The sequence below is a fragment of the Kitasatospora sp. NPDC002522 genome (assembly GCF_053595195.1).
Genome location: NZ_JBSFXE010000040.1, coordinates 1 through 57,671 on the forward strand (window position 1 = coordinate 1; position 57,671 = coordinate 57,671).

A 57,671-nucleotide genomic window follows, 5' to 3' on the forward strand; every position below is an offset into this window, starting at 1 on the left:
GTCGATGTGCTGTGGGCGATGCTGCGTGACAAGAGGCTGTTCACCTCCGCCCCGTCGGTCACGCAGACGGCTTGACACGATCATTGAGATTCCCTTCGGTTGGGTGCTCACCGGTACGTACCGGCGGCCCCCGCCGAACTCATCGCGGCTGCGCGGAATTCTCCCCGGGGATCTCACCCGCGATCTCCAGCGGAAGCCCGAAGCCCGCGAAGCCGCGCGGGTCCGCGAAGACCACGTTGTCCGTGACCAGCCCGTCGACCACGGTGAGCACCTGCAGGCTGTGCAGGCGCAGCAGGGGGCCGGCGGGCGCGTACGCGGCCAGTGCGGGCTGTCCGTTGGCGGTGAGCTCGCGCATCGCCCAGCCGGCGCCGCGCATCGCGAAGACCCGCTCCATGAACTGCCCGTAGTACCCGCGGCCCCGGTACCAGAGCGGCACGGGCGGCATCTCCAGCACGGCGTCCTCGGCCAGCAGCCGCACCAGCGCGGGGACGTCCGCCGCCTCGAAGGCCAGCAGGTAGCGCTGGACCACGGCCCGCACCTCGGGGTCGTCCGGCTCGCGCAGCCGGTCCGCGTCGCCGACCTCGGCGACGGCGGCGCGGGCGCGCTGCAGCGCGCTGTTGACGGCGGCGACGGTGGTGTCGAGCTGCCCGGCCACCTCGGCGGCGGAGAACGCCAGCACCTCGCGCAGCACCAGCACCGCGCGCTGACGGGCCGGCAGGTGCTGCACCGCGGCCACCCAGGCGAGCCGCAGGTCGGCCCGCCGCTCGACGTCGAACCGGGCGTCGGGGAACGGCTCCAGCCACGGGACGTCGCCGGCGGGCGTGAGCGGCACGTTCACGTCCTCGCTCGGCGCGCCGAGTCCGGACGGCAGCGGGCGCCGGGCCCGGCCCTCCAGCGCGGTGAGGCAGACGTTGGTGGCGATCCGGTACAGCCACGTCCGCACCGAGGCGCGCAACGGGTCGTACCGCTCGCGCGCCTTCCAGGCCCGCAGCAGCGTCTCCTGCACCAGGTCCTCGGCCTCCTGGAAGGAGCCCAGCATCCGGTAGCAGTAGGCCGTCAACTCACCCCGGTAAGGCTCCAGTTCCATGCCCGCAATGATGCCGCACGGGTCGGACGCCGACGGCCTGGACGCGCCTCCGTGCTGCCGCGTCGGCCCGGCCGCGCCGCGGCACCGGGCTGTCCGCGCGGCCCGGTAGGGTCCCGGCCGAGGCTCGCAGGTGACAGTCGAAGGAGTTGCGTTGGCGCGCACCACCCCGCCCCGGCCGGTCGACATCGCGGCCGTCTTCCCGGAGTTGGCCCCGCTGGCCCGGCAGGCGGTGCGCCTGCACCCGCGGCCGGGCGAGCCGACCGTCCACGACAGCTCGGTCGGCGGGCCGCTGCTGTGGCCTGCCGACGAGGAGTGGCCGGTCTGTACGCAGGAGCACGAACACCACGAGCTGCCCGTCTCGCTGGACGACGTCCGCAAGAGCCGCGCCCTGCTCGAAGCGGCCTGGCGCCGTCCTCGCGGTCCCCGCGAGAACCTGCTCGACCCCGAGCAGGAGGCCTACCTCGACCGGCTCGAAGCCGGGCATCCGGCGAACGACGGGCCCAACGCGCTGCTTCCGGTCGCCCAGCTCTACCTGCGCGACGTACCGGGGCTGGTCGGCCCCGAGGGTGCGGGCGTCCTCCAGGTGCTGTGGTGCCCGCTGGGCCACGACCACGGCCTCCCCGCCGCGCACCTGGTCTGGCGCGGCTCCGCGAACGTCGAGGAGGTGCTCACCGATCCGCCGCAGCCCGCAGACGTCGAGCACTACGGCAACTACGTGCCCGAGCCGTGCCTCCTCCACCCCGAGGTCGTGACCGAGTACCCGGCACCCCACGAGCTGCCGGAGGAACTCGCCGAGCGCCTCCACGACTGGGGTCTCGGCGTGTGGGCCGCACAGGACCCGGACGAGGAGCGGAGCCCCGGAGGCGCCTACTACCAGTACGAGCACTCCGTCGCCCCCGGCTGGAAGATCGGCGGCTGGGGCCCGTGGAGCTTCAGCGACCCCCGGCCGATGAACTGCGAGGTCTGCCAGGCCGAGTACCGGCCGCTGCTCACCGTCAGCTCCGGCGAGTGGGACGGCGGCAGCCGCAGCTGGATCCCGCTGGAGGACCGCGAAGACCCTCCCGGCCCCACCGGGCTGCGCACGCCCTCGGATCCGCCGATGGTGCAGATCGGCCGCAGCTACAGCATGCAGATCTACGTCTGCCCGACCTCCTTCGACCACCCGCATCTCGAGAACATGCAGTGAGGAGCCGGCTGACGCTCCGTCAACAGGTGTGTCCCCCCGGCGAACAGCACGCCGGGGGGACACACCTGGTCAAGCAGGCTCAGCTGCAGCCGCTGGTGGAGCCGCAGCCCTCGCAGAGGTAGCAGCTGCCGGCGCGGCGCATCTTGGTGCCGCAGGAGAAGCAGAGCGGGGCGTCGGCGTTCAGGCCGAGGCGGATCTCCGCGAGCTCGGTCGAGTTGTGCGCGGCCGGGGCGGCCTTGGGCTGCTCGACGAGCGGCAGGGCGACGTGCGGCTTCGCGGGGGCGAGCGGCGCGGACTGCGCCAGCGCCTCGACGTCGACGTCCTCCTCGATCGGCTCGTAGGAGCCGGTCTCCAGGTGCCGGGTGCGCTCCTCGACGGAGTGGATGCCCAGCGCGGAACGGGTCTCGAAGGGCAGGAAGTCCAGCGCCAGGCGGCGGAAGATGTAGTCCACGATGGACTGCGCCATCCGCACGTCCGGGTCGTCGGTGAGGCCGGCCGGCTCGAAGCGCATGTTGGTGAACTTCGAGACGTAGGTCTCCAGCGGCACGCCGTACTGCAGGCCGACCGAGACGGCGATGGAGAAGGCGTCCATCATGCCCGCGAGGGTCGAGCCCTGCTTGGACATCTTCAGGAAGACCTCGCCGAGGCCGTCGTCCGGGTAGGAGTTGGCGGTCATGTAGCCCTCGGCGCCACCGACCGTGAAGGAGGTGGTGATGCCGGGCCGGCCCTTGGGCAGGCGCTTGCGGGTCGGGCGGTACTCGACGACCTTCTCGACGGCCGGGGCCGCGACCGGCTCGGCGACCGCCGCCGGGGCCTTGGTCTTGGCCGACAGCGGCTGGCCGACCTTGCAGTTGTCGCGGTAGATCGCCAGCGCCTTGACGCCGAGCTTCCAGGCCTGGAAGTAGATCTCCTCGACCTCTTCGACGGTGGCGTTCTCCGGCATGTTGACGGTCTTGGAGATCGCGCCGGAGATCCACGGCTGGATCGCGGCCATCATCCGCACGTGGCCCATCGGGGAGATCGACCGCTCGCCCATGGCGCAGTCGAACACCTCGTAGTGGGCGGCCTTCAGGCCGGGCGCGTCGATGACGTTCCCGTGCTCGGCGATGTGCGCGACGATCGCCTCGACCTGCTCGTCCTGGTAGCCGAGGCGGTTCAGGGCGCGCGGGACGGTGCCGTTGACGATCTGCATCGAGCCGCCGCCGACCAGCTTCTTGAACTTGACCAGGGCCAGGTCGGGTTCGACGCCGGTGGTGTCGCAGTCCATCATCAGGCCGATGGTGCCGGTCGGGGCGAGCACCGAGGCCTGCGCGTTGCGGAAGCCGTTCTGCGCGCCGAGCCGGACGACGTCCGCCCAGGTGGAGTTGGCGATCGCCCACACCGGGGTGTCCAGGTCGTCCAGCGGGGCGACCGCGGCCGAGGCGTCCGCGTGCTGCTTCATGACCCGCTGGTGCGGGGCCGCGTTGCGGGCGTAGCCGTCGTACGGGCCGACCACGCCGGCCAGTTCGGCGGAGCGGCGGTAGGCGGTGCCGGTCATCAGCGAGGTCACGGCGCCGGCCAGCGCGCGGCCGCCCTCGGAGTCGTAGGCGTGGCCGGTGGCCATCAGCAGCGCGCCGAGGTTGGCGTAGCCGATGCCGAGCTGGCGGTAGGCGCGGGTGGTCTCGCCGATCTTCTCGGTCGGGAAGTCGGCGAAGCAGATGGAGATGTCCATCGCGGTGATGACCAGCTCGACGACCTTGGCGAAGGTCTGCGCGTCGAAGGAGTCGTCGTCGCGCAGGAACTTCATCAGGTTCAGCGAGGCGAGGTTGCAGCTGGAGTTGTCCAGGTGCATGTACTCGGAGCACGGGTTGGAGGCGTTGATCCGGCCCGACTCGGGGCAGGTGTGCCAGTGGTTGATCACCGAGTCGTACTGGATGCCCGGGTCGGCGCAGGCCCACGCGGCCTCGGCCATCTTCCGGAACAGGCCCTTGGCGTCGACGGTCTCGATGACCTCGCCGGTCATCCGGCCGCGCAGGCCGAAGCCGGTGCCGTTCTCCACCGCGGTCATGAACTCGTCGTTGACGCGGACCGAGTTGTTGGCGTTCTGGTACTGGACGGAGGTGATGTCGTCGCCGCCCAGGTCCATGTCGAACCCGGCGTCGCGCAGCGCGCGGATCTTCTCCTCCTCCTTCACCTTGGTCTCGATGAAGGCCTCGACGTCCGGGTGGTCGACGTCCAGCACGACCATCTTGGCGGCCCGGCGGGTCGCGCCGCCGGACTTGATGGTGCCGGCCGAGGCGTCGGCGCCGCGCATGAAGGAGACCGGGCCGGAGGCGTTGCCGCCGGAGGAGAGCAGCTCCTTGGAGGAGCGGATCCGGGACAGGTTCAGGCCCGCGCCGGAACCGCCCTTGAAGATCATGCCCTCTTCCTTGTACCAGTCGAGGATCGACTCCATGGAGTCGTCGACGGACAGGATGAAGCAGGCGGAGACCTGCTGCGGCTGCTGGGTGCCGACGTTGAACCAGACCGGCGAGTTGAAGCTGAACACCTGGTGGAGGAGGGCGTGCGTCAGCTCGTGCTCGAAGATCTCGGCGTCGTCCGGGGTGGCGAAGTAGCCGTGCTTCTCGCCGGCGGCGCGGTAGGTCAGCACCACCCGGTCGATGATCTGCTTCAGGCTCCGCTCGCGCTGCGGGCTGCCGACCGCGCCGCGGAAGTACTTGCTGGTCACGATGTTGACCGCGTTCACCGACCAGAAGTCGGGGAACTCCACGCCGCGCTGCTCGAAGTTGATCGAGCCGTCACGCCAGTTGGTCATCACGACGTCACGGCGCTCCCAGGTCACCGCGTCGTACGGGTGGACCCCAGGGGTGGTGTAGATGCGCTCCAGCCGCAGACCCGCCTTGGCGCCCTTGGCGGCGCCCTTCGCGGACTTCTCCGACCTCGAACCGCGTGCGGAACCGCTCGTCGTGTCCGTCACTGTCTTGCTCCTCCTCCTGGGCAAACGCCCGAAGTGCCCTGAAAAGTCCGGGCACCGCTGGTTCGTTCTCCTGGTGTGCGGGCAGCCGGAAGCCCGACCACGGCGCACGGGTGACACAGGGTGTGATGCTGCGAAAAAACGACCGGTGGGCCGTGCTCAGGGCACGGGCACCGGTTCGGGGGCGACCGGCCGCTCGGAGCGCAGCTCCGCGATCGCGGCCTCGAAGTCCTCAAGGTTGTCGAAGGCCCGGTAGACGCTGGCGAACCGCAGGTACGCCACCACGTCCAACTCCTTCAGGGGGCCGAGTATGGCCAAACCGACGTCGTGCGTCGAGAGTTCCGCACTGCCGCTCGCCCGGACGCACTCCTCGACCCGCTGCCCGAGCTGGGCCAGCGCGTCCTCGGTGACCGGGCGGCCCTGGCACGCCTTGCGGACGCCGGAGATCACCTTCTCGCGGGAGAAGGGCTCGGTGACGCCGCTGCGCTTGATCACCATCAGGGTGGCGGTCTCCACCGTGGTGAAGCGCCGACTGCAGTCGGGGCACTGGCGGCGGCGGCGGATCGAGCTGCCGTCGTCGCTCGCGCGACTGTCCACGACTCGGCTGTCCGGATGCCGGCAGAAGGGGCAGTGCACCTGGAACTCCCTCCCTGCGACACGACGGCGAACAACTCGAAACACTCTACCTGAACACAAGACCTGTGCCCGACCCAGGACACTAGCCACTAGATCTTGTGTGCGGGGTGCGCCACGCCGGTCGGACGCGCCGGAATCGGAGACAGCTCCCGGCGACACCCCATAGACTGTTCGAGTCGAACATGCAATCGACTTACACCCGGAGGCTTGATCAAGTCAGCCAACCTCGAATAAATTCACTCGAACGTGTGTTTGGCGCAACCTTTCGATAGGGGCACCAGTTGAGCTGGGCAGATGGAGCACCAGTCGAAGGGTCGCCGCGATGTCCACCCCCAGCGTCATCCACACCGCCGAAGCCAAGACCGCCATCCCGGTGCAGGAGCGTTCCGCGCGCACCACTGACCAGGAGAGCATGGATCAGACCATGAGCCGTAGTCAGCCGATCGAGGAATCCCCGCTCGGCGTGCCCACCCCCGTCGTCCGCTCCCTCCCCGGCCGGCCACCCGGCATCCGTACCGACGAGGCCGGGCTGACCGAGCGTCAGCGCCGTGTCATCGAGGTGATCCGCGACTCGGTCCAGCGTCGCGGCTACCCGCCGTCCATGCGGGAGATCGGCCAGGCGGTCGGGCTCTCCTCCACCTCCTCGGTCGCGCACCAGCTGATGGCCCTGGAGCGCAAGGGCTTCCTGCGCCGCGACCCGCACCGGCCGCGCGCGTACGAGGTCCGCGGCGTCGAGGTCGCCCGCCCGGCCGCGGCGGAGACGGCGGGCCGCCCCTCCACCTCCTACGTCCCGCTGGTCGGCCGGATCGCCGCCGGCGGCCCGATCCTCGCCGAGCAGACCGTCGAGGACGTCTTCCCGCTCCCCCGTCAACTCGTCGGCGAGGGCGAGCTGTTCGCGCTGACGGTCAAGGGCGACTCGATGATCGAGGCGGCGATCTGCGACGGCGACTGGGTGACCGTCCGCCGCCAGCCGGTCGCCGAGAACGGCGACATCGTCGCCGCGATGATCGACGGCGAGGCGACGGTCAAGCGGCTGAAGCGCGAGGACGGCAAGATCTGGCTGATGCCGCACAACGCGGCGTACGAGCCGATCCCGGGCGACAACGCCACCATCCTCGGCAAGGTCGTCGCGGTCCTCCGCCGCTTGTAGTCACGGAAGGCACCCCACAGCAAGATCGGCCCACGGAGAATGGTTCTCGCCGTGGGCCGATCTTGCTGTGCTAGCGCGGCTTGACGGGCGGCGCGGAGGCGTCGATCGCGGCGAGCGACTTGCGGACCTGGTTGCGGTCGGTGGTGTACCAGAAGTCCGGCATCGAGGAGCGGAAGAAGCCGCCGTAGCGGGCGGTGGCGAGGCGGGGGTCGAGGACGGCGACGATGCCGCGGTCGTCCGCGGCGCGGACCAGGCGGCCGGCGCCCTGCGCCATCAGCAGCGCGGCGTGCGTGGCGGCGACCGCCATGAAGCCGTTGCCGCCGCGGGATTCGACGTCCTTCTGCCGGGCGCTCATCAGCGGGTCGTCGGGGCGCGGGAACGGGATCCGGTCCATGACGACGAGCTGGCAGGCGGAGCCGGGGACGTCGACGCCCTGCCAGAGCGAGAGGGTGCCGAACAGGCAGGTGCGGGCGTCGGAGGCGAACTCCCGGATCAGCTCGCCGAGGGTGTCCTCGCCCTGCAGCAGGATCGGCAGGTCGAGTCGCTCCCGCAGGGCCTCCGCGGCGGCCTGCGCGGCCCGCATCGAGGAGAACAGGCCGAGCGTGCGACCGCCGGCGGCGCCGATCAGGTCGGCGAGTTCGTCGAGCATCTCGGGGCGGTCGGGTTCCCGCCCGGGCGGCGGGAGGTGGCGGGCGACGTAGAGGATGCCCTGCTTGGGGTAGGTGAACGGGGAGCCGACGTCGAGGCCGCGCCAGTAGGGCGGGGCGTCCTCGCCGATCTCGGCGGTGGGCCCGTCGGGGGTGCGCTGGTCGGGCAGCCGGGTCTCGCCGGGCAGGCCGAGCGAGGTGGCGACGCCGTTGAAGTCCCCGCCGAGCTTGAGGGTGGCGGAGGTCAGGACGACGGAGCGCTCGCGGTAGAGGGTCTCGCGGAGCAGGCCGGAGACGGAGAGCGGGGCGACCCGCAGCGAGGCGGTGCCGAGGCCGAAGCGGTCGCTGCGCTCGATCCAGATGACGTCGTACTCGGATCCGGTGAGCAGCCGGTCGGCGGTCTCGTGCAGGGTCTCGGCGGAGGCCATCGCCTGCTTGCGGACGGCGTCCTCGTCGCTGAGGCCCTTGTCGCGGGTCTCGCCGAGCGAGGTGATGACCTGCCGGCAGGCGTCGCGGATGCCCGCCACCGCGTAGCCGAGGTACTCGGGGAGCTCCTCGACCTGGCCGGGCTGGGCGGTCTCCATCAGGCCGTGGAAGTTCTCGGCGGCGGCCTGCAGCGCGTCGACGGCCTTCTCGTTGGCGAGCTTGGCGGCGCGCTTGACCGCCCGGTTGACCGCGCCGACGGTGAGTTCGGCGGTGGCCGCGCCGGTGACCCGGTTCACCAGTTCGTGCGCCTCGTCGATGATCAGCAGGCCGTGTTCGGGGAGGACGGGGGCGCCCTCGATGGCGTCGATGGCGAGCATCGCGTGGTTGGTGACGACCACGTCGGCGAGCTTGGCGCGCTCCCGGGCCTGCTCGGCGAAGCACTCCTGGCCGTAGGCGCAGCGGGACGCGCCGAGGCACTCCTTGGAGGTGACCGAGAGCTGGGCCCAGGCCTTGTCGGAGACGCCGGGGGTGAGGTCGTCGCGGTCGCCGGTCTCGGTCTCCTGCGCCCATTCGCGCAGCCGCAGCACGTCCTGGCCGAGCTTGCCGGTGGGGCCGCCGAGGGCGTCGACCGGGTCGAACAGGCCCTCGCCCTCGTCGCTCGGCGTGCCCTCGTTGGCGCGGTGCAGGCACAGGTAGTTGGAGCGGCCCTTGAGCATCGCGAACAGCGGGCGGCGGCGCAGCTCCGGGTGGAGCGCGTCGACGGTGCGCGGGAGGTCGCGCTCGACCAGCTGGCGCTGCAGGGCCAGCGTGGCGGTGGCGACCACCACCCGGTCGCCGTGCGCGACGGCGGGCACCAGGTAGGCGAGGGACTTTCCGGTGCCGGTGCCGGCCTGGACGAGGAGGTGCTCCCCGTCGTCGACGGCGGCGGCGACCGCCTCGGCCATCCGGACCTGCCCGGGCCGCTCCACGCCGCCGACGGCGGTGACGGCGGCGTGCAGCAGCTCCGGGATGCGGGAGGCGGGGACCGGGGCGGCGGGCTCGGCCGTGTCGGGGCCGCCGGGCAGGGGTGCGGTGTCGTTCGTCATGACGCCCCCCAGCCTACGGCGCGGGGGTGACAATCCGGTCCCGTTGGGCGGGCAGGTCCACTCCGGGGTGCAGCGGGTTGGCGACCTGGCCGTGCACGGCGGCGTGCGGGCGGTTCGGGCGGTCGCGGTAGCCGTCGAGGAGCAGCCGGTTGCGGTTCAGGCAGAGCCGGTCGATGGCGGGCGTGAGCAGGTCGAACAGCCGGTGCCGGTCGGCGAGTTCGGGGAAGCGCTGCTGGCAGGCGAGGATCTCCGCGCGCAGCAGCTCCCAGAACTCCTGCTCGGGCAGGCCGAGTTGCTCCTCGAGTAGCGGGGCGAGGTAGCGGTAGACCCCGATGAACAGGCCGGAGTGCAGGAACTGGCAGAGGTAGTCGGGGTGTTCGCGCAGCAGCACGTCGGCGACGTCGGCCGGCAGGTCGGCGAGTTCGGGCAGCGGGTGGGCGCTGATGTTGACGTCGTCGACGAAGTCCTTGACCGCGAGGCGGACCGGGACGTCGTGCTCGTCGAAGACCACGATGGCGTTCTCGCCGTGCGGGGAGAAGACGGTGCCGTAGCGGTACAGGAAGTGCAGCAGCGGCGGGAGCATGGTCGCGAACAGCCGGCCGACCCACGCGCGAGGGGTGAGGCCGGAGCGGGTGACGAGTTCGGCGGCGAGGGCGCGGCCGTCGGAGCCGGTCTGCAGCAGGGCGGCGAGGGTGCGGGCGCGCTCGCCGGGCTCCAGGTGGCGGCCGAGCGGTTCGCGCCAGATCGCGCCGAGCAGTTCCTTGTACTGGTAGGGCGCGTCGGGCAGGTCGCGGTAGAGCGGGTGCTCGACGGCGACGGAGGCGATCTCGCCGAGCAGGATGACCCGGCACTCGTCGCGCAGGAACGGGTCCCGGTCGCGCAGGCCGTGGATCCAGGCGGTGACGGCGGGCGCGGCGAGGGTGCGTTCGGTGGGCAGGCCGCGCCAGACCAGGGTGTTGAGGATGGCGAGCGGCAGTTTGACGGTGCAGCGGTCGGGGCGGCTGAGGTTGAAGAAGCTGCGGATGGACTGCTGGGGCAGTCGCAGGTCGCCGTCGCTGGGCAGCGGGATGATGGCGCCGCTGGCGATCCACGGCGCGAACAGGCCGACCACGGTCTCGTCCCACTGCCAGGGGTGCACCGGGAGCAGCAGGAACTCCTCGGCGCGCTCTCCGAGTTGGTCGCGGAAGCCGGGGTCGAGCTCGGTGTCGTAGATGGTCTCGTCGCCGCGGAAGGTGGCGAGGTCGCGGTGCACGGCGAGCCAGGGCAGCCGGCGGGGCAGCCGGGCCTCGGGGGCCCACTGGGCGGCGTCGGAGGCGGAGAAGCCGATCCGGCCCTTGTTGGGGACGATCCACGGGTGGCCGGTCTGCCGGCCTTCGAGGGCGACGTGGTCGAGGTCGGCGAGTTCGGCGGCGGTCAGCGCGGTGGCCTGGTGGTGGGCGTCGGCGATCAGCGTGGCGGTCAGCTCGCGGACCAGGTGGCCGGTGGTGTCGCCGCTCAACCCGAGGGTGTGCCTGGCCTGTTGGAGGAAGCGCAGCGGGTCGTCGCCGCCCTCGATGGACGCCGGGTCGACCCGCCAGCTTCCGTAGGCGCCCCGGCGGGCGGTGAACCGGTAGGCGGCGGCGGGCAGTTCGATGAGGTACCGGTCGCCGTCGGGTCGCGGGGCGAGCAGTTCCTCGTAGGCGAACTCGGCGAACAGCTTGGCGAGCATCGCCCGGCCGGCGGCCTGCCAGTGCTCGGGGGTGAGCTGTGGCGGCAGGTGGAGTTCGGTCTCAACGGGCGGCTGCGGCACGCTCGTTCCCTTCCTGGGGGCGCGGGAGCACGACGGTGGCGGGAGGTGCGGAGGTCGGGGCGGTGGGCGGGAGGAAGGTGGTCCAGGCGGTGCGCGGGGGCAGCGGGTGGAGGGTCTTGCCGGCGATGGCGTTGAGGATCACGGCGGCCCGGTGGGCGCCGAGTCCGAGGTCCGGGGTGCCGACACCGTGAGTGTGCAGCTCGGCGTTCTGGACGTACAGACCGCCGGTGAGTTCGGGTGCGACGGCGACCCGGTGGTCCAGGTCGACGCGGTAGCGGCCCTGCCCGTCCCACTCGATCAGGTCGGCGATCGGGTCGAGCGCGGGCGGCCGGACCGCGCGGTAGCCGGTGGCGAGCACCACGGCGTCGGTGCGGACCAGGTGGCGCAGCCCGGAGTCGCCGTGCCGGCAGTGCAGTTCGAGTCCGCCGCAGGGTCCCTGGGCGGCCTCGGTGACGGCGGTGCCGGGGAGGATCTCCACCGGGTCGGCGTCGATCGGGCGGCCCACGGTGCGCTCGTACAGGTGGTCGTGGATCTCGCCGAGGGTCTCCGCGCTGGCGGCCTTGTGCAGCTGCCACTGGGCGGGGACCAGCGCGTCGCGGACCGGCTCGGGCAGGCCGTGGAAGTAGCGGGTGTAGTCGGGGGTGAACTGCTCCAGGCCGAGCTTGGAGTACTCCATCGGGGCGAGCGCCCGGCTGCGGGTGAGCCAGCGCAGCCGGGTGCCGTCGCCGGCCCGGCGGCGCAGCAGGTCGAGGAAGACCTCGGCACCGGACTGGCCGGAGCCGACGACGGTGATGTCCCGGGCCGCCGCGTCGAGCCGGTGGCGCTCCGTCAGGTAGTCGGCGGAGTGCAGCACGGCGGGGTGGTGGCGCAGCGCGGCGAACGCCTCGGGGCGGGCGGGTTCGGTGCCGGTGCCGAGCACCAGGTTGCGGGCGCGGTGCAGCCGGCCGGCGGCGTGCACCAGGTAGAGCCGCTGCTCGGCGTCCCAGTGGACGGCGGTGACGGGGCTGTCGAAGCGGCAGTTGGGGAGCCGGTCCGCGGCCCAGCGGCAGTAGTGCTCGTACTCGCGGCGGGGCAGGTGGAAGCGCTCGCTGAAGTAGAACGGGAACAGCCGCTGCTGCTCGCGCAGGTAGTTGAGGAAGGACCAGGGGTTGGTCGGGTCGACCAGCGAGACCAGGTCGGCGAGGAACGGGACCTGCATCCGGGCGCCGTCGACGAGCATGCCGGGGTGCCAGCGGAACTCGGGCCGGGCGTCGAGGAAGAGCGCGCTGACCGCGTCGGACCGGTCGGCGAGCGCCGCCAGCGAGAGGTTGAACGGGCCGATGCCGACGCCGATCAGGTCGTACGGCTCGGACTGGCGGCCGGTCGTGTCGTCGTGGGGTGTCATGTCGTCCTAGGATTCGACGCGCTGACGGACCATCAGGGCAGCGCGTTTGTCGGGCAGGTCGAGCTCGGCGGCGCGGGTGAACCCGGCGGCGGCGAACGCCCGGACGGACGGCGTGTTGCGGACGTCCGGTTCGGCGAGCACCCGGGTGCAGGCCCGGTGGCGCTCCAGCAGCCGGGTGGCGATCGCGTCGAGCAGCAGGGCGCCGAGTCCGCGGCCGCGGGCGGCCGGGGGGCCGAGCAGCAGGTGCAGGCCGGTGTCGTACGGGCGGGCCGGGTAGTGCGCGGCGAGCGGGTCGAGGTCGGCGCGGTACAGCTCGAAGTAGCCGGTGGGCGCGCCGTCGAGCAGTGCGATCCGGGGCTGGCTGCGGCCGTCGCCGGCGAGCTGCGGGGCGAGGTGCGCGGCGGTGGTGGCGGGCGGGCCGGCCAGCTCCCACCAGGCGGCCACCGCCGGGTCGTTCATCCAGCCGGTGAGCAGGTCGAGGTCGTCGGGGAGCCGGACCGGCCGGAGCACGAGTTCTCCGGCCGGGGTGGGCATCGGGCCGAGGTCGGGTGTCACGCCCGGGCCACCGGGTTGTCGATCTCCACGTACACCGACTGGGTCTCCACCGGGCCGACCAGTTCGTCCAGGCCGTGCAGCCGGGTCAGCAGGTTGGCCTTGCAGCGCAGGGTCGGCGCGTCCAGCAGGTGGGCGGGCAGCGTCGAGCCGGTGGCCCGGGCGGCCTCGCCGGACAGGAAGCGGCGCAGCGCGGCGAGCAGCACCTGTTCGTCGGCGAGCCGCTGGGAGCCGAAGGCGCCGATCAGGCCGAGCACGTGGTTGATGCCGAGGTAGTAGGCGAAGCGTTCGTCGGCGACCGCGTCGGGGACGAAGGTGTCGCTGCGGGCGCCGAGTTCGGGCAGCCGGGCGTGCAGCCGGTCGGTGTGCGAGGCGCGGAAGTAGTAGCCCTGGTTGTCGCGGTAGCGGCCGCCGGTCGGCCAGCCCTCGGCGTCCAGCAGCACCAGGCTGTTCTGCTGGTGGGCTTCGAGGGCGATGCCGGCCTGGCCGTCCAGCCAGAGGATCGGCAGCACCACGGCGTCCAGGTACCGCAGGAACCACTCGGTGGCGACGGTCGGCCCCGGCCGTCCGGTGCGGGCCGCCAACTCTCCCAGGATGTTCGCGAGTTGCGAGGTGAGCCGGCCGATCGGCTGTTCGGCGACCAGCCCGGCGACGCACAGCGCCCGGTCGGCGGGCGTGAACGGCTGCTGCCGCAGCACGGTGTCCAGGCCGTTCGGGTCGCCGAGGGCCGGGTGGTCGACGCCGATCCAGGCCGGGTCGCGGACGATGTCGAAGCCCGGGTGGGCGGCGTGCCAGCGCTTGGCGAGCCCGGCGGTCAGCAGCCGGTGCACCTCGGCGCCGCGGTGCAGCTCCTTGCGCAGGTTCTCCCGGCGGGAGTTGGTGATCCGCAGGCCCAGCGACAGCTTGAGCATCCACGGGGTGCCGGGCCGGCAGACGGTGCGCACCGAGCTGGTCGGGTGCCAGGGCTCGCCGTGCTGGCCGAGGTCGCGCAGCAGGCCCGCGTCGAGCAGCTCGGCGACGGCCGGGCGCAGCGCCAACTCCCGGGCCTGCCACGGGTGCAGCGGCAGGACGGCGGTGCCCGCGGGCACCGCGCGGCCGTACAGCTCGGCGGTGAGCTGCTCGGCGGGCGTGCCGGTGGCGGAGTCGGCCGCCAGCAGCGAGCGGTCCACGGCCCACCAGTGCAGCTTGAACGAGCCGTGCAGTTCGGGCGAGTACGCGGCGGACTGGGCCGGGCCGAGGCCGTCGCGGCTCTTCGGGGTGGGGTGCAGCGGGTGGCCGAGCAGCAGCGACTGCTCGGCGCGCAGGAACGGGTCGGCGGGGGCGGTGGAGATCGACCGGCGGTGGGCGAGGATCTCCGCGGTGCGGCCCACCGAGTCGGCCACCCGGGCCGTCAGGTCGGCGAGTTGGCCCGGCTCGGGGCGTCCGGTGGCGCCCGCCACCAGGGCGGCGACGGTGACGGCGTCCACCGGGTGCTCGTCGGCGCCGGTGGAGACGGTGGCCGGGCCGAAGCGGTGCCAGCCGCACGCGGACCAGTGCGCCACCGGCGCGGACAGCTGCGCGGCGCCGCCGAGCACCGGGATGCGCAGCACCCCGCCGTCCGGGCGCGGGGCCGCGGTCTCCCGGGCCCAGCAGCGCAACAGGCTCTCGGTGGCGGCGTGTTCGGCGGCGACGGCCGGATCGGGGTCGAGCAGCGGGTCCGGGACGGGGTGCCCGGCGGCCGGCCGGGCAGCCGGGAGGACTCCGGTGAGGGTGGTGGCCAAATCCGCTCCTTGAGCCGCGCGATTGCCTTCAGGTAAGGGCTACCTATCCCGCGCGTCCCGGCACAAGATCAGCTCACTCGTTCCAGTGACTTTCCGACGATCACTCACCCGTCCGTGTGAGAGCTGCGACCCTGACGCGCCGTCACGGTCACGTTTCGGTGACCGGACGTCAACAGGAGCGCACCGCCCGCGAGGCCGTCGGGGACGGATGGAAGACTGTCCCTCGGGGAGACGGACTGCCACAGGGGGATGGACGATGGCGATCGGGCGTCGGGCCGTGGCCGCACTGACCGCGGCGGCCGTGCTGTGCGGGGTCGCCGCGTGCACCTCGGGCGGCGGCGACGGGGGCGAAGGGCCGCACGGCTTCGCCGAGTTGAAGCACTGGGGCTTCGCCGACTGGGACCGCTGGGCGCAGCGGCACGGCTTCCGCAACCCGGCGGTGCCGGGCCTGTGGAGCGCCGAGCGGATGGACCAGGCGCCGCCGCAGCAGCCCGCCGCCGTCCCCGAGCCGTCGCCCGCCTCGCCCGCGCCGTCCTCGGCCGCGCCGTCGGCTTCCGCCTCGGCCCCGGCCGCGCCGCCCGCCGTGCAGGCCCAGCCGGTGCCGCGGCCCTACACCGGGTACCCGGCCTCCGGGAAGGTGTTCATGACCGCGCCGAACGGCGGCACCGGCCAGTGCTCGGCCACCGTGGTCGCCTACCCGCAGCACCCCGGCAAGTCCGACCTGGTGTGGACCGCCGCGCACTGCGTCCACGAGGGCAAGGGCGGCGACTGGTACAAGAACCTGGTCTTCGTGCCCGCCTACAACTCCTCCGGCGCGGCCAGCGACCACCACAAGGCGGCCCTCGCCGAGATCGCCCCGCTGGGCCAGTGGTGGGCCGACCAGGTGATCACCTCGCCGCTGTGGACCACCGAGGGCACCCGGGGCGGCGACGCCGCCAACCAGTACGACTTCGCCGTGATGAAGGTGCACGGACCCGAGGGCGAGCAGCGCTCGCTGGAGGAGGTGATCGGTACCGCCGTGCCGGTCTGGTTCGACGCCCCGCGCGAGCAACTCGCCATCCAGGCCTGGGGATACCCGGCCACCCCGCCCTTCGACGGCCAGGAGCTGCAGCGCTGCGACTCCGGCCGCCCGGGCTCCCGCAGCTTCGACGCGAACCGCCCGGCGATGCTGGTGATCGGCTGCACGATGACCGGCGGCGCCTCCGGCGGCGGCTGGTTCGCCGACGGCCCGGACGGCCGCCAGCGGCTGGTCAGCAACACCTCGATCGGCACCCAGGCGCACACCGCGCTGAACGGCCCCTACCTGGAGGGCGTCGCCCGCCAGGCACTCGACTACATCTCCCGGAAGTGACCCCGCGTCACCTCCACCCGACAGTCCGACCGCCAGACGAACACGGGGATCGCCCATGACCACCACCACGCACCGCACGCCGCGCCGCGGCCGGGCCGCCGCCGCGGCGGCCCTGGTGACCGTCCTCGCCCTGACCGCCACCGCCTGCCAGAACGACGACCCGAAGCCGGGCGTCGCCGCGAGCGGCACCGCCTCCAAGCCGAGCATCGACCTGAAGGACATCCAGGACGCCCTCGCCAAGGTCGCCAGCTGGACCGCCGACGACTGGGCGGACTGGGCCTCCAAGCACGGCTTCAAGCCCGAGGACGTCGCGGCCCTCAAGGACTTCTGGGACCAGGGCAAGCTGAACTCGGCCAAGGGCGTCAAGCCCAAGGAGGCCAACGTCGCGCAGGCCAAGACGCCGACCCGGGCCGAGGTGGTCTTCCCGAACGCGATCCCCGCCAAGGCCCAGCCGCACCCCTACAACCCGGACACCGCGGTGGTCGGCAAGATCTTCATGCAGATCGCCGCCGACAGCTACGCCGAGTGCTCCGGCACCGTGGTCGCCGACCCGCAGCACCCCGGCAAGTCCAACCTGGTGTGGACCGCCGCGCACTGCGTCCACGAGGGCAAGGGCGGCGACTACTTCAAGAAGATCAGCTTCGTGCCCGCCTACAACAAGGCCGGCGCGGCCAGCAACGGCAGGAAGGGCACCTTCGAGCAGGTCGCCCCGCTCGGCGTGTGGGCGGCCCGGAACATCTACGTGATGCCGCAGTGGGGCGCCGAGGGCGGCGAGAAGGGCGGCCCGGCCAGCCAGTTCGACTTCGCGGTGATCCGGGTGGTCAACCAGAACGGCGGCAGCAAGTCGCTGGAGGAGACGGTCGGCGGCGCCGTCCCGATCTGGTTCGGCGCCCAGCCCGACCAGATCACCACGCCCTCCGCCTACGGCTACCCCGCCGACGACCCGTTCGACGGCCAGGAGCTCGAGCACTGCGACTCCGCGGCCAAGCCGACCCCGTACGTCTACGACGCCTCCCGGCCGCCGATGCTCTCCATCGGCTGCACCATGACCGGCGGCTCCAGCGGCGGCGGCTGGTTCACCCGGCACGACGGCAAGCTCGCCCTGTTCTCCAACACCTCGGTCGGCAACACCCCCACCAGCATGCTGGCCGGCCCCAACCTGGGCCAGGACGCGAAGCGGATGTTCGACGCGTTCCTGCAGTCCAAGCAGCAGTAGGCGGCAACGCGAAGGGGTGCGGGGAACGGCCTGCGCCGTTCCCCGCACCCCTTCGGTGCGACGTGCCTACGCGGTGACGACCGCGAAGCGCTCCAGCTCGCTCGCCAGCGTCGCCGCCACCTTGGCGTGCAGCAGGGTGCCCTCCGCGGTGTGCTCGGTGGCGAGCAGCTCGCCCTCCGCGTGCACCCGGGAGACCAGGTCGCCGCGGGTGTAGGGCACCACGACCCGGACCTCGACGGCCGGGCGCGGCAGCTCCTGGTCGATCAGCGCCAGCAGCTCCTCGATGCCCTGCCCGGTGCGGGCCGAGACCACGATGGCGTGCGGCTCGCGGCGCAGCAGCCGCTGCAGGACCGTCGGGTCCGCGGCGTCCGCCTTGTTGATCACCACGATCTCCGGCACGCCCTGCGCCTCGACCGACACGATGACCTCGCGGACCGCGGCCAGCTGGGTCTCCGGCTCGGGGTGCGAGCCGTCGACGACGTGCAGGATCAGGTCGGCGTCGCCGACCTCCTCCATGGTGGAGCGGAACGCCTCGACCAGGTGGTGCGGCAGGTGCCGGACGAAGCCGACGGTGTCGGCCAGCGTGTACACCCGGCCGCTCGGGGTCTGCGCCCGGCGGACGGTCGGGTCCAGGGTGGCGAACAGCGCGTTCTCCACCAGGACGCCGGCCCCGGTGAGCCGGTTGAGCAGCGAGGACTTGCCAGCGTTGGTGTACCCGGCGATGGCCACCGAGGGCACCTGGTGGCGCCGCCGCTCCTGCCTCTTGGTGTCGCGGCCCTTCTTCATCTCGGCGATCTCCTTGCGGAGCTTCGCCATCTTCTCGCGGATCCGCCGCCGGTCGGTCTCGATCTTGGTCTCACCGGGACCACGGGTGGCCATGCCGCCGCCCGAGGAGCCGGAGCCACCGCCACCCATCTGCCGGGACAGCGACTGACCCCAACCGCGCAGCCGCGGCAGCATGTACTGCATCTGCGCCAGCGAGACCTGCGCCTTGCCCTCCCGGGACTTGGCGTGCTGGGCGAAGATGTCCAGGATCAGCGCGGTGCGGTCGACCACCTTGACCTTGACCACGTCTTCGAGGTGGATCAGCTGACCGGGCGTCAGCTCACCGTCGCAGACCACGGTGTCGGCACCGGTGGAGGCGACGATGTCGCGCAGCTGCTGGGCCTTGCCGGAGCCGATGTAGGTGGCGGCGTCGGGCTTGTCGCGGCGCTGGATCACGCCGTCCAGGACCTCGGAACCGGCGGTCTCGGCGAGGGCGGCGAGCTCGGCCATCGAGTTCTCCGCCTCCTCCAGCGTGCCGTCCGTCCACACGCCGACGAGCACCACGCGCTCCAGGCGGAGCTGGCGGTACTCGACTTCGGTGACGTCCTGCAGTTCGGTGGAGAGCCCGGCGACACGGCGAAGTGCGGCGCGCTCGGAGCGGTCGTACTGCTCTCCGTCGTAGGTGTTGCCGAGGTCCTCGTCGATCGCCGCGAGGTCCTCGTCCATCAGGGCTTCCGCCTTGAGGTCGGCGAGTCGGCTGGCGGACTCGCTCGATCGGGTGCGGCTGTCGAACGTGGAGGTCATTGCATCCTTAGGTTGATCTGATCGTGCTCTCGGACAACACGGCGGAGTCGCCGTGAATTCCCCACGATGGTCGCACGCCCGCTGTGCCCGAGTCATCCCCATTACCGGCCGCCGCGCCGCCGCGGCCGGGCGGGACGCCGGGTGCCTCCTCCAGCCCGCCGGGCCGGTAGACGTCGTAGACGCCGGAGACCCGCAGCATCGCCCGCATCACCGCGGGCAGCGCCGCGGCGTCCGGCAGCTCGACGGTGTAGGTGTGCCGGACCCGCAGCTGGCGGGGCGGTTCGACGTCGGCGGAGAAGATCGACACGTCCTCGCCGGAGATCGCCGCGGTCAGGTCGGCCAGCAGCCGGGGGCGGTTCAGCGCCTCGGCGTACAGGGTGGCGCGGTAGCCCCAGCGCGGGGCGCCGCCGGGCAGCCAGGCCACCTCCAGCGGGCGGCGGCCGGTGCGCAGCATCCGCTCGCCGGTGGCGCAGTCGGACCTGTGCACGGCGACCGCGCCGCCGCGGATCAGGAAGCCGGTCACCCGGTCGGGCGGCACGGGGGTGCAGCAGCGGGCCAACCGGACGGCGGCGCCCGGCAGTTCGGGCACCTCGGCGGGGGCGGCCGCGGGCGCGGCGGGCAGCGCGGCGGGCAGCGGCGCACCGGTGGTGGGGGCCTGCTCCTCGGCGGGGGCGGGCGGCGGGCGCTGGGCGAGCCGGCGCTCGATCGCGAGCCGGGCGGCGGGGGTGCGGACGAACTCGGGCCACTGCGGGTCGGGGCCGCTCTCCTCACCCGCCGGGGCGGTGATCACGCCGAGCACGTCGCCGTCGCGCAGTTCGGTGGAGAGCGCGGTGAGCCGGCCGTTGACCCGGGCGCCGATACATCGGTGGCCGATCTCCTCGCCGAGCAGGTAGGCGGCGTCCAGGCAGCTCGCCGCGGCGGGCAGGTGCAGGGTGACGCCGTCCTCGGTGACGGCGGTGATCTCCCGGTCGTCGGAGAGGTCGGCGGTCAGCGCCGTCCAGAAGGCGTCCGGGTCGGGGATGTCCTGCTGCCACTCCAGCAGCCGGGCCAGCCAGCCGGGGCGGGCCGGGTCGGTGCGGTCATCGCCGTCCTCCTCGGCGCCCGGCGCGGCCGGCCCGCCGTGCGGGTCGCCGAGCGCGACCACGCCGGTCTCGGCGATCTCGTGCATCCGGCGGGTGCGCACCAGCACCTCGATCACCTCGCCGCCGGGCAGCGCCACGGCGGTGTGCAGCGACTGGTACAGGTTGAACTTGGGCGCCGCCACGAAGTCCTTGAACTCGCCGGGCAGCGGCGTCCAGCAGGTGTGCAGCTCGCCGAGGACGGCGTAGCAGTCGGCGTTCTCGTCGACCACCACCAGCAGCCGGCCGAAGTCGCCGGGGCGCAGGCCGGCCCCGTCGGCGGCGGCGCCGCGCCCCAGCAGCACCCGGTGCAGCGAGACCCGGTGCCGGGGGCGGACGGTGACGGTGGCGGCGATCCCGGCCTCGGCGAGCTGGCGGCCGAGCTCGGCGGCGAACGGGGTGAGCACGGCGTCGCCCTCCGCGGCGCGGGCGACGGCGATCGCCCCGGCCCGCTCGTACTCCTCGGGGTGCAGGGTGGCGAACACGATGTCCTCGAGCTCGGCCTTGACCACCTGGATGCCCAGCCGCTCGGCGAGCGGGATCAGCACGTCCCGGGTCACCTTGGCGATCCGGACCTGGCTGGCCGGCTTCATGTGCCGGATGGTGCGCATGTTGTGCAGCCGGTCGGCGAGCTTGATCACCATCACCCGGACGTCGTCGCCGGTGGCGACCAGCATCTTGCGGAAGGTCTCGGGTTCGGCGGCGGCCCCGAAGTCGACCTTCTCCAGCTTGGTGACGCCGTCGACCAGGTAGGCCACCTCGGGGCCGAAGTCCTCGGCGACCTGAGCCAGCGTCACCTCGGTGTCCTCGACCGTGTCGTGCAGCAGCGAGGCGACCAGTGTGGTGGTGTCCGCGCCGAGCTGGGCGAGGATCATGGTCACCGCGAGCGGGTGGGTGATGAACGGCTCGCCGCTCTTGCGGGTCTGGCCGCGGTGGCTCTCCTCGGCGAGCCGGTAGGCCCGGCCGAGCAGCGCCAGGTCGGCGTTGGGTCGGTGCACCCGGTGGGCCTGGACGATCGGCTCGATCGCGTCCGGGAAGGGGGTCCGCCCGGTGGCCAGCAGGGCCGCCCGGCCCGCCCGGCCCAGCGCGGCGCGGCTGAACCGGCCCGCCTGCTGCTTGGACGGCGAGTCCGCCGACTCGGAGCGGATGGTCATCTGCACCTCCGGCAGCAACACCGGAGCGACGGCCGACCCGGTGGTCCATGCTACCGAGCAGACCACGTTCCGCGAGCCCCCGCTTCCCCTCCGTCACCCGGATCACCCGAACGGGGGGATTAACCCGATCCCGGGCTGGGAAGCGGGGCCTGACGCCGCATCGGGCCCGCGACCGGCGCGGGCTGACGCTACTTCAGCACGCCCTCGGCGACGATCACCGCGGGGCCGGTCATCTCGATCCGGCCGTCCGGGAACTCCTCGATCACCAGCCGCCCGCCGGGCACGTCCACGGTGTAGCTGACGGGCCGTCCGGTGACGGCCGGGTCGTTGCCGTCGCGCCGGGCCGCGGCCACCGCGACCGCGCAGGCGCCGGTGCCGCAGGAGCGGGTCTCGCCGGAGCCGCGCTCGTGCACCCGCATCGCCACGTGCCGCTCGCCGCGGTCGACCACGAACTCCACGTTGACGCCCTGCGGGTAGACCCCGTCGGGCGCGGTGGCCGGCGCCTCGTAGAGGTTCCCGGCGTCGGCGAGGTCGGCGACGAAGGCCACCGCGTGCGGGTTGCCCATGTTGACGTTGAGCGCGGGCCAGCTGTGCGCGCCCACGGTGACGGTGATCCCGTCCGGGCCGGGCAGCCGGGCGCTGCCCATGTCCACGGTGACCTGGCCCGGGGCGCCGTCCGCGGCGTCCTCGGCGATCCGCACCCGGCGCACGCCGGCCCGGGTGGCGACCGCCAGCGGGCCCGGCTTCGCGTGGCCGGCGTGCACCAGGTAGCGGGCGAAGACCCGCACGCCGTTGCCGCACATCTCGGCGATGGAGCCGTCGGCGTTGCGGTAGTCCATGAACCACTCGGCCTCGTCGGCCATCGCCGCCGCGGCCGGGTCGGCCGCCGAGCGGACCACCCGGAGCACGCCGTCGGCGCCGATGCCCGCCCGGCGGTCGCAGAGTGCGGCGACCGTCTCGGCGGGCAGTTCCAGCGCGCCGTCCGGGTCGGGGATGATCACGAAGTCGTTCTGGGTGCCGTGCCCCTTGAGGAAGGCCGTCCCGCTGATCCGCTCGATGCCGCTGCGCTCGCTCACACCATCGATCGTAGCCGTCCGCCGCGCTCGGGCCCGAAGCCGTCCGGGCAGCGGACGGGCCGTCAGCCGCGCAGCTGCACGACCCGCCACAGGGCCAGCGCCAGGGCGGCGCACACCAGCAGGGTGTAGACCACGATCGCCTTCCACCCGGCCCGCTCGGCACTGCCGCGGCGCGGCACCCCCGGCCACTTGTAGCCGGCCCGGCGGGCGGCCATCGCGCCCCAGCCGACCGAGGCGGCGGTGATCAGCAGGCCCAGCATCCCGATCATCGCGGTGGCGCCGTCGCTGCCGAAGGCCAGCGGGAAGGCGAACATCAGCGAGCCGATCATCGCGGTGCCGGCGATCGGCAGGATCTGCCACCAGCGCAGTCGGCGGCGCGGGCGGATGTCCCGCTCGTGCACCACGCCGGCCACGCCGAGGTCGTCGATCGCCGGGAGGGCGACCGCGTACGAGGTGGTGGGAACGGCGAGTTCGGGAAGAGTCTCCGAACCGTCGGACATACCGCCGATCAGCTCATCGGTTTCGGGGCCGGTACCCGTTGACACGCGGCCTCCCCTGACGGCTCGACACGAGCTCACAGGCTCGCGGGCGGTGAGGCCGGCCCGCGTGCCGGGCCTCGGTGCTACCGATGATGGCATGTGCAAGCAGTCGGACAGGGCGTCCCACGGCTTGATCGGGTGATCCGATGCCAGGACGTGATCCCGCCGTGACCGCCGGTTCCTTCTGCACCTGCGCCTGCCGGTGCAGCTGCCCGAGCAGCTGGCCGGATCGGGTCGGTTCGCAGCCGAAACCCGCCGGTCAGCCGGATTGCGCCGCTGGTCGGCGGGCTACCCGGCACCGGTCAGGACGCGCCGTCCCGGTCGATCAGTTCCAGCGAGCGGCCCAGCAACTCCACCGGGTCGGCGCCCTCGGGTCGTTCCAGCCAGTGGATCCGCTCGTCCCGGCGGAACCAGGACTCCTGCCGCCGGGCGAACCGGCGGGTCGCCCGCACCGTCTCCGCGCGCGCCTCGTCCTCGGTGCACTCGCCCGCGAAGTACGCCAGCACCTGCTGGTAGCCGAGCGCCCGACTCGCCGTCAGCCCCTCCCGCAGGCCGGCCTTCTCCAACTCCCGCACCTCGTCCAGCAGCCCGGCCTGCCACATCCGGTCCACCCGCAACTCGATCCGGGCGTCCAGCTCCGGCCGCGGCACCTGGACGCCGATCTGCACCGCCCGGTAGACCTCCCGCTGGACCGGCAGGTTCGCGGTGAACGGCTTCCCGGTGATCTCGATGACCTCCAGCGCCCGGACGATCCGCCGCCCGTTGCTCGGCAGGATCGCCTCCGCCGCCGCCGGGTCCAGCTCCGCCAGCCTGCGGTACAGCGCCCCCGGGCCGACCGCGGCCAGCTCCTCCTCCAGCCGGGCCCGCACCGCGGCGTCCGTACCCGGGAACTCCATCTCGTCGACCGCCGCCCGCACGTACAGCCCCGAGCCGCCGACCAGCACCGGGATCCGCCCGGCCGCCAGCAGCCGGTCCATCTCGGCCCTGGCGAGGCGCTGGTACTCCGCCACCGACGCGGTCTCGGTCACGTCCCAGACGTCCAGCAGGTGGTGCGGGATGCCGCCGCGCTCCTCGACGGTCAGCTTCGCCGTGCCGATGTCCATCCCCCGGTACAGCTGCATCGAGTCGGTGTTCACCACCTCCCCGCCCAGCTCGCGGGCGATCGCCACCGCCAGGTCGGACTTGCCGGCGGCGGTCGAACCGACCACCGAGACGACCCGGCGGGGGGAAGCGGACGAGGAGGAGGGGGAGCTGCTCACCCCTCCAGTCTCGCAAAAGCCACGTGGTGTCCGTGTCACGGGCACCACCGAGGGGGATGATCCGTTGTGTCTGGGACGGATCCGACCCGATGAGCCCCGATAAGCGAGGAATGCGCGCAATGAGCCTGATGGACAACCTCAAGGGCAAGGCCGAGGAGCTCAAGGAGAAGGCCAGCGAGCTGGCCGGGAAGCACGGCGAGAAGATCGACACCATGGTCGACAAGGCCGGTGACACCATCGACCGCGCCACCAAGCACAAGTACAGCGAGAAGATCGAGAGCGGCACCGCCAAGGCCAAGCACGCCCGCGACGACTTCGCCAGCAAGCCCAAGGACGGCGACTGACCGGCCGGGAGCGGCGCGCTCAGCGCCAGGAGGCCACCAGGTAGCCGACGCCGTACGGCGCTGCGTCGTACCGCAACTCGCCGGTCAGCCCGGCGCCGGTCGCGGCGCCCGCGAGCACCTGCCACGGGGCCCGGCCCTCGGCCGCCAGCTCGGCCGCCAGCTGCGGGTCGAGGGCGGCCAGCGCCACCGGGTCGGCCGCAGCGAGGGCCTCGGCGATCGCCGCGTCGTACGGTTCGGCGCGCTCGTCCAGGTAGCCCGGCGCCTTGACGGAGCGCCGGGCGCTGCCGTCGCCGAGCACCAACAGGCCGACGCGGTCGGCGAGTTCGGCCAGACCCTGGCCTAGGCCGAGGAGCCGCTCCGGGGCGGTGTCCGGGCGCACCGCGACCGCGTGCGTCGGCACCCGCGCCCCGGCCTCCTCCAGCAGCCACGCCCCGACGGTCAGCGACGGCGGCAGCTCCGGCCCGTCGACCCCGCCGAGCGGCAGCCGCACCGCCTTCGCCACCCCGTACCGGTGGAACGACCCGGCCCCGCCCTCGGTCCAGACCCCGCCCCGCTCGCCGACCCCCACCGCCACGACCAGCTCGACCGCCCCGGCCAACTCCCTGACGGCCTCCAGGCAGGCGGCCCGCAACTCGGCGGCCTCCGCCGCAGCCCCCGCCGCGACCTCAGGCACGAGCAGCGGCGGGCAGGGGCACACGGCGGCGGCAACAAGCATGACGATCACTCTACGCTGGCGCGAAACAGGGGCGCTGGGGGCACCTCCCGGCCCCCCTCGGGGCTGGGGGCGGAACTGCGCGAGCAACCGGCAGCCCACCGCAAGGTCGCGCCGCGAGTGCAAGTGACTGCCGACGGCGCGACCTGGCTGGTGGGTGCCTTCCGCTGCGCGCAGTTCCCCGCGCCCCTGACGGTGCGACCTGCCGAAGGCATCAGTCGCAGCCGCAGCCCGGGGCCGCGTCGACCGCCGCCGGCTTGGGGGCGCCGATGCCGGGGAGGCCCAGCATGACGCCGGCGGGCTTCGCGGGGGCGGCCTGGCGCTTCTCCCAGGCGTCGCCCGCGCGGGTGCGGCGGACGTCGAGGACCGGGCCCTCGGCGAGCAGGTGGTGCGGGGCGGCGTAGGTGATCTCGACGGTCACCATGTCGCCGGGGCGCACCCCGCCCTCGGGCCGGCTGAAGTGGACCAGCCGGTTGTCGGGGGCGCGGCCGGAGAGCCGGTCGGTGCGGTCGTCCTTCTTGCCCTCGCCCTCGGCGACCAGGATCTCGAGCTTGCGGCCGACCTGCTTCCTGTTCTCCTCCCAGGAGATCTCCTCCTGGAGGGCGATCAGCCGGTCGTAGCGCTCCTGCACCACGGCCTTGGGGATCTGGTTCTCCATCTCGGCGGCGGGCGTGCCGGGCCGCTTGGAGTACTGGAAGGTGAAGGCGTTGGCGAACCGGGCCTCGCGGACGGTGTGCAGGGTCTGCTCGAAGTCCTCGTCGGTCTCGCCGGGGAAGCCGACGATGATGTCGGTGGAGATCGCGGCGTCCGGCATCGCCTCGCGCACCTTCGCGATGATGCCGAGGAAGCGTTCCTGCCGGTAGGAGCGTCGCATCGCGCGCAGCACGGTGTCGGAGCCGGACTGCAGCGGCATGTGCAGCTGGTGCATCACGTTCGGCGTCTCGGCCATCGCGGCGATCACGTCGTCGGTGAAGTCGCGCGGGTGCGGCGAGGTGAAGCGGACCCGCTCCAGCCCCTCGATCTCGCCGCAGGCGCGCAGCAGCTTGCTGAACGCCTCGCGGTCGCCGAGGTCGGACCCGTAGGCGTTGACGTTCTGGCCGAGCAGGGTGACCTCGACGACGCCCTCGGCGACCAGCGCCTCGACCTCGGCGAGGATGTCGCCGGGCCGGCGGTCCTCCTCCTTGCCGCGCAGCGCGGGGACGATGCAGAAGGTGCAGGTGTTGTTGCAGCCGACCGAGATGGCGACCCAGGCGGCGTACGCGGACTCCCGCCGGGTGGGCAGCGTGGAGGGGAAGGTCTCCAGCGACTCGAGGATCTCGACCTGGGCCTTCTGCTCGACCGCGGCGCGCTCCAGCAGGGCGGGCAGGTGGCCGATGTTGTGGGTGCCGAAGACCACGTCGACCCAGGGGGCCTTGCGGACGATGGTCTCGCGGTCCTTCTGGGCGAGGCAGCCGCCGACGGCGATCTGCATTCCGCGGTTGGACTGCTTGGCGGGGGCGAGCCGGCCGAGGTTGCCGTACAGCTTGTTGTCGGCGTTCTCGCGGACCGCGCAGGTGTTGAAGACCACCAGGTCCGGGTCGCCGTCGCCGGCGGCCTTGGTGTACCCGGCCTCCTCCAGCAGGCCGGACAGCCGCTCGGAGTCGTGGACGTTCATCTGGCAGCCGTAAGTGACGACCTTGTAAGTTCGCAAGCTCTCCTCCATACCCACAGAGCAAGGGTACGGGCAGCGGGAAGGGCCTCCCGCCGGGCGGCCCCGGCTGGCACTATCCCTGTCATGGCCGATACGAACGAACCGACCCGGCTGGGTGCAGCGCTGCGGTCCGCCGCCCGCAGCCGGCTGTGCCGGGCGGCGGCGGTGCTGCTGCTGATGGCGGGCGGTCTGGGTGGCTGGTGGTTCTCGTCGGCGGAGCGGGCGGCGTCGCCGCACGGGGAGGTGGCGTTCGCCACCGGGGTCCCGCGCGGGGTGTACGACCGGTACGGGACGCTGCTGAAGCAGCACATGGGCCGGGACATGCCCGGGGTGAAGGTCCGGCTGGACAACTCCGAGGGCTCGCTGGACAACCTGGAGCGGGTGGTCTCCGGCCGGGACGACTTCGCGATGGCCACGGCGGACGCGGTGGCGAGCTTCGACAACCCGGCCAAGCCGAAGCTGCGGGCCATCGCCCGGCTGTACGACGACTACATGCAGCTGGTGGTGCCGGCCGACTCCAAGGTCCGCACCGCCGCGGACCTGCGCGGCCTGCGGGTGGGCGTGGGGCAGCCCAAGTCGGGCGTGAACCTGGTGACCCGGCGGCTGCTGCAGGCGGCCGGGCTGAACCCCGACAAGGACGTCCTGCCGGCGCCGCTCGGGGTCGGCGACGCGGCGGACAAGCTGCGCGCCGGGCAGCTGGACGCGTTCTTCTGGTCCGGCGGCCTGCCCACCGCGGCGCTGACCGACCTGTCCGAGCAGACCAGGATCCGGATCGTCCCGCTGGGCGACCTCTCCGACCGGCTGCACCAGTTGGAGGGCGGCGGGGTGGACGCCTACCGGGCCGCGACCATCCCGGCGGACTCCTACCCGCACATGCAGTCGGCGGACACCGCCGTCCCGACGGTGGCGGTGCCCAACCTGCTGGTGACCCGGGCGGACGTGGACCCGGCGCTGGTGGAGCGGCTGACCCGGGTGGTGATCGACAGCCGGGACGGCATCGGCCTCCAGGTGCACGCCGCGCAGCTGGTGGACCTGCGCACCGCGGTGTACACCGACCCGCTGCCGCTGCACGAGGGCGCGCGGCGCTACTACGTCTCGGTCAAGCCCTGACGGCCGCCTGAGGGGCCGTCACCTCCGGTTGTGGCGGGGGACGGTGAGCAGCACCCGCAGGCCGCTGGGTTCGGCGGGCGCGAAGTCCAGCGAGCCGCCGCCGGCCAGCAGCAGGGTGCGGGCGATGGACAGGCCGAGGCCGGAGCCGTCGACGTTCTGGTGGCGGGAGGAGCGCCAGAACCGGTCGCCGATCCGGGCGAGCTCCTCCTCGGTGAGGCCGGGTCCGGCGTCGGCGACGGTGACGGTGACCTCGTCCTTGCTGATCACCAGGCCGACCTGGACGGCGCTGCCGGGCGGGGTGAACTTCAGCGCGTTGTCGACGACCGCGTCCAGGGCGCTGCCGAAGCCGATCGGGTCCGCCCAGGCGTGTGCCAGCGGGGGTCCCTGCCAGCGCAGTTCGACGCCGCGCTGGTCGGCGAGCGGGCGCCAGGCGTCGATCCGGGCGCGGACCAGCGAGGCCAGGTCGACCGGTTCGGGCTCGGGGCGGGCGCCCTCGGCGGTGGCCAGGCCGAGCAGGTCGTCGAGGACCCGGGCGAGCCGGGCGCCCTCCTCGCGGACCGCGGCGATCTCCACCTCGTGCCCCTCGGGCAGTTCCAGGCCGATCAGCTCGACCCGCAGCAGCAGCGCGGCCAGCGGGTTGCGCAGCTGGTGGGAGGCGTCCGCGACGAAGGCCCGCTGCTGGTCCATGGCGAGCACCACGTGGTCCGCCATGTCGTTGAACGAGATGGCCAGGCGCCGCAGTTCGGGCGGTCCGCCGCTGGGGGCGACCCGGGCGTTCATCCGGCCGGTGGCGATGTCGTGGGTGGCTCGGTCGAGGGTGCGCACCGGGCGCAGCACCCAGCCGGTGAGCCGGACGGCGAGCAGGATGGCGACGATCATGGCGAGCGCCTCGCCGCCCGCGACGACCAGCCAGCGGTGCAGGATGCGCGAGCGCAGCGGCCCGGTGGGCGACTCGGTGAGTACCACGGCGACCACGTCGCCGTCGCGGACCACCGGCAGCGCGACGGTGAGGGTGCGCTCCTCGGTCCACGGCCAGACCTGCGGCGGGTTGTGGCTGCGCCGGCCGGCCAGCGCCTCCCGGTAGGCCTGGTCGCCTGGGCCTGTGTGCGGGACCTGCCAGTCGGCCGGGCCGACCGCGACGGCGCTGCCGTCGCGGCGGAAGACGCCGATCCGGCTGCCGTACAGCTCGTGGTAGCGGGTGACCTCGGCGGTGAGGGCGTGCAGGCGGCCGGCGTCGCCGGGGCCGGGGTCCGGCTCGCCCTTGACGGCGGTGGCGCTGGCCCAGCCCTGGACCGGCAGGTCCTGGGCGAAGCGGGCGCCGTCGTCGATCCGGTCGACCACCACGGCGGACTGCTCGGAGGCCGCGACCAGGTACGCCAGTGGCACCCCGAGCGCGGCCAGCACGCAGGCCATCAGGGCGATCAGGATGCCGAGCAGGCGGTTGCGCACGGGAGGTCAGTGCTCCGGCTCTCCGGCGTCGGGCTGATCGGGGATCAGCCGGTAGCCGACGCCGCGGACCGCCTCGACCAGCCCGGGCAGGCCGAGCTTGGTGCGCAGCGAGCCGATGTGGACCTCCAGGGTGCGGCCGTTGCCCTCCCAGCCGGAGCGCCAGACCTCGCTGAAGATCTGCTCGCGCCGGTAGACCACGCCGGGGCTCTGGGCGAGCAGCGCCAGCAGGTCGAACTCCTTGCGGGTGAGCGGCACGTCGCGGCCGTGCACGGAGACCCGGCGGCGTTCGCGGTCGATCTCGACGCCGCGGGAGGCGAGCGGCCCGCTCCCGGCGGCGGCCGCGTCCTCGGCGGGCTGCGGGGTGCCGCGGCGGGCCACCGCGTGGATCCGGGCGAGCAGTTCGCCCATGTCGTAGGGCTTGACCACGTAGTCGTCGGCGCCGAGGTTGAGGCCGTGGATCCGGGAGCGGATGTCGGCCCGCGCGGTCACCATGATCACCGGCACGCCGCTGCCGGCCCGGATCCGGCTGCACACCTCGAAGCCGTCGCGGTCGGGCAGGCCGAGGTCGAGCAGCACCACCCGGTACGGGTCGCTGCCGTCCGGGACCAGCGCGTCGAGCGCCTCGTGGCCGCTGCGGGCGTGCCGGACCTGGAATCCGTGCCGGCTGAGCACCGCGACCAGGGCGGCCGCGACACGGTCGTCGTCCTCGACCAGGAGCAGGCGCATCCGGTCCCTCTCTGCGGTGTGGTTCGGGTGCGGCCGGGCCGCTTGTCATGGCGGGGCCCTACGGTGGATCGGGCCATCCTGGCATCCATCCCCATCCGGCGTCACCCGGTCAACCCGCTCCGGCAGTCCGTTACTGAGCCGGTATCCGCAACCCCCCGACTACCGGGCGTAGCCGAACCGTGATGCTCAAGTTCCCCTCAGATCGGCTGACGGAGCGTCGTGCACCTGCCTAAAGTCACCCCCGACCGGGGGCTGCGGGCTCCGCCGGCTCCGGCCCCCGGCATCAGACGGACGATCACCGGCTCTGCGGTCCAAGCGAGTTGGCCCCGGGATCCGAGGACGAGGAAGCGAGCCGCGATGACCGAGAACAGCGCCGTGCCGGCCGAGGCGACCCCGCTGGTGGTGCTGAGCGGGGTGAACAAGCACTTCGGCGCGCTGCACGTGCTGCAGGACATCGACCTGGAGATCGCCCGCGGCGAGGTCGTGGTGCTGATCGGCCCGTCCGGCTCCGGCAAGTCCACGCTGTGCCGCACCATCAACCGCCTGGAGACCATCGACTCCGGCAGCATCACCGTGGACGGCCGCCCGCTGCCCGCCGAGGGCCGCGAACTGGCCCGGCTGCGCGCCGAGGTCGGCATGGTCTTCCAGTCGTTCAACCTGTTCGCGCACAAGACCGTGCTGGAGAACGTGGTCCTCGCCCAGGTCAAGGTCCGCAAGGTCCCGAAGGCCGAGGCCGAGGCGACCGCCCGCGAGCTGCTCGACCGGGTCGGGGTGGGCGCGCAGGCCGACAAGTACCCCGCGATGCTCTCCGGAGGCCAGCAGCAGCGCGTGGCCATCGCCCGCGCGCTGGCGATGCGCCCCAAGGTGATGCTGTTCGACGAGCCCACCAGCGCCCTGGACCCGGAGATGGTCAACGAGGTGCTGGAGGTCATGCGTTCGCTCGCCGCCGACGGCATGACGATGGTCGTCGTCACCCACGAGATGGGCTTCGCCCGCTCCGCCGCCAACCGCGTGCTGTTCATGGCCGACGGCCGGATCGTCGAGGAGAACACCCCCGAGGCGTTCTTCACCGCTCCGCGCAGCGACCGCGCCAAGGACTTCCTCTCGAAGATCCTGCAGCACTGAAGCCGAAGTTGATCCAGCATCAGTCCGTTCGATATCTGTTCTTTCGATTGAGCCCGGCGCCGGCCGTGGCCACTACCGAGGAGAAGAACGCCCGCATGAAGGCCCGTCGTACCGCCGCAGTCGCCCTGTCCGTGCTCGCGCTGACCGCGGTCGCCGCCTGCGGCAAGGACGGCTCGCCGAGCGCGTCGTCGAACGACTCCGCGGCTCCGCAGCTGCCCACCTACACCGTCAAGACCGACGTCAAGCTCGACGCCTCGCCGGTCTGGACGGAGGCGAAGAAGCGCGGCAAGCTCCGCATCGGCGCCAAGTCCGACCAGCCGTTCCTCGGCTTCGAGGACCTGCAGACCAACAAGCGCAACGGCTTCGACATCGAGATCGCCAAGATGATCGCCGCCGACCTGGGCTTCTCCGCGGACCAGATCGAGTTCACCACCGTCGTCTCCGCCAACCGCGAGACCTCCATCGGCGGCGGCCAGATCGACTACTACGTCGGCACCTACTCGATCAACGACAACCGCAAGAAGTCGGTCTCCTTCGCCGGCCCGTACTACATCGCCGGCCAGGACCTGCTGGTCAACAAGGACAACACCGACATCACCGGCCCCGAGGCCACCAAGGGCAAGTCGGTCTGCACCGTCACCGGCTCGACCTCGATCGACAAGATCAAGACCTACGGCGCCAACGTCACCGCGTACGACACCTACACCCAGTGCGTGGAGAAGCTGCTGACCAAGGAGGTCGACGCGGTCACCACCGACGACGCCATCCTCAAGGGCTACGCCGCCAAGAACGCCGGCAAGCTCAAGGTCGTCGGCAAGACCTTCTCCACCGAGAAGTACGGCGTCGGCCTGAAGCTCGACGACGCGGCCCTGCGCGGCGCGATCAGCGACGCCCTCAAGGCCCACGAGGACAACGGCGACTGGAAGAAGGCCTACGACGCGACCCTGGGCCTGTCCGGCTCCGCCGCGCCGGCCGTCCCCGCCCTCGAGCGCTACTGACCCGCCCCCGGTCCCCGCGACCGGAATTGAACTGAGAAAGGAGGGCCGCCGGCATGGGCATACTGTTCGAGGACGGCAACTTCCCGCTATTCGTCCACGGGTTCCTGAAGACGCTCGAACTGAGCGCGCTCAGCGCCCTGTTCGCACTCGTGCTGGGCACCGTGCTGGCGGCCTTCCGGGTCTCCCCCGTACCCGTCCTGCGCACCTTCGGCACCGCCTGGGTGACCGTCTTCCGCAACACCCCGCTGACCATGCTGTTCTTCGCGGTCACCTTCGTGCTGCCGCCGCTGGACGTGCACTTCGACAGCTTCACGCTCGCGGTGATCGCCCTCAGCGTCTACACCGGCAGCTTCGTCTGCGAGGTGCTGCGCGCCGGCATCAACACCGTGCCGCTCGGCCAGGCCGAGGCCGCCCGCAGCCTGGGCATGGGCTTCGGCCAGACCCTCTCGCTGGTGGTCCTGCCGCAGGCGGCGCGCACCGTGCTCGCCCCGATGGGCTCGGTGTTCATCGCCCTGCCGCGCAACTCCGCCATCGCCGGCGGATTCAACGTCGCCGAGCTGTTCAGCGTCCAGAAGACCCTGACCGAGAAGGGCTACGCCATCGTCGCCATCTTCGTCTGGCTGGCACTCGCCTACCTGGTGATCAGCTTCGCGATCAACGCCGTGTTCTCCACCCTGGAGCGTCGCCTGGCGGTGGCCCGATGAGCACCACCCGCGCCGCCGCCTCGGTCCTCTACGACGTCCCCGGCCCCAAGGCCCGCCTCCGCTACCGCCTGTTCGGCGCGCTCGGCGCACTCGGCATCGCCGCGCTGCTCTGGTACGCCGTCAGCAGCCTCGCCGACGCCGGCCAGTTCGACGCCGACCTGTGGTCGATCTTCCAGTACACCACCGTCCAGCAGCGCATCCTCGACGGCGTGCTGGCCACCCTGGAGGCCTTCGCGCTGTCCGCGGTGGGCTCGCTGGTGCTCGGCGCGCTGCTCGCCGTCGGCCGGCTCTCCGACCACCGCCCCATCCGCGCCGTGGCCACCGCCGTGGTCCAGTTCTTCCGCGCGATGCCGCTGCTGATCATGATCTTCGCGCTGTACCAGGCCGCGTTCGGCGCCCACCCGCTGTGGGCCCTGGTCATCGGCCTGACGCTCTACAACGGCGCCGTCCAGGCCGAGGTCATCCGCACCGGCATCAACGCCGTCCCGCGCGGCCAGGCCGAGGCCGCCTACGCCCTCGGCCTGCGCAAGACCCAGGTGATGGCCATCGTCCTGATCCCCCAGGCGGTGCGCTCGATGCTCCCCGCGATCATCGGCCAGCTGGTCGTCACGCTCAAGGACACCTCGCTCGGCTACATCATCACCTACCCCGAGCTGCTGTGGGAGATGAAGATCATCGCCACCAACTCGGACGGCTACCCGTACATCCCGGTCGTCCTGGTCGGCACCCCGATCTACATCCTGCTGTGCCTCGCCCTCACCGGCCTGGCCCAATGGATCGAGGCCCGCGGCCGCCGCGGCGCGAACCGGCGCACCACAGCCGCTGCTTGACGGACACCCAGGTGATCTGTTGCATTGCTCTTCGTGACACCACCTGGGACCTCCCACCCGGCATATGACGCACCGGCAGCGCGCCCCGCATGCCCGAAGGCCCCGACATGGATCCGGTGATCATCGTCGGGGCCGGACCGGTCGGTCTGGCCCTGGCTCTCGCGCTGGCCCGCAACGAGGTGCCCAGCATCGTCCTGGACGAGGGCACCGGCGTCTGCCCGGAGAGCCCGCGCACCGTGGTGCTCGGCGCCGAGAGCGCCGCCTCCCTGGCCCGGATCGGCTACACCCGGGTCGCCTCCGACGCCGCCCGCTGGGACGCCTTCACCATCTGGCGCCGCCGCAGCGAGGTGCTGCGCCTGCCGCTCGACCAGGAGCCCGTCCTCCACCTCGCCCAGCACCGCCTCCAGCGCGGCCTGCGCGACGCCGCCAGCGCCACCCCGCTGATCCGGCTGCACCCGCTGCACCGGGTCGCCGAGCTCTCCCAGGACCGCGACGGCGTGACCGTCCGCACCACCTCCCAGGACGGCGACACGTGGTGGCGCGGCAGCCACCTGGTCGGCTGCGACGGCGCCCGCTCCACGGTCCGCAAGCTGCTCAGGATCCGCTTCCCGGGACGCCCCGCCGTCGACCGGCACGCGGTCGCCACCGTCCGGGTCGACCTGCCCTTCCCCGGCGAGGCCCGCCTGCACCGCGAACCCCCGTGGCGCGGCGACCGCGAGGCCTCCGCCCGCCCGCTCCCGGACGGCCTCTGGCGGCTCGACTGGCGGCTGCCCCCCGGCCGCCCGCAGTCCACCGAACCGGTCGATCCGCACGCCACCTGGCCCGGCATCGTCACCGGCGACACCCTGCTCACCCGGGTCAAGTCCGCCCTCACCGGCTGGTGCGGCGAACTGCCGCCCCATCAACTCCTCGCCGCCGCCGACCACACCTACCAGCAGCGCCTCGCCGCCCGCTTCCGGACCGGCCGCTGCTTCCTGGCCGGCGACGCCGCCCACCTGCACGGCGCCCTCGGCATGCAGAACCTCGCCGACGGCCTGCGCGACGCCGACAACCTCGCCTGGCGGCTCGCCCTCGCCTGGCACCTGCCCCCCGGCGCCGCCACCGCCGACAGCGCCCTGCTCGACGGCTACGAGTCCGAACGCCGCAGCGCGGTCGGCGCCCGGCTGCGCGCCGTCGACCAGACCATGCCGCTGCTGCGACCGCTGCGCGGCTGGGCCGAGACCCGCCGCTCGCTGCTCTCCGGCTCCTTCCGCAAGCACGCCCCGCTGCTCGCCGACGGCCAACTCGGCACCGGCCGCTTCGGCGGCGCCCCCGCCTACCCCGCCGCCCCCTCCGGCGTCCCCGCCCGGGTCCCGGTCCAGCGCGGCGCCGGACGCAGCACCTCACTCAGCGAGCAGCTCCCCGCCACCGCCCCCGGCGTGCTGGTCCCGGACCTGCCCGTGGTCACCGCCGACGGCACCCTCGACACCCTCCGGGCCCGCCTCGGCACCGCGTTCCTGCTCGTCCTGGTCGCCCCCGGCACCACCGTCTGGTCCGCCGAACACTGGCTCGGCGCCGGCCTCATGCCCCGCCTCGCCGACCTCGCCGACGCGCTCCCCGTCCCCACCGAGGTCCTCGTCACCGACACCTACCCCGGCGCGACCCCCCACACCGTCCTGCTCATCCGCCCCGACGGCCACCTCCTCGGCTCCACCCCGGGCCTCCACCCCGAAACCCTCCACACCCTGGCCGCGCCGCTGAACGCCAGCCACGAGGGGCGCGGGGAACTGCGCGAATCGGAAGGCACACGTCCGTGAGGTCGCGCCGAGGAGATCCAGCTGCACGTGGACGCGGCCCGGCGGTGCCAGAACGGTCGCCCGCGCGGGTTCGTCAGCGCGCGACCTCGGTCGCCCGCGACTCCCGCACCACGGTGATCCGGATCTGCCCCGGGTAGGTCAGCTCCTCCCGCACCTGCCGGGCCACCTCCCGGGCGATCTCCTGCGCCCGCGTGTCGTCCACGAGCTCCGGCTGCACCATCACCCGGACCTCGCGCCCGGCCTGCATCGCGAAGACCTTCGTCACGCCGTCGTGCGCCCGCGCGATCTCCTCCAGCCGCTCCAGCCGTCGCACGTACGCCTCGACCGACTCCTTGCGCGCGCCCGGCCGGCCGGCCGAACAGGCGTCGGCGGCCTGGGTGAGCACGGCCTCCACGGTCTTGGGCTCGACCTCGCCGTGGTGCGCCTCTATCGCGTGGACGACCTCCGCCACCTCGCCGTGCCGCCGGGCGAACTCCGCGCCGATCGCGGCGTGGCTGCCCGGCACCCGGTGGCTGAGCGCCTTGCCGATGTCGTGCAGCAGCGCGGCCCGCCGCACCGGCTCCGGGTCGACCCCCAGCTCGGCGGCCATCATCCCGGCCAGGTGCGCGGACTCCACCAGGTGCCCGAGCACGTTCTGCCCGTACGACGTCCGGTACCGCAGGGTGCCGAGGGTGCGCACCAGTTCCGGCGACATCTCGCCGCCGCCGACCGACACCGACAGCAGGGCGTCCTCGCCGGCCCGCACGCACAGCCGCTCGACCTCGCCCCGGCTGCGCTCGTGCGCCTCCTCGATCCGGGCCGGGTGGATCCGCCCGTCGGTGAGCAGCGACTCCAGGGTCAGCCGGGCGGCCTCCCGGCGGACCGGGTCGAAGCTGGAGAGCTGGACCAGTCCGGGGGTGTCGTCGACGATCAGGTTGACGCCGGTGACCGCCTCGAAGGCCCGGATGTTGCGGCCCTCACGGCCGATCACCCGGCCCTTCATGTCCTCGCTGGGCAGCCGCAGGGTGGTCAGCACGGAGTCCGAGGTGTGCTCGACGGCGAGGCGCTGGATCGAGGCGGCGATGATCTCCCGGGCCCGGCCCTCGCCCTCGTCGACGGCCCGCCGCTCGATCTCCCGGACGGTCAGCGCGGCCTCCCGGCGGGCCTCCGACTCGGCGGCGCGGACGAGTTCGCCGCGGGCCTGCTCGGCGGTGAGCCCGGCGGTGCGCTCCAGCTGCCGGACGCTCTCGGCGGTCCGGCCGGCGAGCTCGTCGCGCACCCGCTCGGCGTCGAGGGCGCGGGCGGCCAGCTCGTCCTCGTGCAGGTGCAGCCGGGCGAGTTCGGCGGTCAGGCGCTGCTCACGGCGGTCGAGCTCGGCGCGGCGCTGGCGGAGCATCAGGAATCCGGCGGCCAGCACCAGCACCAGCGCCCCGATCAGGACGAGTGCCGCCAGCAGCAGGGAGGAACCCGATCCGGCGCTCTGAGCGATCCCCATCCGGCCACTCCCCGTCCTGCGCATGCTGCCGCTGAGGCGACCTCCGCGATCGTCCTACCACTGACTGTGAGGCTAGGCGGAGGTTACGAAACGGTCAAGATGCGATCGAGATCTGGCTCCGATGATCTGATCAACTGTCACCAGGGATCGCTTTCTTCCCCCACTGACGAGTCGTCAACCCCCTCCGCGTCCAGGGCCTCCCGCACCACCCGGTAGGCCAGACCCTCCGCGTAGCCGCGCCGGGCCAGCACCCCGACCAGCCGCCGGATCCGCACCTCGCGGTCGAGGCCGGCGGTGGAGCGCAGCTTGCGGGCCGCCAGCGCCCGGGCGGCCGCGGACTCGTCCTCCTCGTCCACCTGCGCCAGGGCCCGCTCCGCGGTGTCGCCGCTGACGCCCTTGGTCCGCAGCTCCTGGGCGAGCGCCCGCCGGGACAGCCCGCGCACCGCGTGCCGGGACTCCACCCAGGCCTCGGCGAAGGCCGCGTCGTCGATCAGCCCGACCTCCTCCAGCCGGGACAGCACCTCCTCGGCCACCTCGTCCGGGATCTCCCGCCGCTTCAGCGCATCGGCCAGCTGCTTGCGGGACTTCGCCGCCCCGGTCAGCAACCGCAGGCAGATGTCCCGGGCCCGCTCGGCCGGATCGCCCTGCGCCTCGGCCTTCGCGCCGGACTCGGCCTTCGTGCTGGACTCGGTCCCGGCCTCGGACCCGGCCTTCCGCCGCGCACGCCGCTCCCGCGGCAGCTCCTCGTCCTGCGCGCCGCGCGCCGGACCGACCGGCAGCTCCCCCAGCGCACTGCGCCGGCGCCGCCGCCCCCCGGCCAGCTCGGACGCCCGCACCAGCCCGGGCAACTCCCCGGCCGCCGGCTCCCCGAGTTCGGGCTCCTCGGCCGCCGCGGCGAACCACTCGGGCGGCCCGACCTCGTCCGGCCCGACCTCGTCCGGCTCCTCAGCCACGGCCGCGAACCAGTCCGGCGGCCCGACCGGGGCGGGGCTTTCCTGCTCCCATACGCCCGCACCGGGCTCGTCCTCGGACGGGCCCGGTGCCGGGTGCTCACTGCTGTGATGGTGCGTCAACGGCTCAACCCTTGGCAGCGGCCGCCGTCTTCTTCGCCGCGGCCTTGGCGGGCGCGGCGGCGGCGGGGATCTCCACCGCGGGGGCGGCCTCGCCCTCGGCGGCGGCCGGGGGCTTCGGGCCGATGCCGAGCTTGCCCTTGATCTTGACCTCGATCTCGTCGGCCAGCTGCGGGTTGTCGCGCAGGAAGTTGCGGGCGTTCTCCTTGCCCTGGCCGAGCTGGTCGCCCTCGTAGGTGTACCAGGCGCCGGACTTGCGGATGAAGCCGTGCTCCACGCCCATGTCGATCAGGCCGCCCTCGCGGCTGATGCCCACGCCGTAGAGGATGTCGAACTCGGCCTGCTTGAACGGCGCGGCGACCTTGTTCTTGACCACCTTGACGCGGGTGCGGTTGCCGACCGCCTCGGTGCCGTCCTTCAGGGTCTCGATGCGGCGGATGTCCAGACGCACCGAGGCGTAGAACTTCAGCGCCCGGCCACCGGTGGTGGTCTCGGGGGAGCCGAACATCACGCCGATCTTCTCGCGCAGCTGGTTGATGAAGATCGCGGTGGTGTTGGACTGGTTCAGTGCACCGGCGATCTTGCGCAGCGCCTGGCTCATCAGGCGGGCCTGCAGGCCGACGTGCGAGTCGCCCATCTCGCCCTCGATCTCGGCGCGCGGCACCAGCGCGGCCACCGAGTCGATGATCACCAGGTCGATCGCGCCGGAGCGGATCAGCATGTCGGTGATCTCCAGCGCCTGCTCGCCGGTGTCCGGCTGGCTGACCAGCAGGGCGTCGGTGTCCACGCCGAGCTTCTTGGCGTACTCGGGGTCGAGCGCGTGCTCCGCGTCGACGAAGGCGACCGTGCCGCCGGCCTTCTGCGCGTTGGCGGCCAGGTGCAGGGTCAGCGTGGTCTTGCCGGAGGACTCGGGTCCGTAGATCTCGATCACCCGGCCGCGCGGGATACCGCCGACGCCCAGCGCCACGTCGAGGGCGGTGGACCCGGTGGAGATCACCTCGACCGGCTCGTTCGCCTTCTCCCCGAGACGCATCACCGAGCCCTTGCCGAACTGCCGCTCGATCTGGGCGAGCGCGGCCTCCAGGGCCTTCTCGCGGTCCGTTCCTGCCATGGCTTCCACCCTCGGGTTCTGTGCTGTGCGCTTCATCGTCACCGACGCTAGCGCGTCCCACCGACAATCGGCCCCGATCGGGCTCAGCCTGTGGAAAACTCCTCGCCGAAGAGTACAAAGAACATGCGTTCGATTCCAACCCTACGGGAGCGACTCAGGCCGAGGCGTAGCGCCCGGTCTCCAGCAGCCAGTCGTGGTACCCCCGGACGCTGCTACAGCTCGCAGCCATCCAGGAGACCGCCGCCGCCCGTTCGTCCCCCGGCGGGAGCTGCTCCGCCAGGTCCCGTGCCAGCTCGCCGAGTTCCGCCACCCACTGCCGTACGCTGTGCGCGACCTCCGCCGTCGCCTGCGACTCGCTCAGCCCGCGGTGGTGCATCAGCGAGATCACCAGGTTGTGGTTGTCCCCGCAGGCCCGTTCCCGCTCCAGGGACGCGATGTCGTTGATCGCGCCCTTGATGTCGGCGGTCAGCTGGACCAGCGGATCGAGCAGCACCCGTACCGGCGAGGAGAGCTCACCGGTGCCCACGCGCTGGAGCAGTTCGAGCGAGAGCGGGTCCGCCATGCATCTCCGCTTGAGGGCGATGAGTTCGTCCGGGGCCAAGACCAGCCCGTCCCTGCGGTGGACGGTCTCCTCCGGATAGCTGCGCATCCACACGTCGATCTCGCTGAGCAGTCGCCCCCGCCACTCCGGACCGGCTCCCCGGGAGGTCCAGGACACCAGATCGGCGAAGGCCCGCGCGAAGGGATCGGTGGGCGCAGGCGACGGGCGGCCGCTCCGCAGCGCCTCGTTGGTCTCCAGGTAGTGGTCGACGACGGCCTTGGCGGCGTCGGCGTCCGACGACAGCGGCGCGGCGTCGAACCGGTCGTCGAACAGGTGCAGCCAGGTCATCCACGCGCAGTAGAGCCGGGTGTCGTCGCGCGACCGGCAGATCGGGCTGTAGTACGCGGTGAACAGGGGCATGCGGATCGCTGCGATCGCTTGCCAGCCCGTCGGCGAGGCGACCAGACCGTGGGCGGCGAGCCACTCCCGTAGCCACTCGCTCAGGACGTCCTCGTGCTCGAACGCCTCCGACGCCGGGATCCGCGGGATCCCGGCGCACAGTTCCTCGTGGACCATCCGGGAAGGGGACACGGACACCTCGTCTTCTCTCGTCGACCTCTCCACGTGACACGCGTACCGAACGGCCCGGGTTCAACGGCCGTCGCGTGAACCGCACCCGTGCCGCGCCCGTGTTCCCGAGTAGCGTCCAGCGAAGGGATCCGCCGTGGGCACCGCCACCACCGCCAGCTTCACCACGAGTCAGGCCACCGGAGGGCTCCCGGTCATCGGTCACGCACTGTCCTGGCTACGGGATCCGCAGGGCTTCGTACGGAGCCTGACCTCGCAGGGCGACCTGGTGCGGGTCAAGATCGGCCCGATCAGCGCGGTCGTGGTGTGCCACCCCGAGCTGGTCCACGAGTTGCTGCTCAACGACCGGATCTTCGACAAGGGCGGCCCGTTCTACGACCGGGCTCGCGAGTTCGCCGGAAACGGCCTGGTCACCTGCCCGTACGGCGATCACCGGCGGCAGCGGCGGATGATGCAGCCCATGTTCCAGCGGTCGAGGATCCCCGGCTACGCCGCGATGATGACCGCCCAGATCGCCGAGGTCGTCAGTGAGTGGCGCGAGCACGACGTCGTCGACGTCTCCCTCGCGACGCACGAGCTGGCGGCCAGGATCGCCGGTGCCACCATGTTCGGCTCGGCGGACGGGAAGGCGAACCGGCTCGAACTCTGCACCACCATCCAGCGGGTGTTGAAGGGCATGTACCAGCGGATGCTGACGCCGGCCCCGCTGGACCGGCTGCCCACACCGGGCAGGCTGCAGTACGACCGGGCGAACGCCCGGCTCCGCCGAATCGCGGGCGAGCACATCGCCGCCTACCAGCGCAGCGGCGTCGATCACGGCGACCTGCTCTCGCTGCTGCTGGCCGCGCGGGACGACGACGCCCAGCCGCTGAGCGAGGCCGAGGCCTACGACCAGATCGTCAACATCATGGTCGCCTCGATCGAGACCATGGGCTCACTGCTGGCCTCCGTCATGTACGTCCTGACGGCTCACCCCGAGGTGGAGCGCCGACTGCACCAGGAGGTGGACACCGTCCTGGCGGGCCGCGCGGCGACCTGGGAGGACATTCCCGACCTGGACTACACGCGGCGCGTGGTCACCGAGACGCTCCGGCGGTACACACCGGCCTGGTTCTTCACCCGGACGACCACCCGGGACGCCGTGCTCGGAGGACATGCGCTCGCCGCCGGCACCACGCTGATCTACAGCTCCCTCCAGCTGCACCTGAACCCGGACCTCTACCCCGATGCGGAGGTGTTCGACCCGGACCGCTGGCCGAACGATCGCGGCAGGTCGCCGCGGGGTGAGTTCATCCCGTTCGCCGAGGGCGCCCGGAAGTGCATCGGCGACACCTTCGCCATGACCCAGGCCGTGCTGGCGGTCGCCTCGATCGCCGCCCGCTGGCGCATGGCACCCGCCGACGGCCGTCCGGTCGCCTGGACGCGGGGGGCGACACTCGCGCCGCGCCGTCTGCGCGTGCGGCTGAGCGCCCGGGGGTGAAGCCGGAGCGCGGTCAGTCCCCGGGCCGTTCCCCGGAGCCACCCCGCTCCTGCTGGCCCGGGCCGCCCGACACCATCCGCCGCAGCCGCCGCACGGTCTGCCGGCGGCGCTCCCGCCGCTCCTCGCCGCGGTCGATCCGCGGGTCGTCCTCCACCTCGTATCGGCGCACGTACGTCCCCACGAAGCCCTGCAGGGTGGCGGCCACCGGGATGGCGATCAGCGCACCGACCGCGCCCAGCAGCGCCGCCCCCGCGATCACCGCGCCGAAGGCCACCGCCGGGTGCACGTCGACGGTCTTCGCGGTGATCCGCGGGTGCAGCAGGTAGTTCTCGATCTGCTGGTAGACGATCACGAAGCCGAGCACCCACAGCGCGTCCACCGGCCGCACGGTGAGCGCCACCAGCACCGGCAGCGCGCCCGCCAGGTAGGTGCCGATGGTCGGCACGAACTGCGACATCACGCCGACCCAGACGCTCAGCGCCGCCGCGTACGGAAGCCCGATGATCGCGAAGAACGCCCAGTGCCCGAGCGTGGAGACCAGTGCCAGCAGCGCCCGGGAGTACAGGTAGCCGCCGGTCTTGGCGAGCGCGATCTCCCAGGCCCGCAGCACCTCGCCCTGCTTGGACGGCGGCAGCAGCGAGCAGACGGTGCGCCGCACCCGCGGGCCCTCGGCGGTGAAGTAGAAGGTGAACAGCCCGACCGTGAAGGCTTGGAACAGTCCGCCGATGACGGTGCCGGTGACGCCCCAGACGTTGTCGGCGGCCTGCTGGGCGTACTTCTCGATGGTGCCGGAGTCCTTGAGCACCTGGTGCTGGAGCTGGTCGAGCGACAGGGTGGCGTGGAAGGTGTGGTTGATCCAGTCGATCAGGTCCTGCAGCAGCTGGGGCAGCCGGGTGGCGACCTGGCTGACCTGGTCGACCAGCAGGGTGCCGAGCGCGGTGAGGAAGCCGGCCACCGCGACGCCGAGGCCGATGAAGACCAGGAAGGTGCCCAGGCCCCGGCGCACCCCGCGGGCGGCCATCCGGTCCACCGCGGGCTCCATCGCCAGCGACAGGAAGAACGCCACCAGCAGCATCACGAACAGGTCGATCAGCTGGTGGAAGGCCCAGTCCGCGAGCTGGAAGAGGCCGACGCCGAGCAGCGCCAGCAGGATCGCCTTGGGCAGCCAGCGCGGCATCGCCCCGCCGCCGAGCTCGGCCCGGCGGAGCACCCGCGCCAGGGCGGGCGCGTCCGGCTCGCCCGGCTCGCCGCTTGGCGCGGCGCCCACGGCGGTCTGGTCGTCGGAGAATCGGTCCGGAGTCTCAGCGCTGCTCACCACCGGGCCAGTCTCGCCCACCTCCGGCCGAAACCGGTCAACGCAGCTGCGCCGACACCCCCTGCGTGAGGCAGACCACCCGCCAGACGTCCTTGGCCTCCCAGCCCGCGTCCAGCGCCTGCCGCACGGTGCGCCCGCCGAGTTCGGCCATCACGTGGTCCGAGGCGAACGACTCCGCGTACGCCTCGCCGAAGTGCAGGTACATCCGTCGCCAGAACTCGGTCAGCCTCATGCGCCCCAGTATCCAACGCCGCCCGCGGTGTCCCGTGTCGCCCGCGGGCGCCCGGTCAGCGCGGCAGGTCGAGCACGCCCGCGCCGTAGAACTCGCGGTCCTGGCAGCCGACCGGCAGCAACTGTCCGCAGCCGGCCGCGGCGGCCTGGGCGAGCGCCGTGGTGATCCTGTCGGGGCCCCAGTCGGGGTGCTCCGCGGCGACCACCGCGACCGCGCCGGTGACGTGCGCGGCGGACATCGAGGTGCCGGCCAGCGCGGCGTACTGCCCGCCCGGCCAGTCGGAGACGATCGCGCTCGCGGGGCCGCCGTCGGGGTCGCCGCCGGGCGCCGCGATGGAGATCTTGCCGCGCCCGTAGTTGCTGTACGAGGTGGGCAGGCCGCGCCGGTCGACCGCGCTGACCGTGACCACGCCGGGCAGCTCGCCGGGCAGCCGGATGCACTCGGTGCCCAGGTCGCGGTCCTGCGGAGGTCCGGAGGCGCGGTCGTTGGGGCTGCGGTGGTCGGCGCGCCCGGCGGTCAGGTCCTGCCCGTCGTTGCCGGCCGAGGCGACCACCACGGCGCCCTTGTGCTGGGCGTAGGCGACGGCCCGGCCGACGGCGGCGATCAGCGCGGCCTGGTCGGCGTTCTCCGGGCAGTTGTACTTCCACGGGTCGGCGAAGTAGCTGTCGTTGATCGCCTTGGCGCCGTGGTCGGCGGCCCAGATCATCCCGCAGACGATGTTCTCGGCGTAGTACTGGCCGAGCGGGCCGAGCAGCCGGACGGCGGCGATCCGCACGCCGGCGGCGACGCCGGTGACGCCGTGGCCGTCCCGGGCGGCGCCGACGATGCCCGCGACGTGGGTGCCGTGGCCGCTCTCGGTGACCCCGGGGTCGGGCCGCCAGGCGCCGCTGCGGGAGTCGGGGCGGCCGTCGGCGCAGGAGGCGGAGGCGGTCGGGTCTACGGCGGCCCGCAGGTCGGGGTGGGTGTCGTCGACGCCGGAGTCGAGCACCGCGACGGTGACCTTGGCCAGTTGCTGCGGGCCGGGCAGCGCGCCGGGGCGGGCCGCGGTGTGGACGGAGCTCTGGTCGACCACCGGGGCGCGGAGCAACGCGGAGTAGCCGGTGGCCCGGTCGGTGGCGCCGATCATGGCCAGGTTCCAGTCGCTCTGCTCGGCGGGGTCGGGGAGGGTGGCGGTGCTGTCGTCGGCGGCGTCGGCCGCCTTCGCGGCGGCGCTGACCACCCCGTGTCCGAAGGCGGCGCCGGCCAGCGGCCGCGGCGGGGAGGGCACGGCGGCGGTGCGGGTGGCGCCGACGGCGGCTATGCCGGGGCGCTCGCGCAGCTTGTCGGCGAAGGAGCCGCTGGCGTAGGCCAGCACCGCGCCGATCTGCGGGTAGTCCTGCACGACCTGGCCGCCGAGCGCCCGGGCCTCGTCGGCGGCGTGCCGGGCGCCGTCGGCGTCGGTGCGCTGGTCGAGCACCAGGTAGCTGAGGTAGCTGCCGCTCGCGCCGGTCACGTACGGCACGGCGCCGCCGAGTACCAGGGCGGTGAGCAGCGCCGCGCCGAGCACGCGGATGCTGCGGCGACGCCGGGGGGTGCTGCCGCGGGCCTGGCTCACCTGCTCCATCGCACGGTCTCCGCTCGTCAGGCAGGGCCGGACTCCGGAGGATCGAGTCCGAATCTTCACCATATGAGCGATTTGTACGATTTATCCTGTCGAAATGCGTCAGACGGTGGCCTCCCCGTGACCTGTCAGCGTGTCGCGGCACCATGGGGGCATGGCCTCCTCCGCCCCTGACCCGCTCGACGCCCCGCCCCCGGCCGACGCCGCGGACCCGCTGGACGGCTTCGCCCCGGCCACCCGGGCCTGGTTCACCGGGGCGTTCGCCGCGCCCACCGGCGCGCAGGCGCAGGCCTGGGCGGCGATCCGGCGGGACACCGACGTCCTGGTGGTCGCCCCGACCGGCTCCGGCAAGACCCTCGCGGCCTTCCTGTCCGCCCTGGACCGGCTCAGCGCCACCCCGCCGCCCGCCGACCCCAAGCGCCGCTGCCGGGTGCTCTACATCTCCCCGCTGAAGGCCCTCGCGGTGGACGTCGAGCGCAACCTGCGCGCCCCGCTGGCCGGCCTGCGGCAGGCCGCCGTCCGGCTCGGCCTGCCGGAGCCCGAGGTGCAGGTGGCGATCCGCTCCGGCGACACCCCGGCCGCCGACCGCCGCCGCTTCGCCACCCACCCGCCGGACATCCTGATCACCACCCCCGAGTCGCTCTTCCTGCTGCTCACCTCCGCCTCCCGGGAGGCGCTGCGCGGCATCGACACGGTGATCCTGGACGAGGTGCACGCGGTGGCCGGCACCAAGCGCGGCGCGCACCTGGCACTCAGCCTGGAGCGCCTGGACGAGCTGCTGGACCGCCCGGCCCGCCGGATCGGCCTGTCCGCCACCGTCCGCCCGGTCGAGGAGGTGGCCCGCTACCTGAGCCCGCAGCGCGGCGCGGCGATCGTCCAGCCCGGCGCCGACAAGCGCTTCGACCTCTCCGTCGTGGTGCCCGTCCCGGACCTCGCCGACCTGCCCGCCACGCCCGCCGACGAGAGCGACCCGCAGAAGCAGTCCTCAATCTGGCCGCACGTCGAGGAGCGGATCGTCGACCTCGTCCAGGCGCACCGCTCGACCATCGTCTTCGCCAACTCCCGGCGCCTCGCCGAGCGCCTGTGCAACCGGCTCAACGAGATCGCCTACGAGCGGGCCACCGGCGCGCCGCTGCCCGAGGCGCACTCCCCCGCCGACCTGATGGGCGGCTCCGGCGCGGCCGCGGGCGCCCCGCCGGTGCTGGCCCGGGCCCACCACGGCTCGGTCTCCAAGGAGCAGCGCGCCCTGGTCGAGGAGGAGTTGAAGGCCGGCCGGCTGCCCGCGGTGGTGGCCACCTCCAGCCTGGAGCTGGGCATCGACATGGGCGCCGTCGACCTGGTCGTGCAGGTCGAGTCGCCGCCCTCGGTCGCCTCCGGACTGCAGCGCGTCGGCCGCGCCGGGCACCAGGTCGGCGCGGTCTCCACCGGCGTGGTCTTCCCCAAGTACCGCGGCGACCTGGTGCAGTCCGCCGTGGTCACCGAACGGATGCGCGCCGGCCGGATCGAGGCGCTGCGCATCCCCCGCAACCCGCTGGACGTCCTCGCCCAGCAACTCGTCGCGATGACCGCCCTGGACACCTGGGACGTCGACGAGCTGCTCGCCGTCTGCCGCCGCGCCGCGCCGTTCGCCACCCTCCCGCAGTCCGCCTTCGACGGCGTGCTCGACATGCTGGCCGGCCGCTACCCCTCCGACGCCTTCGCGGAGCTGCGCCCCCGCCTGGTCTGGGACCGCGTCGCCGCCACCGTCACCGGCCGCCCCGGCGCCCAGCGCCTCGCCGTCACCTCCGGCGGCACCATCCCCGACCGCGGCCTGTTCGGCGTCTTCATCGCCGGCGCCGACCCCAAGAAGGGCGGCGGCCGGGTCGGCGAGCTCGACGAGGAGATGGTCTACGAGTCGCGCGTCGGCGACGTCTTCACCCTCGGCACCACGTCCTGGCGGATCGAGGACATCACCCACGACAAGGTCCTCGTCACCCCCGCCCCCGGCGTCCCCGGCCGGCTCCCGTTCTGGAAGGGCGACACCCTCGGCCGCCCGCTCGAACTCGGCCGCGCGGTCGGCGCGTTCGTCCGCGAACTCGGCGCGATGGCCCCCGAACCGGCGACCGCCCGGCTGCGCGAGGCCGGCCTCGACGAGTGGGCGTCCGGCAACCTGCTCGCCTACCTCGCCGAACAGCGCGCCGCCTGCGGCCACCTGCCCGACGACCGCACCATCGTGGTCGAGCGCTTCCGCGACGAGCTCGGCGACTGGCGGATCGTCATCCACTCCCCGTTCGGCGCCCAGGTGCACGCCCCGTGGGCACTGGCCATCGGCGCCCGGCTGCGCGAGAAGCACGGCCTGGACCCGCAGGTGATGCACGCCGACGACGGCATCGTGCTGCGGCTGCCCGACGCCGACCTGCTCGCCGACTTCCCGTCAGCCACCACTACCTCGTACGGCAGTAGCGCCCCGCCCGCCGACGACGCCCCGGTCGGCGCGGACGCCGCGGTCTTCGAGTCCGGCGAGATCGAACGGCTCGTCACCGACCAGGTCGGCGGCTCCGCCCTGTTCGCCGCCCGGTTCCGCGAGTGCGCCGGCCGCGCCCTGCTGCTGCCCCGCCGCAACCCCGGCAAGCGCACCCCGCTCTGGCAGCAGCGCCAGCGCGCCTCCCAACTCCTCGAGGTCGCGGCCGAGTACGGCTCCTTCCCGATCGTCCTGGAGGCCGTCCGCGAATGCCTGCAGGACGTCTTCGACGTCCCCGGCCTGGTCGAGCTGATGGGCGATCTGGAGTCCCGCGCGGTACGCCTGGTGGAGGTCACCACCCCCGAACCCTCGCCGTTCGCCCGCTCCCTGCTGTTCGGCTACGTCGCCCAGTTCCTCTACGAGGGCGACTCCCCGATCGCCGAACGCCGCGCCGCCGCCCTGTCGTTGGACTCCCGGCTGCTCTCCGAACTGCTCGGCCAGGCCGAACTGCGCGAACTCCTCGACCCCCAGGTGCTCGCCGACCTGGAGGCCGAACTCCAGCGCCGCACCCCCGAACGCCGGATCAAGGACGCCGAGGGCGTCGCCGACGCACTGCGCCTGCTCGGCCCGCTCAGCGAGGCCGAACTCACCGAACGCGGCGCCGAACCGCTCTGGGCCCTGGAGCTGGAGTCCGCCCGCCGCGCCATCCAGGTCCGGATCGGCGGCATCCTGCGCTGGGCCGCCGTCGAGGACGCCGGACGCCTGCGCGACGCCCTCGGCACCCCGCTGCCCGTCGGCGTCCCCGAGGCCTTCACCGAGCCCGTCAAGGACCCGCTCGGCGACCTGCTGGCCCGCTACGCCCGCACCCACGGCCCGTTCACCGCCCAGCAGGCCGCCGACCGCTTCGGCCTCGGCAGCGCCGTCGTCACCGGCACCCTGCACCGCCTCACCGCCGCCGGCCGCCTGGTCCAGGGCGAGTTCCGGCCCGACTCCACGGCCGTGGCCCCCGAATGGTGCGACGCCGACGTCCTGCGCCGCCTGCGCCGCCGCTCCCTGGCCGCGCTGCGCCACGAGGTCGAGGCCGTCCCGCCGAGGGCCCTGGCCGCCTTCCTCCCGCAGTGGCAGCACCTCGCCGGGCACCGCCTGCGCGGCGCCGACGGCCTCTACCGGGTGGTCGAACAGCTCCAGGGCACCGCCCTGCCCGCCTCCGCGCTGGAGAAGCTCGTCCTGCCCGCCCGGCTCGCCGACTACTCCCCCGGCCTGCTGGACGAGCTGATGGCCGCCGGCGAGATCGGCTGGTCCGGCGCGGGCGCCCTGCCGGGCAAGGACGGCTGGATCAGCCTCCACCTGCCCGAGAACGCCCACCTGCTGCGCCCCGAGCCGCTGCCGCTCACCCCCGGCCCGGTCCACACCGCCCTGCTGGAGGCCCTCACCGGCGGCTACGGCGCGTTCTTCCGCCAGCTCGCCGAACGGGTCCCCGACACCCCCGACGCCGAGATCGTCGAAGCCCTCTGGGACCTGGTCTGGGCCGGGTACGTCACCAACGACACCCTCGCCCCGCTGCGCGGCCTGCTCGGCTCCGGCCGCACCGCCGGCTCCACCGCGCACCGCGCACCGCGCTCCACCCCGCGCGGCCGCTACAGCGGCGCCGCACGCGGCCTGTCCCGCCCGGCCTCCCGCTCCGGCCCGCCGACGGCCGCGGGCCGCTGGTCCCTGCTGCCGTCCTTCGGCGGCGACCCGACCGTCCGCGCCGCCGCCCAGGCCCAGGCGCTGCTCGACCGGCACGGCATCCTCACCCGCGGCACCGTCGCCGCCGAACGCGTCACCGGCGGCTTCGCCGGCGTCTACCGGGTGCTCGCCGCGTTCGAGGAACGCGGCAAGGCCCGCCGCGGCTACTTCGTCGAGGGCCTCGGCGGCGCCCAGTTCGCCATGGACGGCGCCGCGGACCGCCTGCGCTCCGTCAACTCCCGACTGGAGCGCGCCACCGGCGACTGGTCCTCCACCGCCCCCGCGGAGGCCCCGCAGGCCCTCGTGCTGGCCGCCGCCGACCCCGCCAACGCCTACGGGGCCGCGCTGTCCTGGCCCGAACCCCCCGCCGACACCACCGCCGCCCACCGCCCCGCCCGCAAGGCCGGCTCCCTGGTCGCCCTGGTCGACGGCGAGCTGGTCCTCTACCTGGAGCGCGGCGGCAAGTCCCTGCTCGCCTGGACCACCGACGAGGCCCCGCTCACCGCCGCCCTCGCCGCGCTCGTCCCGCCCCTCACCATCGAACGCGTCAACGGCCACCCGGCCCTCACCAGCCCGCTCGGCCCCCACCTCGAAGCCGCCGGCTTCCACGCCACCCCGAAGGGCTACCGCAAACGCTGACGCGCAGCGCGGGACGCGTCATTCGTCCGCTTCGCGATCCTGCCGACGGGTGACCGGGGGCTCGGGCTGTTGCCGGGCGTGCACCGGGATCAGCCCCATCCCCCACCAGCCCGCGGCGAGCATGCCGAGGGCGGCACCGCCGTGAATCGCGGTGCCGCCCGTCAGCAGCAGTATCAAGCCCAGGCCGGCCAGTGCCGACGTACCGAGCAGCAGTGCACTTCGCATCGCGGACCCTCCTTCACCCGGCGCCCCGCGTCGTGGCGGGGCGGTCGAGGTCCGGTCAGGCCGCCACCACGTCCATCGCCGCCTTGGGCGAGATGGATCCGGACCGGTCGACGCCGGGGGCCGGCAGCGGAACCGGTTCGAGCACCGGCCTCAGCAGATCACCCTCGGAGAGGGTGGCCATCGCCGCAAGTTCGGCGAGCGACAGTTCGTCGCTGACCTCGCGCATGACCTCCGACATCCGCACGTCCAGCGCGTCGCAGATGGCGGAGAGCAGCTCGGAGGACGCCTCCTTCTGACCCCGCTCGACCTCGGAGAGGTACCCGAGCGAGACTCTGGCAGCTGCCGACACCTCGCGGAGTGTGCGGCCCTGGCGCTGGCGCTGCCGACGCAGCACATCGCCCAGCAGGCGACGGAGCAGAATCATCGGTGCCTCCCTCCTCGGACTGCGGATCGAGATGTCACGACCCCACCGTACCGCCTTGTCTGCATCCCGTGCGGGGACCGGGGTCGTGTTCACTCTGGGCTGCAAGGCGTCCCCTCCCCTGTTCTTCCCCATCCTGGCCGCCGAACCACCCGTGACGGGCAGATGTCCGGCACCGGTCGGGATTCCGACGGGATGTCGTCCTGCTGTTCCTGCCAGCCGGAGCATCCGGTGTAACACGATCCTCCGCTTGATGCCGCGCCTTCGCGGTTTTCCGCAAAGCTCAGCGCGGCCGGGCCTCGGGCGCTAGCCGTTCCAGCAGCAGCTCCAGAGCGGCGGCCACCGACCCCTGTCGGATGGTGGCACGCCCCCCCGACAACCGGAGCGGCCTGGCTTCTGTTCCCGCCGGGCCGGCCAGCGCGACGTGGACGGTGCCGACGGGCTGCCCGTCCTGCGGGTCGGGGCCGGCCACGCCGGTGGTGGCGAGGGCGTAGTCCGCGCCGAGCAGCCGCCGCGCGCCCTCGGCCATCTGCCGGGCCACCACGGGGTGGACCGGCCCGTGCACGGCCAGCAGGCCTTCGTCGACGCCGAGCAGCGAGGCCTTCAGCTCGGTGGCGTACGCGGTGACCGAGCCGCGGAAGACCGCGGAGGCGCCGGGCACGTCGACCAGCGTGGCGGCCAGCAGCCCGCCGGTGAGCGACTCGGCGACCGCCAGCGTCGCGCCCTCCGCCTTGAGGGCGTCGAGCGCCAGCGCCGCCAGGCCCGCCGGTTCACTCACCGGCGCGCTCCCGGGCCAGGCCCTCGCGGCGCAGCCGGACCGCCTGGACGACGTAGTCCAGGCCGGTGGCGAGGGTGAGCACGACCGCGACGCCCATCACGACGGCGCGGGCGGTGGCCAGCGGGCCGGTGAGCACCAGGACGTACATGCCGACCGCGATGCCCTGGGTGAGGGTCTTCAGCTTGCCGCCGCGGCTGGCCGGGATGACGGCGTAGCGGATCACCCAGAACCGCATCAGCGTGATGCCGAGTTCGCGGGCGAGGATCACGGCGGTGACCCACCAGGGCAGGTCGCCGAGGATCGACAGGCCGACCAGGCCGGCGCCCATGATCGCCTTGTCGGCGATCGGGTCGGCGATCTTCCCGAAGTCCGTGATCAGGCCCTTGCGGCGGGCCAGTTCGCCGTCGAAGACGTCGGTGATCATCGCGATGGCGAAGGCCGCCCAGGCGAAGGCCCGCCACTTGGGGTCGTGCCCGCCGCCGGCGAAGAGCAGCGCGACGAAGACCGGGACCAGCAGCAGCCGGAACATGGTCAGCACGTTGGCGATGTTCCACACGCCGGGCGGCGGGGGTGCGGCGGCCGGGGTCGGCCGGGTGGCGGCCGGGGCCCCCGGCCCCTTGGTCATACGTCCGCTCCGGTGGCCTGCAGCGCCTCGGCGACCAGGTCGACGCCCTCGGTGCCGATGACCTCGGCGCGGTAGAACCGGCCGACGACCGGGTTCTCGACGCCGAGCAGCGTGGTCAGGCCGTCGGTCTCGGGGGCCTGGTGGGCGGCGCGGCCCTCGACCACGCCGTCCTCGACGGACTCCACGAGCACGGTGACCTCGCTGCCGATGCGGGCCTCCGCGCGCTGCGCGGTGAGCTCCTCGGCGAGCCGGGAGAGCCGGGCGACGCGCTGGTCGACGACGTCCTGGTCGATCTTGCCGTCGTAGCCGGCGGCCTCGGTGCCGTCCTCGTCCGAGTAGCCGAAGACGCCGATGGCGTCCAGGCCGGCGTGGGTGATGAACCGTTCCAGCTCCGCGTAGTCCTCCTCGGTCTCCCCGGGGAAGCCGACGATGAAGTTGGAGCGGGCGCCGGCCTCGGGGGCCTTGGCGCGGATCGACTCCAGCAGGCCGAGGAACTGCTCGGTGCTGCCGAAGCGGCGCATCCGGCGCAGCACCGCGGGCGCGGAGTGCTGGAAGGAGAGGTCGAAGTACGGCACCACCTTGTCGGTGCCGGTCATCGCGTCGATCAGGCCCGGTCGCATCTCGGCGGGCTGCAGGTAGCTGACCCGGACCCGCTCGATGCCGTCGACGGCGGCGATCTCGGTGAGCAGGGTCTCCAGCAGGCGGATGTCGCCGAGGTCCTTGCCGTACGAGGTGTTGTTCTCGGAGACCAGGACGACCTCGCGGACGCCCTCGCCGGCCAGCCACACGGCCTCGTTCAGCACGTCGCTGGGGCGGCGGGAGATGAACGAGCCGCGGAAGGCCGGGATGGCGCAGAACGAGCAGCGGCGGTCGCAGCCGGAGGCGAGCTTGATCGAGGCGACCGGGGAGGCGTCCAGGCGCTTGCGCAGGGTGCGCGGGCCGGAGGCGGGGGCCACGCCCTCGGGGAGGTCCTCGGGGGCGCCGTGGCCGGGCAGCGCGACCGCCGCGGCGGCGGCCTGCCGCTCGACCGGGGTGAGCGGCAGCAGCTTGCGGCGGTCGCGCGGCGTGTGGGCCTCGACGTGGCCGCCGGACAGGATGGTGTTCAGGCGGGTGGAGATGTCGGCGTAGTCGTCGAAGCCGAGCACGCCGTCGGCTTCGGGGAGGGCGTCGGCGAGCTCCTTGCCGTAGCGCTCGGCCATGCAGCCGACCGCGACCACGGCCTGGGTGCGGCCGTGGCCCTTGAGGTCGTTGGCCTCGAGCAGGGCGTCGACGGAGTCCTTCTTCGCGGCCTCGACGAACCCGCAGGTGTTGACGACGGCGACGTCGGCTTCGCTGGCGTCGTCCACCAGCCGCCAGCCGTCGGCCTCCAGTCGCCCGGCGAGTTCCTCGGAGTCCACCTCGTTGCGGGCGCATCCGAGCGTGACCAGGGCGACAGTGCGGGGTTCAGGCATGACGCCAAGATTAACGCGCGCCCCCCGGTGGCGTTCCCCCCGGAGGGCGCGAGCCTCGATCAGGAGGCCCGGATCAGCCCGCCTGCGGGTCGCCGGGGGTGTATGTGAGGTGCACGACCTGCCCGTCCTGACCGGCCGGTCCGAGGTCCTTGCCGTTGACGAACAGGTGGACGGCGCCGGCGTTCCCGATCACCAGGGTGATCTTCTTCGGGTCGGTGAACGTCTGGTCCTGGCCGGCTTCGAGGTTGTTGGAGTACAGCGACTTGCCGCTGCCGTCCTTGGCCGTGACCCAGCTCTTGTCCTTGTCGGCGACCAGCTTCACGGTGACCTTGTCGGCCGGGGCGGCGGCGATCGCGGCGACGCTGGGGGCCGGGGCGGGCGGCTGCGCGGAGGCGGACAGGGTGGCCGCGGCGGAGGCGCCGGAGGGCAGCGGGGCGCTGGCGCTGCCGGGCTGGTTGCCGCCGGAGGACGAGGAGCCGACCAGGTTGTAGCCGATCAGTCCGACCACGGCGACGATCGCCGCGACCATCGCGGCGGTCCAGTTCGGCCGGCGGTGGTCGGTGACCTTGATCGGGCCGGCGTCCAGCAGCTGGCTGGCCTTCGGCGCGGAGCCGTGGCCGTACTCGCCGTCGTAGCGGGCGACCAGGGCCTCGCCGTCGACGCCGACGGCGCGGGCGATCAGCCGCAGGTGGCCGCGGGCGTAGAACGCGCCGCCGCAGCGCTCGAAGTCGTCGGACTCGATGGCGTGCACGATCGGCACCCGGATCCGGGTCTGGGTACTGACCTGGTCGACCGTCAGTCCGGCGTCGATCCGGGCGGTGGCGAGCACCCGTCCGATGCTCGGCCCGTCCTCGCCGGTGCGTTCCGGGGCACCGGAGGCGGGCACGGCGGAGCCGGGAGCTGCACGACGGGGGGTCTTGCCGATGGTCACTGGGCGCGCCTTTCGAGCGTGAGGCCACCTGCTGAGAGACCAGTCTAGGGGTGGTGGCGTAACGTTTCTCAACCGGAGGGGGCCCGAACGAGCCACAGTCGTCGGCCGGAGTTGACGGGTGGTCACCCGGCCGACGCGAGCGTGCTGCACCACCCGTCGGTTACCCGCGCAGAGTAATCAGTACACCGTCGAGTTCGTCGGGTTTGATCAGCACGTCGCGGGCCTTGGAGCCCTCGCTGGGACCCACGATCCCGCGGGATTCCATCAGGTCCATGAGACGGCCGGCTTTCGCGAAACCGACCCGGAGCTTGCGCTGGAGCATCGAGGTCGAGCCGAACTGGGTGCTGACGACCAGTTCGGCGGCCTGGATCAGCAGGTCCAGGTCGTCGCCGATCTCCTCGTCGATCTCCTTCTTCGGCCCGCCGCCGACCACCACGTCCTCGCGGTAGCGGGCGGCCAGCTGGTCCTTGCAGTGCTGGACCACCTTGGCGATCTCCGCCTCGGTGACGAAGGCGCCCTGCATGCGGACCGGCTTGGAGGCGCCCATCGGCAGGAAGAGCGCGTCGCCCTTGCCGATCAGCTTCTCCGCGCCGGGCTGGTCCAGGATGACCCGGGAGTCGGCCATCGCCGAGGTGGCGAAGGCCAGCCGGGACGGCACGTTGGCCTTGATCAGGCCGGTGACCACGTCGACCGAGGGCCGCTGGGTGGCCAGCACCAGGTGGATGCCCGCGGCGCGGGCGAGCTGGGTGATCCGGACCACCGAGTCCTCGACGTCGCGCGGGGCGACCATCATCAGGTCGGCCAGCTCGTCGACGATCACCAGCAGGTACGGATAGGGCGTCAGTTCCCGTTCGCTGCCGAGCGGGGGCTGCACGGTGCCGGCCCGCACCGCCGCGTTGAAGTCGTCGACGTGCCGGAAGCCGAAGGCGGCCAGGTCGTCGTAGCGCATGTCCATCTCGCGCACCACCCACTGGAGGGCCTCGGCGGCCTTCTTCGGGTTGGTGATGATCGGCGTGATCAGGTGCGGGATGCCCTCGTAGGCGGTCAGTTCGACCCGCTTGGGGTCGACCAGGACCATCCGGACCTCGTCGGGGGTGGCGCGGATCAGCACCGAGGTGATCAGGCAGTTGATGCAGGACGACTTGCCGGCGCCGGTCGCGCCGGCCACCAGCACGTGCGGCATCTTCGCCAGGTTGGCCATCACGGTGTGGCCCTCGACGTCCTTGCCCATGCCGACCACCATCGGGTGCTGGTCGTCGGCGGCGGCGCGCGAGCGCAGCAGGTCGCCGAGGGTGACCATCTCCCGGTCGCGGTTGGGGATCTCCACGCCGACCGCGGACTTGCCGGGGATCGGCGAGATGATCCGGACGTCCGGGGTGGCCACCGCGTAGGCGATGTTCTTCGCCAGCGCGGTGATCCGCTCGACCTTCACGGCCGGGCCGAGCTCCACCTCGTAGCGGGTGACCGTCGGGCCGCGGGTGAAGCCGGTGACCCGGGCGTCCACCTTGAACTCGGAGAACACGCCGGTGAGCTGGGCCTTCACGTCGTCGTTGAGCTGGGTGCGGACCTTGGCGGGGGCGCCGCGCTCCAGCAGGTCGAGCGGGGGCAGCGAGTAACCGACGCCGCCCGACAGCTGGAGCTGTTCCATCCGGGCGGGGGCGTCGCCGTGGCCGTCGGGGGCGTCCGAGGCGCGCGCGGCGGGCACCTCCGGCGTCCACGACTCCTCGGGCGGTGCGCCCGTGGTCGAATCCGGCACAGCGTCCTTGACCTGGCCGAGCATGCTGGCCACCGCGGGCGAGCCGGGCACCCCGTACAGCAGGGCGCCGTCCAGGTCGGCGGCGACGCCGGCGGCCAGGTCGCGGGTGGCGTACGGGTCCTTGTCGAAGGAGACCGGCGCGGCGGCCGACTCGGCCGGATCCGACTTGCGGCGGCGGCGCCGGCGGCGGGCGGAGAGCTCGTCGTCGTCGATGGTGATCGGCAGCGCGTCCGGGTCGGCGTCCTCCGGCGGGGCGGTGGAGTAGGCGCGGCCGCCGGAGGACACCGCGCCGTCGGGCAGCGGCTCGACCACGCCGAGCCGCACGCCGACCTGGCGCAGCCGGTCGGGAATCCGGTTGACCGGGGTGGCGGTGACCACCAGCAGGCCGAAGAAGGCGAGCAGCAGCAGCAGCGGGACGGCCAGCGGCGGGCCGGCCGCGGCCATCATCGGGGTGGACGCGGCCCAGCCGAGGATGCCGCCGGCCTGCCGGATCCGGGTCGCGCCGGTGCCCATCGCGGGCGCCCCGCAGCCGATGTGGACCAGGCCGAGCACGCCGACCACCAGGGTGGTCAGGCCGATCGCGATCCGGCCGTTGGCCTCCGGCCCCTCGGGGTGGCGCATCAGCCGCACCGCGACCGCGAGGAGCAGGAACGGCACCAGCACGTCGAGGCGGCCGAACAGGCCGGAGACGACGTTGGTGGCGGCCTCGCCGAGCCAGCCCTGCGGGCTGAACCAGGTGCCGGCCGCGGTGACCAGGCCGAGCGCCAGCAGCAGCAGCGCGACGCCGTCCTTGCGGTGGTCGGGGTGCAGGTTGCGGGCGCCGTGGCCGAAGCCGCGGAAGACCGCGCCGACCGAGTGCGCCACCCCGAGCCAGACCGCGCGCACGGCGCGGAAGAGTATCGGCCGGGGCGGGGGCGGCGGCGGGGCGGCGGTCTTCTTCGCGGCCGCCTTCTTCGCCGGCGCCTTCTTGGCGGGCGCGGCGACCTTCTTCGCCGGTGCCTTCTTGGCCGGCCCGGACTTGGCGGTGCGTGCGGCGGCGCTTCCGGGCGATCGTGTGGCCATGGGACAGCAGCCTACCGGCGCACCCCTGCGCCGGACATGCGCGGGCGCACTTCGGCGGGTTGTGTCGCCGACGCGCCGTCAGGCTGCGCGATATCACCCGGACGGGCGGAGCCGACGACCCGTCAGCTACTGCCGGGACGCAGCGCCTCCAGCGCCCGGCGCAGGCCGGCCAGCTTGCGCTCCAGGTGGGCCGCGGTGGCCGCGGCGCCGCTGTCGGCGGCGGCGTCCAGCTGCTTGGTCAGCGCCTCGGCCTGCTCCTCGACGGCGGCCAGCCGGGCGGACAGCTCGCCGAGCAGCGCCCCGCCGATCGCCGGGCCCTCACCGGCCTCCAGCTCCAGCCGCAGCAGCGCCGCCTGCTCCTTGAGCTGGCAGTTCTTCATGTAGAGGTCGACGAAGACCGAGACCTTGGCGCGCAGCACCCACGGGTCGAAGGGCTTGGAGATGTAGTCGACCGCGCCCGCCGCGTAGCCGCGGAAGGTGTGGTGCGGGCCGTGGTTGATCGCCGTGAGGAAGATGATCGGGATGTCCCGGGTCCGCTCGCGGCGCTTGATGTGCGCGGCCGTCTCGAAGCCGTCCATGCCGGGCATCTGCACGTCCAGCAGGATCACCGCGAAGTCGTCGGTGAGCAGCGCCTTGAGCGCCTCCTCGCCGGACGCGGCGCGCACCAGGGTCTGGTCGAGCGCGGAGAGGATCGCCTCGAGTGCGAGCAGGTTCTCCGGCCGGTCGTCGACCAGGAGGATCTTCGCCTTCTGCACCAGGACCCGCCCTCCTGCCGGTTGTTTC

The 57,671-nt window shown here is 73.2% G+C and carries 44 protein-coding genes and 1 pseudogene; 13 read left to right on the forward strand and 32 right to left on the reverse strand.

Annotated features, from left to right (window positions below):
* Positions 1–139: 139 nt before the first annotated feature.
* Complete coding sequence (locus ACWD4U_RS27720) at positions 140–1,087, reverse strand: sigma-70 family RNA polymerase sigma factor (protein WP_363458376.1); 948 nt, start codon at positions 1,085–1,087, stop codon at positions 140–142.
* Between the two features lie 151 nt (positions 1,088–1,238).
* Here ACWD4U_RS27720 and ACWD4U_RS27725 point away from each other — a divergent pair, with 151 nt between their 5' ends.
* Entirely contained in the window at positions 1,239–2,273 is a 1,035-nt protein-coding gene (locus ACWD4U_RS27725) for a hypothetical protein (RefSeq protein WP_363458374.1), read from the forward strand.
* 79 nt (positions 2,274–2,352) lie between these two features.
* On the opposite strand, the gene ACWD4U_RS27730 is transcribed toward ACWD4U_RS27725, so the two are convergent.
* A complete protein-coding gene (locus ACWD4U_RS27730; protein ID WP_363458372.1) occupies positions 2,353–5,229 on the reverse strand; it encodes a vitamin B12-dependent ribonucleotide reductase in 2,877 nt (958 codons plus the stop codon).
* A gap of 156 nt (positions 5,230–5,385) precedes the next feature.
* Positions 5,386–5,862: a transcriptional regulator NrdR gene (gene nrdR, locus ACWD4U_RS27735; RefSeq protein WP_363458370.1), complete on the reverse strand. Its 477-nt coding sequence runs from the start codon at positions 5,860–5,862 to the stop codon at positions 5,386–5,388.
* A gap of 478 nt (positions 5,863–6,340) precedes the next feature.
* Here nrdR and lexA point away from each other — a divergent pair.
* Positions 6,341–7,012, forward strand: a pseudogene (gene lexA, locus ACWD4U_RS27740) (transcriptional repressor LexA); the annotation flags it as partial.
* 70 nt (positions 7,013–7,082) lie between these two features.
* Here the strand turns inward: lexA and ACWD4U_RS27745 are convergent.
* Genes ACWD4U_RS27745 through ACWD4U_RS27765 form a run of 5 tightly spaced genes read right to left on the reverse strand, consistent with a single transcriptional unit; the run spans position 7,083 to position 14,655 of the window.
* A complete protein-coding gene (locus ACWD4U_RS27745; RefSeq protein WP_363458369.1) occupies positions 7,083–9,170 on the reverse strand; it encodes an ATP-dependent DNA helicase in 2,088 nt (695 codons plus the stop codon).
* Between the two features lie 13 nt (positions 9,171–9,183).
* The gene (locus tag ACWD4U_RS27750) at positions 9,184–10,959 is read right to left on the reverse strand and encodes an IucA/IucC family protein (protein WP_449787332.1); all 1,776 of its coding nucleotides are present in this window, start codon (positions 10,957–10,959) and stop codon (positions 9,184–9,186) included.
* A complete protein-coding gene (locus ACWD4U_RS27755) occupies positions 10,940–12,343 on the reverse strand; it encodes a lysine N(6)-hydroxylase/L-ornithine N(5)-oxygenase family protein (protein WP_363458367.1) in 1,404 nt (467 codons plus the stop codon). Before ACWD4U_RS27755 ends, ACWD4U_RS27750 begins: the two co-directional genes overlap by 20 nt.
* A gap of 6 nt (positions 12,344–12,349) precedes the next feature.
* A complete protein-coding gene (locus tag ACWD4U_RS27760; protein WP_449787333.1) occupies positions 12,350–12,898 on the reverse strand; it encodes a GNAT family N-acetyltransferase in 549 nt (182 codons plus the stop codon).
* On the reverse strand, positions 12,895–14,655 hold the full coding sequence (locus ACWD4U_RS27765; RefSeq protein ID WP_363458365.1) for an IucA/IucC family protein: 1,761 nt from the start codon (positions 14,653–14,655) through the stop codon (positions 12,895–12,897). Before ACWD4U_RS27765 ends, ACWD4U_RS27760 begins: the two co-directional genes overlap by 4 nt.
* A 256-nt stretch (positions 14,656–14,911) precedes the next feature.
* Here ACWD4U_RS27765 and ACWD4U_RS27770 point away from each other — a divergent pair, with 256 nt between their 5' ends.
* Positions 14,912–16,006 carry a trypsin-like serine peptidase gene (locus tag ACWD4U_RS27770; RefSeq protein ID WP_363458363.1) on the forward strand — a complete coding sequence of 365 codons (1,095 nt, stop codon included), beginning with the start codon at positions 14,912–14,914 and terminating at the stop codon, positions 16,004–16,006.
* Positions 16,007–16,061: 55 nt separating this feature from the next.
* Complete coding sequence (locus ACWD4U_RS27775) at positions 16,062–17,222, forward strand: trypsin-like serine peptidase (protein ID WP_363458361.1); 1,161 nt, start codon at positions 16,062–16,064, stop codon at positions 17,220–17,222.
* A 66-nt stretch (positions 17,223–17,288) separates the two neighbouring features.
* Here ACWD4U_RS27775 and hflX read toward each other — a convergent pair whose 3' ends face one another.
* The 5 genes from hflX to miaA form a co-directional block, all read right to left on the reverse strand.
* Positions 17,289–18,791: a GTPase HflX gene (hflX, locus tag ACWD4U_RS27780; protein WP_363458359.1), complete on the reverse strand. Its 1,503-nt coding sequence runs from the start codon at positions 18,789–18,791 to the stop codon at positions 17,289–17,291.
* A 7-nt stretch (positions 18,792–18,798) separates the two neighbouring features.
* The gene (locus tag ACWD4U_RS27785; RefSeq protein WP_363458357.1) at positions 18,799–21,063 is read right to left on the reverse strand and encodes a RelA/SpoT family protein; all 2,265 of its coding nucleotides are present in this window, start codon (positions 21,061–21,063) and stop codon (positions 18,799–18,801) included.
* 188 nt (positions 21,064–21,251) lie between these two features.
* On the reverse strand, positions 21,252–22,139 hold the full coding sequence (dapF, locus tag ACWD4U_RS27790) for a diaminopimelate epimerase (RefSeq protein WP_363458355.1): 888 nt from the start codon (positions 22,137–22,139) through the stop codon (positions 21,252–21,254).
* Positions 22,140–22,201: 62 nt separating this feature from the next.
* Positions 22,202–22,639 carry a hypothetical protein gene (locus ACWD4U_RS27795; RefSeq protein WP_363458353.1) on the reverse strand — a complete coding sequence of 146 codons (438 nt, stop codon included), beginning with the start codon at positions 22,637–22,639 and terminating at the stop codon, positions 22,202–22,204.
* A gap of 341 nt (positions 22,640–22,980) precedes the next feature.
* Positions 22,981–23,937, reverse strand: a complete 957-nt coding sequence (gene miaA, locus ACWD4U_RS27800) for a tRNA (adenosine(37)-N6)-dimethylallyltransferase MiaA (RefSeq protein WP_363458352.1) — start codon at positions 23,935–23,937, stop codon at positions 22,981–22,983.
* Between the two features lie 119 nt (positions 23,938–24,056).
* Here miaA and ACWD4U_RS27805 point away from each other — a divergent pair, with 119 nt between their 5' ends.
* Positions 24,057–24,281, forward strand: a complete 225-nt coding sequence (locus tag ACWD4U_RS27805; protein WP_363458350.1) for an antitoxin — start codon at positions 24,057–24,059, stop codon at positions 24,279–24,281.
* 19 nt (positions 24,282–24,300) lie between these two features.
* Here ACWD4U_RS27805 and ACWD4U_RS27810 read toward each other — a convergent pair whose 3' ends face one another.
* Both ACWD4U_RS27810 and miaB read right to left on the reverse strand, forming a co-directional pair.
* On the reverse strand, positions 24,301–24,996 hold the full coding sequence (locus ACWD4U_RS27810) for a class III extradiol ring-cleavage dioxygenase family protein (RefSeq protein WP_363458348.1): 696 nt from the start codon (positions 24,994–24,996) through the stop codon (positions 24,301–24,303).
* Between the two features lie 211 nt (positions 24,997–25,207).
* Entirely contained in the window at positions 25,208–26,695 is a 1,488-nt protein-coding gene (gene miaB, locus ACWD4U_RS27815; RefSeq protein WP_363458385.1) for a tRNA (N6-isopentenyl adenosine(37)-C2)-methylthiotransferase MiaB, read from the reverse strand.
* A gap of 72 nt (positions 26,696–26,767) precedes the next feature.
* Between miaB and ACWD4U_RS27820 the strand changes: the two genes are divergently transcribed.
* A complete protein-coding gene (locus tag ACWD4U_RS27820; RefSeq protein ID WP_363458346.1) occupies positions 26,768–27,793 on the forward strand; it encodes a TAXI family TRAP transporter solute-binding subunit in 1,026 nt (341 codons plus the stop codon).
* 18 nt (positions 27,794–27,811) lie between these two features.
* On the opposite strand, the gene ACWD4U_RS27825 is transcribed toward ACWD4U_RS27820, so the two are convergent.
* Both ACWD4U_RS27825 and ACWD4U_RS27830 read right to left on the reverse strand, forming a co-directional pair.
* Positions 27,812–29,242, reverse strand: a complete 1,431-nt coding sequence (locus ACWD4U_RS27825) for a sensor histidine kinase (RefSeq protein WP_363458344.1) — start codon at positions 29,240–29,242, stop codon at positions 27,812–27,814.
* A 6-nt stretch (positions 29,243–29,248) separates the two neighbouring features.
* Positions 29,249–29,968 carry a response regulator transcription factor gene (locus ACWD4U_RS27830; protein ID WP_363458342.1) on the reverse strand — a complete coding sequence of 240 codons (720 nt, stop codon included), beginning with the start codon at positions 29,966–29,968 and terminating at the stop codon, positions 29,249–29,251.
* A gap of 357 nt (positions 29,969–30,325) precedes the next feature.
* Here ACWD4U_RS27830 and ACWD4U_RS27835 point away from each other — a divergent pair, with 357 nt between their 5' ends.
* The 5 genes from ACWD4U_RS27835 to ACWD4U_RS27855 all read left to right on the forward strand — a co-directional run bounded on the left by ACWD4U_RS27835 (position 30,326) and on the right by ACWD4U_RS27855 (position 35,421).
* Positions 30,326–31,093: an amino acid ABC transporter ATP-binding protein gene (locus ACWD4U_RS27835; RefSeq protein WP_449787334.1), complete on the forward strand. Its 768-nt coding sequence runs from the start codon at positions 30,326–30,328 to the stop codon at positions 31,091–31,093.
* Positions 31,094–31,188: 95 nt separating this feature from the next.
* The gene (locus ACWD4U_RS27840) at positions 31,189–32,091 is read left to right on the forward strand and encodes a glutamate ABC transporter substrate-binding protein (RefSeq protein ID WP_363458340.1); all 903 of its coding nucleotides are present in this window, start codon (positions 31,189–31,191) and stop codon (positions 32,089–32,091) included.
* Positions 32,092–32,144: 53 nt separating this feature from the next.
* The gene (locus ACWD4U_RS27845; protein ID WP_363458338.1) at positions 32,145–32,795 is read left to right on the forward strand and encodes an amino acid ABC transporter permease; all 651 of its coding nucleotides are present in this window, start codon (positions 32,145–32,147) and stop codon (positions 32,793–32,795) included.
* Complete coding sequence (locus ACWD4U_RS27850; RefSeq protein ID WP_363458336.1) at positions 32,792–33,625, forward strand: amino acid ABC transporter permease; 834 nt, start codon at positions 32,792–32,794, stop codon at positions 33,623–33,625. The genes ACWD4U_RS27845 and ACWD4U_RS27850 overlap by 4 nt, the downstream gene beginning before the upstream one ends.
* Before the next feature lie 89 nt (positions 33,626–33,714).
* Entirely contained in the window at positions 33,715–35,421 is a 1,707-nt protein-coding gene (locus ACWD4U_RS27855; RefSeq protein ID WP_363458334.1) for an FAD-dependent monooxygenase, read from the forward strand.
* Positions 35,422–35,494: 73 nt separating this feature from the next.
* Here ACWD4U_RS27855 and rny read toward each other — a convergent pair whose 3' ends face one another.
* From rny to ACWD4U_RS27875, 4 genes are all read right to left on the reverse strand, one after another.
* Positions 35,495–36,895, reverse strand: coding sequence for a ribonuclease Y (gene rny, locus ACWD4U_RS27860; RefSeq protein WP_363458332.1), 1,401 nt, complete (start codon positions 36,893–36,895; stop codon positions 35,495–35,497).
* 137 nt (positions 36,896–37,032) lie between these two features.
* A complete protein-coding gene (locus tag ACWD4U_RS27865) occupies positions 37,033–37,848 on the reverse strand; it encodes a regulatory protein RecX (protein WP_363458330.1) in 816 nt (271 codons plus the stop codon).
* Positions 37,849–37,972: 124 nt separating this feature from the next.
* Positions 37,973–39,076 (reverse strand): recombinase RecA, encoded by a 1,104-nt coding sequence (gene recA / locus ACWD4U_RS27870; RefSeq protein WP_363458328.1) that lies wholly within the window; start codon positions 39,074–39,076, stop codon positions 37,973–37,975.
* Between the two features lie 154 nt (positions 39,077–39,230).
* Positions 39,231–40,214 carry a terpene synthase family protein gene (locus ACWD4U_RS27875; RefSeq protein ID WP_363458326.1) on the reverse strand — a complete coding sequence of 328 codons (984 nt, stop codon included), beginning with the start codon at positions 40,212–40,214 and terminating at the stop codon, positions 39,231–39,233.
* Between the two features lie 127 nt (positions 40,215–40,341).
* Here ACWD4U_RS27875 and ACWD4U_RS27880 point away from each other — a divergent pair, with 127 nt between their 5' ends.
* The gene (locus ACWD4U_RS27880; protein WP_363458324.1) at positions 40,342–41,685 is read left to right on the forward strand and encodes a cytochrome P450; all 1,344 of its coding nucleotides are present in this window, start codon (positions 40,342–40,344) and stop codon (positions 41,683–41,685) included.
* 13 nt (positions 41,686–41,698) lie between these two features.
* Here the strand turns inward: ACWD4U_RS27880 and ACWD4U_RS27885 are convergent, their stop codons facing one another.
* Genes ACWD4U_RS27885 through ACWD4U_RS27895 form a run of 3 tightly spaced genes read right to left on the reverse strand, consistent with a single transcriptional unit; the run spans position 41,699 to position 44,835 of the window.
* Positions 41,699–43,003, reverse strand: coding sequence for an AI-2E family transporter (locus ACWD4U_RS27885; RefSeq protein ID WP_449787335.1), 1,305 nt, complete (start codon positions 43,001–43,003; stop codon positions 41,699–41,701).
* Positions 43,004–43,037: 34 nt separating this feature from the next.
* Positions 43,038–43,232 (reverse strand): DUF3046 domain-containing protein, encoded by a 195-nt coding sequence (locus tag ACWD4U_RS27890; RefSeq protein ID WP_363458322.1) that lies wholly within the window; start codon positions 43,230–43,232, stop codon positions 43,038–43,040.
* A 55-nt stretch (positions 43,233–43,287) separates the two neighbouring features.
* Positions 43,288–44,835 carry a S8 family peptidase gene (locus ACWD4U_RS27895; RefSeq protein ID WP_363458320.1) on the reverse strand — a complete coding sequence of 516 codons (1,548 nt, stop codon included), beginning with the start codon at positions 44,833–44,835 and terminating at the stop codon, positions 43,288–43,290.
* Positions 44,836–44,986: 151 nt separating this feature from the next.
* On the opposite strand from ACWD4U_RS27895, the gene ACWD4U_RS27900 reads away from it, so the two are divergent.
* Positions 44,987–49,639 carry an ATP-dependent helicase gene (locus ACWD4U_RS27900; RefSeq protein WP_363458317.1) on the forward strand — a complete coding sequence of 1,551 codons (4,653 nt, stop codon included), beginning with the start codon at positions 44,987–44,989 and terminating at the stop codon, positions 49,637–49,639.
* A gap of 18 nt (positions 49,640–49,657) precedes the next feature.
* Here the strand turns inward: ACWD4U_RS27900 and ACWD4U_RS27905 are convergent, their stop codons facing one another.
* The 8 genes from ACWD4U_RS27905 to ACWD4U_RS27940 form a co-directional block, all read right to left on the reverse strand.
* Complete coding sequence (locus ACWD4U_RS27905) at positions 49,658–49,864, reverse strand: hypothetical protein (protein WP_363458314.1); 207 nt, start codon at positions 49,862–49,864, stop codon at positions 49,658–49,660.
* 55 nt (positions 49,865–49,919) lie between these two features.
* Positions 49,920–50,288, reverse strand: coding sequence for a helix-turn-helix domain-containing protein (locus ACWD4U_RS27910; protein ID WP_030457965.1), 369 nt, complete (start codon positions 50,286–50,288; stop codon positions 49,920–49,922).
* Positions 50,289–50,568: 280 nt separating this feature from the next.
* Entirely contained in the window at positions 50,569–51,063 is a 495-nt protein-coding gene (locus tag ACWD4U_RS27915; RefSeq protein ID WP_363458309.1) for a CinA family protein, read from the reverse strand.
* Complete coding sequence (gene pgsA, locus ACWD4U_RS27920) at positions 51,056–51,688, reverse strand: CDP-diacylglycerol--glycerol-3-phosphate 3-phosphatidyltransferase (protein WP_363458306.1); 633 nt, start codon at positions 51,686–51,688, stop codon at positions 51,056–51,058. The genes ACWD4U_RS27915 and pgsA overlap by 8 nt, the downstream gene beginning before the upstream one ends.
* Positions 51,685–53,139, reverse strand: coding sequence for a 30S ribosomal protein S12 methylthiotransferase RimO (rimO, locus tag ACWD4U_RS27925; protein ID WP_363458303.1), 1,455 nt, complete (start codon positions 53,137–53,139; stop codon positions 51,685–51,687). Before rimO ends, pgsA begins: the two co-directional genes overlap by 4 nt.
* A 73-nt stretch (positions 53,140–53,212) precedes the next feature.
* The gene (locus tag ACWD4U_RS27930; protein WP_363458300.1) at positions 53,213–54,070 is read right to left on the reverse strand and encodes a helix-turn-helix domain-containing protein; all 858 of its coding nucleotides are present in this window, start codon (positions 54,068–54,070) and stop codon (positions 53,213–53,215) included.
* Positions 54,071–54,230: 160 nt separating this feature from the next.
* A complete protein-coding gene (locus tag ACWD4U_RS27935) occupies positions 54,231–56,888 on the reverse strand; it encodes a DNA translocase FtsK (protein ID WP_363458297.1) in 2,658 nt (885 codons plus the stop codon).
* Between the two features lie 122 nt (positions 56,889–57,010).
* Positions 57,011–57,646 (reverse strand): response regulator, encoded by a 636-nt coding sequence (locus ACWD4U_RS27940; RefSeq protein WP_363458380.1) that lies wholly within the window; start codon positions 57,644–57,646, stop codon positions 57,011–57,013.
* Positions 57,647–57,671: the final 25 nt, after the last annotated feature.

What these genes read in the sequence shown, in the direction of transcription:
- ACWD4U_RS27830 (WP_363458342.1), bottom strand. Translation starts at nt 29,968, where the DNA reads ATGCGCCTGCTCCTGGTCGAGGACGACGACCGTGTCGCGGCCGCCCTG.
- miaB (WP_363458385.1), bottom strand. Translation starts at nt 26,695, where the DNA reads ATGGAGGAGAGCTTGCGAACTTACAAGGTCGTCACTTACGGCTGCCAG.
- ACWD4U_RS27900 (WP_363458317.1), top strand. Translation starts at nt 44,987, where the DNA reads ATGGCCTCCTCCGCCCCTGACCCGCTCGACGCCCCGCCCCCGGCCGAC.
- rny (WP_363458332.1), bottom strand. Translation starts at nt 36,895, where the DNA reads ATGGGGATCGCTCAGAGCGCCGGATCGGGTTCCTCCCTGCTGCTGGCG.
- ACWD4U_RS27845 (WP_363458338.1), top strand. Translation starts at nt 32,145, where the DNA reads ATGGGCATACTGTTCGAGGACGGCAACTTCCCGCTATTCGTCCACGGG.
- ACWD4U_RS27745 (WP_363458369.1), bottom strand. Translation starts at nt 9,170, where the DNA reads ATGACGAACGACACCGCACCCCTGCCCGGCGGCCCCGACACGGCCGAG.
- ACWD4U_RS27770 (WP_363458363.1), top strand. Translation starts at nt 14,912, where the DNA reads ATGGCGATCGGGCGTCGGGCCGTGGCCGCACTGACCGCGGCGGCCGTG.
- ACWD4U_RS27840 (WP_363458340.1), top strand. Translation starts at nt 31,189, where the DNA reads ATGAAGGCCCGTCGTACCGCCGCAGTCGCCCTGTCCGTGCTCGCGCTG.
- ACWD4U_RS27720 (WP_363458376.1), bottom strand. Translation starts at nt 1,087, where the DNA reads ATGGAACTGGAGCCTTACCGGGGTGAGTTGACGGCCTACTGCTACCGG.
- ACWD4U_RS27755 (WP_363458367.1), bottom strand. Translation starts at nt 12,343, where the DNA reads ATGACACCCCACGACGACACGACCGGCCGCCAGTCCGAGCCGTACGAC.
- ACWD4U_RS27905 (WP_363458314.1), bottom strand. Translation starts at nt 49,864, where the DNA reads ATGCGAAGTGCACTGCTGCTCGGTACGTCGGCACTGGCCGGCCTGGGC.
- ACWD4U_RS27795 (WP_363458353.1), bottom strand. Translation starts at nt 22,639, where the DNA reads ATGTCCGACGGTTCGGAGACTCTTCCCGAACTCGCCGTTCCCACCACC.
- ACWD4U_RS27895 (WP_363458320.1), bottom strand. Translation starts at nt 44,835, where the DNA reads ATGGAGCAGGTGAGCCAGGCCCGCGGCAGCACCCCCCGGCGTCGCCGC.
- ACWD4U_RS27835 (WP_449787334.1), top strand. Translation starts at nt 30,326, where the DNA reads ATGACCGAGAACAGCGCCGTGCCGGCCGAGGCGACCCCGCTGGTGGTG.
- ACWD4U_RS27855 (WP_363458334.1), top strand. Translation starts at nt 33,715, where the DNA reads ATGCCCGAAGGCCCCGACATGGATCCGGTGATCATCGTCGGGGCCGGA.
- pgsA (WP_363458306.1), bottom strand. Translation starts at nt 51,688, where the DNA reads ATGACCAAGGGGCCGGGGGCCCCGGCCGCCACCCGGCCGACCCCGGCC.
- rimO (WP_363458303.1), bottom strand. Translation starts at nt 53,139, where the DNA reads ATGCCTGAACCCCGCACTGTCGCCCTGGTCACGCTCGGATGCGCCCGC.
- ACWD4U_RS27935 (WP_363458297.1), bottom strand. Translation starts at nt 56,888, where the DNA reads ATGGCCACACGATCGCCCGGAAGCGCCGCCGCACGCACCGCCAAGTCC.
- recA (WP_363458328.1), bottom strand. Translation starts at nt 39,076, where the DNA reads ATGGCAGGAACGGACCGCGAGAAGGCCCTGGAGGCCGCGCTCGCCCAG.
- hflX (WP_363458359.1), bottom strand. Translation starts at nt 18,791, where the DNA reads ATGACCTCCACGTTCGACAGCCGCACCCGATCGAGCGAGTCCGCCAGC.
- ACWD4U_RS27910 (WP_030457965.1), bottom strand. Translation starts at nt 50,288, where the DNA reads ATGATTCTGCTCCGTCGCCTGCTGGGCGATGTGCTGCGTCGGCAGCGC.
- ACWD4U_RS27820 (WP_363458346.1), top strand. Translation starts at nt 26,768, where the DNA reads ATGGCCGATACGAACGAACCGACCCGGCTGGGTGCAGCGCTGCGGTCC.
- ACWD4U_RS27850 (WP_363458336.1), top strand. Translation starts at nt 32,792, where the DNA reads ATGAGCACCACCCGCGCCGCCGCCTCGGTCCTCTACGACGTCCCCGGC.
- ACWD4U_RS27775 (WP_363458361.1), top strand. Translation starts at nt 16,062, where the DNA reads ATGACCACCACCACGCACCGCACGCCGCGCCGCGGCCGGGCCGCCGCC.
- ACWD4U_RS27785 (WP_363458357.1), bottom strand. Translation starts at nt 21,063, where the DNA reads ATGACCATCCGCTCCGAGTCGGCGGACTCGCCGTCCAAGCAGCAGGCG.
- ACWD4U_RS27890 (WP_363458322.1), bottom strand. Translation starts at nt 43,232, where the DNA reads ATGAGGCTGACCGAGTTCTGGCGACGGATGTACCTGCACTTCGGCGAG.
- ACWD4U_RS27805 (WP_363458350.1), top strand. Translation starts at nt 24,057, where the DNA reads ATGAGCCTGATGGACAACCTCAAGGGCAAGGCCGAGGAGCTCAAGGAG.
- ACWD4U_RS27810 (WP_363458348.1), bottom strand. Translation starts at nt 24,996, where the DNA reads ATGCTTGTTGCCGCCGCCGTGTGCCCCTGCCCGCCGCTGCTCGTGCCT.